The organism is Paenibacillus motobuensis (assembly GCF_039521865.1).
Taxonomy (GTDB): Bacteria; Bacillota; Bacilli; order Paenibacillales; family Paenibacillaceae; genus Fontibacillus; species Fontibacillus motobuensis.
Genome location: NZ_BAAACX010000023.1, coordinates 1 through 57,671, shown reverse-complemented (window position 1 = coordinate 57,671; position 57,671 = coordinate 1). Strand labels below are relative to the sequence as shown.

Below are 57,671 nucleotides of genomic sequence, written 5' to 3'. Positions count from 1 at the left end.
ACGATTGACGGGGTGAACTATGCGCAGGTCTATTTCATCATCGGTCATTCCAACGACAATTGGCGCCAGAACGAGGAATTCGCCAGCTCAATCCATGATCGGATGGAGAAGACCTACCCAGGTATATCGCGCGGAATATGGGGCAAGACCTCGGCTCAGGGCAACGGGGAATATAACCAGTCCTTGTCACCCAACAATATATTAATCGAGATCGGCGGCATCGATAATTCCGAGGAAGAGCTTAATAACACCGTCAAGGTACTGGCTGGGATTATCGCAGATATCTATTGGGAGAGTCAGGATACAGAGAAGGCAGGTACGTTGGCTAAGGCTGGGAAGAGCACTGATAAGACTGTAGCGAGTGGCAATAAAAATGCGAATAAGAGCAATACTGATATTAAAAAATAAACTTCGCGTCAACAAGTAAGTTCATTCTATCAAAATAATGACATATCGAGTCCGGGAAGGAGCGTTAGTCGAAATGGCCAAAAAAATGAGGAGAGCTGTGTTCTATCTAATACTACTTGCAGCTGGGGTAACTCTGGGAATGCAAATGGGTGATGGAGGTTTATCGAGCACTTATAATCCGCAATATGCCGAGACTAACGCTCCATCCAATGGATTTTGGCAGAACGGCTTTTATTATAGTAGGACGGGAGCTCAACCCGTATGGGTGAACGGAAGCGCTAATAACGGGAATGGGGGCTATGCTGGGAATACCGGTACTGGCGTACCTGACGGTTATTATGTGGTGACTCCTCAACCGGGCCAGCCAGGATACCAGACGAGTCCAGGAGCAGAGGTGTCGAAAACCCCGTCGGAGCTGCTAATGCCACCTGCAGAAGCTCCAGGGGTAGACCAGATTGCAGACAAAACAGCTAACCTGCTGCAGCAAATCTCCAAACGGGGAATTCACTGGGTCGCCTCTTGGTTCAATCCGGAAACGTGATAACGGCTGTTTATCCCCGCACACAGCTTTGTTATACTAATTTTTATAGGTAGAACTTACATTATAACTATTGAACACAAACTGTTATTTATTGCGGGGGTATTATAAAGTTGAAGAAGATTACGATGCAGCAGATTGCCGATCATTTGGGCGTGTCCAAATTTGTTGTCTCCAAGGCATTATCCGGCAAAGGTGGGGTAAACGAGACCACGAAGAACCGGGTCATTGAAGCGGCTTCGCAGCTCGGTTATTTTGCTCAGAAGAATGCTTATATCAAAAATCAGATAGACTCTCAGTTTTACTCTGAGGCAAGCGGTAAGCAATCTGTCATCGTGCTGATGCCTAACATTCGTTTTCAGACGAGGGAGTCGCTCTATTGGGGCAGAATTATGGAAGGGATCTCTGTGGAACTGGAACGTCGCGGACTGGGGGTCGTCATTATATCCGAATCACGTGTAGACAATATCATTCATGTTCTGAACCCGGGAGGGATTCTCGGGATGGTCGGCGTGGGACAGATTGATTCATCGCTCCTACTGGAGGTACATCGTCTCGGCATTCCTACCGTATTGGTTGATCATGAAGATGCGCTGATTCCAACTGATACGGTGTTTGCCAACAATATGGACAGCCTCTCCAGGCTCTGCAGCCATTTGATTGGTTTGGGCCATAAGAAGCTCTGCTTCCTCGGCGATCTATCCTTCTCGCGCAGCTTCCGTGACCGCTGGTTAGGCTTTCGCGACGCGTTGGAACGGAGTGGTCTGGAGGTTCAGCAAGCGGATGATCCGATGCTCTGGCTCCAAGGGGTGGAGACAGGCGAATATGCCGATGAATTGACTGCTATACTGCAGACCAAGCAGAAAGAGAACACTCTGCCGACGGCACTGGTCTGTGCCAATGATTCGATTGCACTGAGAGTGGTCTCCATTCTACAGGACATTGGTGTATCCGTTCCCGAACAAATCTCGGTAACTGGCTTTGACAATATTGATGATGCCGCCCGAAGCGAAGTCTCGATAACCACTGTAAATGTTCCCAAAGAGGCCATCGGGCGCCGCGCGGTAAAGAAGCTGATGGAACGGATCGAGCAGCCGGAAATGGCCATCGAGAAAATATTGATGTCGACAGAGCTAGTTCTTCGTGAATCGACCGGAGCTGCGGTCGGCAATTAATTGGGAGATGAAGGCTGCCCTTGTTTACCGAACCGCTGTGACCAATAGCCGAGCCCCATCGTTCCGATCAGCAGGATACCGGTGATCCAGAATACGGAATGAATGCTCCAGATGCCGCTGATTGCGCCGCCGACAAGAGGCCCTAGCATCCCGCCCACTTGGTTAGCCGTCTGATTCAGACTGAAGGCGCGCCCGCGGAAGTCCGGTTTTGTTGTACGGACGACCAAACCGTTCAGCGCGGGAAATACAGCGCAGAAGAAGCAGCCATATAGGAAGCGAATCGAAGAGAACCAGTAGATATTATGGAACGGAAGCTGCATAAGTGTACCTATTCCACCAGCAAATAAGCCAATCAGCAATATTTTGTGAAAACCAACTTTGTCGGCGTATTTACCCCAGCGTGGTGCAAAGAGAATGCTGGCAATACCGACCAGAGAGAAGACGATTCCTGATACGAGTGAGGCATCCTTGGCGTTATGGCCCAGATCGACGATATATAAGGACAGTACCGGCTCGATCGTCATGACTGAGAATTGCGTGAGCATTGTCAGAATTAGAATGATGACCAGAGGACGGTTATTTGCCGCTAGCTTAAAAGTATGTACAATTGATCCGGAGTCTTTGCTCGGAACGAACGAATCTTCTTTGACCATGAAAATGATAAGAATCGTAGCGAGGAAACAGAGGACACCGGCGCTACCAAAGGCGATGCGATTATCGAAAATCTTGGCTAGAATGCCGCCGAGCATCGGTCCCATAATATTGCCCGTTGCGGTCGCTGTAGACATCATGGAGAGGGCGTAGCCGACTTTTTTCTCAGGCGTGTTCGTTCCTACCAGGGCAATCGATCCGGGGATAAATCCCGATAGAAGGCCTTGCAGAATCCGTAGGCCAAGCAATTGGTACTCATTCGTAACGAAAGCGGTAAGTAGATAGATGACGCACAGGACGAAGCCGGCGCGGATAATCATCGGCTTGCGGCCGTATTTGTCGCCAACGGCTCCCCAGAATGGGGATGAGATGGCCCCGGCCAGAAACGCGCTGCTGAACAGTACACCCGACCATAACTCGATATGTTTGCTAACTCCTAGATCGATCAGGAAGAGCGGCAAGAATGGAATGACCATGGAGAAGCTGGATGATACAATAAAAGAACCGACCCATAATACCCATAAGTTTTTCTTCCAAGTTTCCACCGTTCATCACTCCTGTTGACGATTTGCTCAATAGAGTGACCAATGGTGGTTTTATTCTATTGAGAATCCGTATAGATTTCTCAGTCAGCTTCTATGATACTTCAATTAGAAGGATTAATCATTAGAACCAATCACTTTATACATAACAATTGTAGGACGCGGATGATCGAATATTATTTGAAGTGTAGTTGGAGTTTAAAGACCATGAGGCTCGTTAGCTCCTCATATCAATTACAGAAAAGTGCCTGGGTTAGAGCCTCCCAGGCACTTCTTCTTGTTCATACAGCTACGCTGATCAAATTCTATATCGTAAGAAAACCTACCTCTGAATCGCGGTCGCTCATCCTTGAACTGACCTCGGTCAGGTTTTCTTATCAAAAACCGGACTTTTTGAACAACCACTATAAGTGTACTCTCATGTATTCTAGATTCCGGTCGACTAATTGTAATCTTTGCTGTACGCAAGCGTAAGAGCGAAGCGGATCCTCGGGGGTATTCACGCAGTAATCGAGCAATTGATCTACTGTCGTTGTTGCTACATGAATCCGGGTATCGGAGGAAGTGTAGTAAATGTATACTTCTCCGTTCTCTCTGGCGATGACGCCGTTGCAGAATACGACATTGGAGACGTCGCCAACTCGTTCCTCACCTTGCGGGGCGATAAAGTGCCCACCTGGGCGATGAGTGATTTTGTAAGGCTCCTGCAGATCCGTGAGGAACGCATAGAGAACATATCTTAGCCCGGCTGCGGTGCCGCGAACGCCGTGTGCAATGTGCAGCCAGCCTTTATCCGTCTTGATCGGGGCAGGGCCTTGGCCGTTCTTGACCTCTTTGATCGTATGGTAGCAGCGCTCATCGATGATCAATTCCTCGTCGATGCTGGCGTGTTCGATTGATTCGGACACTCCCCAGCCGATGCCCCCACCAGATCCTGCACTTATGAAGCCGTCTTGTGGTCGGGTATAGAAGGCGTATTTGCCATCGACGAACTCTGGATGCAGCACAACATTTCTCTGCTGCGGAGATCTGGATTTCAGATCAGCCAGACGCTCCCAGGTGATTAGATCTTTGGTGCGGGCGATTCCGCACTGCGCAACCGCACTGGAGAGATCTCCGGTAGGGGCGTCAGGATCTTTGCGCTCGGTACAGAACAGGCCATAAATCCAGCCATCCTCATGTTGAACTAGACGCATATCATAGACATTCGTATCAGGATCTTCGGTCTCGGGCATGACAATCGGGTGATCCCAGAATCGGAAGTTGTCGATTCCGTTATCACTCTCGGCGACGGCGAAGAAAGATTTGCGGTCATAGCCTTCCACGCGCGCTACGAGGTAATACTTATCATTCAGATAGATGGCACCGGGGTTAAGAACTGCGTTAATCCCGAGTCTCTCGGCGAAGAATGGATTGGTGGCCGGATTGAAATCGTATTTCCAGATAAGTGGAGCATGCTCTGCTGTTAATACTGGATATTTATAGCGATCATAGACTCCATTTCCGTAAGGGATTTTCTCATTAAGGCGGGTGATTAGATGTTCATAGCGTTCTGTAATGGCTTGTTTCCGATCTTCGAATAGACTCATAGTTATTCCCTCCAAGACTTATGTGATGAAATCCAATTTGAACTTATGAGATGTATGTGCAGAGTTAATTTAGTACTTGATGCTTCAGTCGCTCTAACATCTCCAGACATGCCCTGCTATTATGGTAGGGGCATTTCCACGCGCTGACCTTAGGTCCACGGGGGAGAGGAGATCCATCTGAGCTAACTCCCCAATACCACTCACCATAGGTGCGATCAATAAGGTAATTCTGAATGAAATTCCAGGAACGCAGCGCCGCTTGCTCGAATTTCTGCTCTCCGCTTAATTGATAGGCGTTGAAGAATCCAACCATCGCTTCAGCCTGCGGCCACCAATCCTTGTTCGTGTCAATCAGTCCGTTCGGATTCGCCTCGTTCCAGATCCCTCCGTCATCGTCCACGCCTGTCTCTAGCACGGTATCGGCCATGGCGACAGCGGTCTGATGGACCTCTTTTAACAGTTCGTGGTCTCCCAGTACTTCCGCTGCCTCAACAAGCAGCCAGCTCCCCTCGATATCGTGGCCGTAGGAGATATGATTGCCCTTAACGTTCCAGCTCTCACCGAAGAAAAGATTGAAACGCGCTTGATGCGAATCGATAATATGGTGCATTGTGACCTGTATAAGTTCGGTCAAGCTCACAGTAAGCTCAGGCGATGGCCATGTTCTATACAGATTGGTGTAGGCCTCCAGGATGTGAAGATGGGTATTCATCGACTTCTTCTCATTCAAATCTTTGTGACTAAGACTCAGGTGATCTGTCTCTTTCCAATCACGGGACAGAGCTTCGACATAACCCTTGTATACGCTGTCATAACTGTGCTTCTCCAAGAGATGATAGGTGGCGATAGATAAGTCCAGAGCGGATTGATGCTTCGTTGCCAAATAGTATTCGGACAAGGCGTATATGGCAAAGGCTTGCCCGTAGATCTGCTTCTTATCGTTACTGGGACGGCCCTGATAGTCGACCATCCAGAAGAACCCGCTATAATCCGGGTCAAGGAAATATTCACTCAAATATTGATAGGCTCTATCTGCTATTTCTAGGTAACGTGGGACCTGCAGAGTACGGTATGCTGCAGCGAAAGTCCACAGGATACGCGTATTCAAGACAAGCCCTTTGTCAGCTTCAGGGATTAGCTTCATAGGCTGTTCAATAGCGCCGTAGAAGCCCCCATTAACATAATCGATGCTATGCTCGCTCCAAAATTTCAGGATGTTGTCTTGCAGTTCTTGCTGCAATTCCTTGCTCCACTGTTCAAAGCTGATCATTCATAACACCACCTTTGTAAGATTCTCGATCTCTAGGGCGTTTTAGGCAAATAAAGCAGAATTGTTTGTTAGATAAAAATGCTCGTAAAATAGCATTTGTTATCATTTGTTATATTAATATATAACAAAATAAATACCTTACACCTAATATAAAACGACTCCCTGCTTATTTCAATAGTAATTCTCGGACCCGGCTGCAAATGTTTGTTAGCATCCCACGGATATAGAAAAACCGCCGAGATCGTGGCGGTCAGGTAGCTAAAAAAGCTTGTTTAAAGTTTTTTCAGTTTTCTAACGAAACTGCAGAGCGTTATTTCCTCAAAAATAGCGGCTAAATAAATCTAACGAACCTACAGATCGTTATTTAGGAGAAAAACTGGTTTTAAGCCCCTCAATCGTCGGAATAACGATACCCAGTTTCGTTAAAAGTATTTAGTAATCTTTTTAGCCAAAATAGCGATACCCAGTTTCGTTGGAGTTGGCTTTGATAATCTGCCCAATATTCCTTGGCAGGAAAGGCCACACAATACGGTTGGTCCCGTATGAAGACATCAGGAAAACCCGATTGTATCTCAAGGTGTGGCTGGTATTTCTAATAGTGCGGTCATACCTTTCGCTGGACGATTTCTCGGATGATGCAACTGATACTTATGTTGCTGTAGCGTATACAACGGATCAGGAAATTGTCGACTATGCGGTCAATACTCATGAAGATACCGCGGATGATGCTGAAATCGGTAGGTTATTATATAAATGCAGCTTTTACAATTGCCTAATTGCTGTCCGTCCTTGCAACTGATATAATGAATTGATTGTACTCAAAAGGATTTTGTGGTGGGGGTAAGGATGACAGATATTAAGCTTCGACAACAAAAAATTCGTAATTTCAGTATCATTGCACATATAGACCATGGGAAATCGACATTAGCTGACCGGATTCTCGAATATACCGGTGCGCTCACTTCCCGCGAAATGCAGGAGCAGGTGCTCGATAAAATGGATCTGGAACGGGAACGCGGCATCACGATTAAGCTGCAAGCAGTTCGGCTGTCCTATAAGGCCGATGATGGTGAGGAATATATCCTTAATCTGATTGACACCCCGGGACATGTGGACTTTACGTATGAAGTATCGCGCAGCCTCGCGGCTTGTGAGGGAGCTCTGCTTGTCGTGGATGCGGCGCAGGGAATTGAAGCGCAGACGCTCGCTAACGTGTATTTAGCTCTTGATAATGATCTGGAGATACTTCCAGTCATCAACAAGATTGACCTGCCAAGTGCGGACCCGGAACGTGTGAAGGAAGAGATTGAAGAAGTGATCGGGCTCGACGCTAGCGAGGCGGTTCATGCTTCTGCAAAAGCGGGCATCGGGATCAAGGAAATTCTAGAGCAGGTCGTACAGAAGGTGCCAGCGCCGACAGGCGATCCGGATCAGCCGCTGAAGGCGCTGATTTTTGACTCGCACTACGACCCGTACAAGGGTGTTATCGTCTATGTTCGGGTCGTTGACGGGCAGATTAAGGCCGGATCCAAGATTAAGATGATGGCTACCGACAAAGTGTTTGAAGTTATTGAAGTAGGAGCCTTCAAACCGCGTATGACCATTGTCGATGAATTGAATGTTGGCGATGTTGGATTTATTGTCGCCGGGATCAAGCATGTCGGAGATACTCGGGTCGGCGATACAGTAACAGATGCCAAGAATCCTACTCCGGAGCCACTGCCAGGTTATCGCAAGATCAATCCGATGGTGTTCTGCGGTCTCTATCCGATCGAATCTTCGGATTATAACGATCTTCGTGAGGCATTGGAGAAGTTGCAGTTGAACGATGCATCGCTTAGCTTCGAACCAGAGACTTCAAGCGCTCTCGGCTTCGGCTTCCGTTGCGGATTCCTCGGTTTGCTTCATATGGATGTTATCCAGGAACGAATCGAACGTGAATTCAACATTCCGTTGATTACGACGGCACCGAGCGTTATCTATCATATCACGCTGACTAATGGCGAGATGATCACGATCGACAACCCGTCTAACTATCCGGAGATCGGCAAGATTGAATATGTAGAAGAGCCTTACGTCAAAGCAGCGATCATCGTACCTAATGATTTTGTGGGTACCGTAATGGAGCTCTGCCAGACCAAGCGCGGTGAATTCGTCAATATGGAGTATCTCGATACGACCCGTGTGACGATTACGTACCAGATCCCGCTCTCAGAGATCGTATACGATTTCTTCGATCAATTGAAATCGAGTACGAAAGGCTACGCCTCCTTCGATTACGAAATTTCCGGCTACCGCAAATCCAATCTGGTTAAGATGGATATTCTGCTTAATGGCGAGCAGGTCGATGCGCTCTCCTTCATCGTTCACCGTGAGAAGGCGTATCACCGCGGCCGGGTCATCTGTGAGAAGCTGCGCGAGCTGATTCCACGTCAGATGTTCGAGGTGCCGATCCAGGCTTCAGTCGGGACGAAGATTATCGCCCGGGAGACTGTTAAGGCGATGCGTAAGAATGTGCTTGCCAAGTGTTACGGCGGCGACATCTCGCGGAAGCGGAAGCTGCTCGAGAAGCAGAAGGAAGGCAAGAAGCGGATGAAGCAGGTCGGCAGTGTTGAAGTGCCGCAGGAAGCATTTATGGCTGTACTCAAAATTGATGATAAATAGAAGAGATCTTCAATAGGGGGAAGCCTTCGGGCTTTCCTTTTGACTTTTGGTGAGTATAAAGAGTGAGTTCAAAAAGTGCGATTTTCAGCACCCTTTGCATCGCGGTCGCTCATCCCTGAATTGCCTCGATCAGGTTTTCTTAAAAAGTGGACTTTTTGAACTATATATTAAAGGAGGCATTGCCGTGAACCATATGATAAATAATGAAGGACAGGGAATGCCTGAACAGGAGATTGAAGTGAAGTCATCCGCTCCGAAGGCGGTTTATATTCATATTCCCTTCTGCACCAATAAATGCTTCTACTGCGATTTCAATTCGTATGTGCTGAAGGACCAACCGGTTATGGACTATTTGCGGGCATTGGACCATGAAATAGAGCTTACGGTCAGCCAAACACCTCCGGGGGAAATTCGCAGCATCTTTGTTGGCGGAGGTACACCTACCGTATTAAACCCACAGGAGATGGAGTTCTTTCTCGCTTCTGTGCGCAAGCATTTTCCTAACTTTACTACGGATATCGAGTTCTCGATGGAAGCCAATCCAGGGACGACCGATCTGGAGAAGCTGAAGGTGATGCGTGAAGGGGGTGTGAATCGGGTCAGCTTCGGGGTTCAGGCATTCCAGAATGAGCTATTGTCCGGGATTGGTCGTATTCACAATACTGATGATGTGTACCGCAGCATAGAGAATGCCCATAAGGCCGGACTGCATAATCTCTCGATCGATCTGATGTTCGGTCTGCCGAATCAGACCGTGGAGATGCTTGATTACAGTGTGCAAAAAGCGCTTGAGCTTGGTCTGCCGCATTACTCGATCTACAGCCTGAAGGTAGAAGAGAATACGCTGTTCCATACGCTGTATCAGAAGAATCAACTTCCTCTTCCAGATGAAGAGGCTGAACTGAAGATGTATTTATTGCTGATGGAGCGGATGAAGGAAGCTGGATATAAGCAGTATGAGATTAGCAATTTTGCCAAGCCGGGCTATGAGAGCCGTCACAACATTACCTATTGGCGAAATGAGGATTACTACGGCTTTGGGGCCGGAGCACATGGATATGTAGGTCGTCAGCGTCATATCAACATTAAGGGAGTTAACCCTTACGTAGAAGCAGCGAATACGCGGCTCCCACGCCTGGATCAATTTACGGTTCCTCGTGAGGAAGCGATGGAGGACTTCATGATGGTTGGTCTGCGTATGCTGGATGGAATTCGAGATGCAGATTTTGAGGCCCAATTTGCAGTGAAGCTTGAGGATATGTTCGGCAGTCATTTGCGCAAGATGGTGGAATCCGGATTGCTTGAGCGTCATGAGGACGAGGGCGGATATCGGCTTAGTGAGAAAGGGATTTTGTTCGGTAATGAGGTGTTTGCTGAATTTATCGACACACTCACGGAACCTAAATAAATATTAGCTCAAATTAAGAACAAAGGTGTCGCTATTTTGGCGATTTCCTTTGTTCTTTCATTATATAAGGGCCTGTTGCTTAGATCCCACAGAATAGAACGAATTTTCCCTCTTGAAGTTTTATACGACATCATGTATATTTATTCGTATTAAATATTGGAAATTGGGATTTGAGGGGGAGAATCTATGCCAGCCGTTGCGGTAAGCAGAAGAGCAACACTTGAGGATGTAGAGCAATTATACTTACTGATTGATGATTATGCACGCAAAGGAATTATGCTGCCGCGCTCCCGTAAAGTGCTGGAACGGCTGATCAATGATTTCGTAGTAACCGAGGTGGATGGGGTAGTCGTTGGCTGTGGATCGCTCTGTAAGTTAGGCGACGAACTGGTGGAGATTCGTTCGCTTGGTATCGCCGAAGGTTATAAGGGCCAGGGGCTTGGATCGATGCTTGTCAAGCAATTGGTAGAAGAGGCGAGAGTGCAGGGTATACCGAAGGTTATGGCGCTGACTTATGAGGTTTCCTTCTTTCTGAAGAATGGCTTTGACGTTGTAGAGAAAGATATCTTCCCAGAGAAGGTATGGACGGATTGCGTGAATTGTTCCAAGCAGAATGCTTGCGATGAAATAGCAGTGCTCAAGATACTGGACTGACTTGACAATCGTCAGGTTGGTTTGGTATTTTTGTAATAGGGTTTAGCACTCGACTCCATCGAGTGCTAACGACCTGATCAAAATCTTGGATCTAGGAGGGATTTCCATGTTGACGGAACGCCAGAGAATGATTTTGAATGCTATAGTAGATGACTATATTCGCTCGGCGGAACCAGTGGGGTCCCGAAGCATCTCCAAACGTGGCGATGTCGGGTACAGTCCCGCTACGATCCGTAACGAGATGGCAGATCTTGAGGAGCTTGGTTTTCTTGAGCAGCCGCATACCTCGGCCGGACGCATTCCGTCTCATAAGGGGTATCGGTATTATGTGGACCACTTGTCCCCATTAAATTTGCTTGCTCCTGAAGAAGTGGCTACAATGAAAATGTTCTTTGCGGAAAAACTAAATGCACTTGAACAGGTTGTCCAGCATGCCGGAACGATCCTTTCCCATATGACGAATTACACTTCCATCCTGCTTGGGCCGGAAGTTTTTCATACGTCTTTGCGGCATTTCCAATTGCTCCCGCTGTCCGATAATACGGCGGTGGCGATTATTGTGACGAACACCGGACAGGTGGAGAACAAGACAGTTACGATCCCAGCCGGCGTCTCAATCGCGGAGATGGAGAAGGTCGTCAATTTGCTGAATCACAAATTGACAGGAGTTCCAATCTATAAGTTGAAATCCGCTCTGTACAATGAGCTTGGCCAGGAAATGCAGCGCTATGTGACGCATTTTGAAGAGTTGACGAAGGTGCTTGATGAAGCCTTCGACAATGGACAGGATGGTCAACGTCTCTTCCTTAGCGGAGCTACGAACATGCTGACTCAACCGGAGTTCCGGGATGTTGACAAAATCAAAGGCATCCTTGATCTGTTCGAGGAGACGCCGACATTAATGAAGATGTTGGCCTCTGCTTCTGCAGGCACGGGAATTCAAGTGCGCATCGGTTCCGAGATTAATCATGATGTCTTTGTCAATTGCAGTTTGATTACTGCAACCTATGCGATCGAAGGCGAATCTGTTGGAACAATTGGTATTTTGGGACCCACCCGGATGGATTACGCTCGGGTGATACCGATTTTGGATATATTGTCCAAGAATTTGACCCAGTTCTTTACCAAGAAGCATGACAAGTAACTATTAGCGATGAAAGTCAAGGAGGTGACATCTTGAAGGAACAACAGCCTGTTCAAGATACAATCAATCAAGAGGAAGAATTGAATCATGGCATGGATGTGGATCAAGGTCAAAGTCATGAGGCGGAGGAGCAGATGGCTCCAGAGGCCGAAGCGGCGTCGACCAATGCCTCGGATAATAAGGCAAACGAAGAGCTTGATAAACTTCAGGCTGAACTGGAAGAGCAGCAGCAGCGGCTCTTGCGCGTTCAGGCTGATTATGATAATTTCCGCCGTCGTACGGTGAAGGAGAAGGAAGATCTGGCGAAATATGCTTCAGCCAAGCTGATCTCCGAGCTTCTTCCTGTTATCGATAACTTCGAGAGAGCTCTGGGAACGGTAAGTGACAATGAAGAAGTTGTCGCATATTCCAAAGGTGTTGAGATGATAATCCGCCAATTTGAGAACGTACTCCAGGCCGAAGGCTTGAAGAAGATGGAGGCTGTCGGAGAAGCGTTCAATCCTGAATTCCATCAGGCCATCATGCAGGTGGAATCGGATGAATACGAAGAAGGCATCGTCGTTGAGGAAGTTCAGAGCGGATATCTGCTCAAGGATAAAGTGCTGCGCCCAGCTATGGTTAAGGTTAGCGGCTAAGCCCATCGGCAACGCATTCTGGCGGCTAGAATTGGGCTGCTAAATTTGAAAATCTGAATTTACGATACGAACTATTTAAGGAGGATATCCACATGAGTAAAGTTATTGGTATTGACCTTGGTACAACAAACTCCTGCGTAGCAGTTATGGAAGGCGGCGAAGCCGTTGTTATTCCTAACCCAGAAGGTGCGCGTACAACCCCTTCCGTAGTAGGCTTCAAGAAGGATGGCGAACGGATCGTCGGCGAGACTGCAAAACGTCAAGCCATCACAAATCCGGATCGTACGATTAATTCTATAAAAAGACATATGGGTTCGAACCATAAAGAAAACATTGATGGTAAGGACTACACTCCACAAGAGATCTCGGCCATCATCCTGCAGAAGCTGAAATCCGATGCTGAGGCTTATCTAGGACAAACGGTAACCCAAGCAGTTATCACGGTTCCTGCTTATTTTAATGATAGCCAGCGTCAAGCGACTAAGGATGCCGGTAAAATTGCTGGTCTTGAAGTGCTACGTATCGTCAACGAGCCTACAGCAGCTGCGCTTGCTTATGGTATGGAAAAAGCAGAAGATCATACGATCCTCGTCTATGACCTGGGCGGCGGTACGTTTGACGTATCCATCCTTGAGCTTGGTGACGGCTTCTTCGAAGTTAAAGCGACAAGCGGTGACAACAACTTGGGCGGCGATGACTTTGACCAAGCGATCATCGACTATCTGGTTGCTGAATTCAAGAAGGATCAAGGCATCGACTTGAGCAAGGACAAAGCAGCAGTACAACGTTTGAAAGATGCTGCGGAGAAAGCAAAGAAGGAATTGTCCGGCGTACTTACTACAACAATCTCCCTGCCGTTCATCACTGTCGTTGATGGCGTGCCTCAACACTTGGAGTTGAACCTGACTCGTGCTAAGTTCGAAGAATTGACTGAAGATCTTGTTGAACGTACGATGGGCCCAACTCGCCGTGCGCTGAGCGATGCAGGTTTAACTCCTGCGGATCTCGACAAGGTTGTTCTTGTTGGTGGATCCACTCGTATTCCTGCGGTACAGGAAGCCATCAAGAAAGTAACTGGCAAAGAGCCTCATAAAGGCGTTAACCCGGATGAAGTAGTTGCCCTCGGTGCTGCGGTTCAAGCTGGTGTACTGACTGGTGACGTGAAAGACGTTGTATTGCTTGACGTTACTCCGCTGTCCCTCGGTATTGAGACAGCTGGCGGGGTATTTACGAAGATGATCGAGCGTAACACGACGATCCCAACAAGTAAATCCCAAGTATTCTCAACTTATGCGGATAACCAGCCGAGCGTAGAAATTCACGTTCTTCAAGGGGAACGCGAGATGGCAGCTGGCAACAAGACGCTGGGACGCTTCATGCTGGGCGACATTCCTCTCGCTCCACGCGGTGTACCACAAATCGAGGTTAGCTTCGACATCGATGCCAACGGTATCGTTAATGTATCCGCAACAGATAAAGGAACTGGCAAGAGCCAGAAGATTACGATCACTTCCTCCAGCGGCTTGAATGATGAAGAAATCGATCGTATGATGAAAGATGCCGAGCTGCATGCGGAAGAAGACAAGAAGCGCAAAGAGCTGGTTGAAGCCAAGAACGCGGCTGACCAATTGATCTACAGCGTTGACAAGACCATTAAAGAGCTTGGCGATAAGGTAGATGCTGGTGAGAAGGAAAAAGCCGACGCAGCCAAAGAAGAGCTGAAAAAAGCAGTTGAAAGCGATGATGTAGATACTATCAAAGCTGCTACCGAAAAATTGACAGAAATCGTTCAACAGCTGTCCGTGAAGCTGTATGAGCAAGCACAGGCGCAAGCAGGTGCAGATGCTGATGCAGGGCAAGCTGGCGGTGCGAAGAAGGATAATGTCGTAGATGCAGACTACGAAGTCGTGGACGACGATAAGCAATAAGAATCATGCCTGCTCATAGGTCAATTTTGATATGAAATAGGCTTTGGTGAATGGGAAGGTCAAAGTGTCGGGCATTTGACGCGCTTTGACTTTCCTTTTGCCGGATTAAGGGAAGGATTTACTTTCGGCACGCCAATCAAGCGATAACGGGGGTGGAAGGATGGCTGAGAAGCGAGATTATTATGAAGTGCTTGGTGTGTCCAAGAGCGCCAATGATGATGAGATCAAGAAAGCATATCGCAAGCTGGCACGCCAATATCATCCGGACGTGAACAAGGCGAGCGATGCAGAGGATAAATTTAAAGAGGTCAAAGAAGCCTACGATGTTCTGAGTGATAGCGGTAAACGGGCTCGTTATGACCAATACGGACATGTCGATCCGAACCAGGGAATGGGCGGAGGCTTCCAAGGTGGCGACTTCGGTGGCTTTGGCGATATCTTCGATATGTTCTTCGGTGGCGGTGGCCGCCGTGACCCGAACGCGCCGCAGCGAGGAAATGATCTGCAGTATAATCTGACGATTGAGTTCAAGGAAGCTGTCTTCGGCAAGGAGATGGACATACGCATTCCTAGAACGGAGAGCTGTGACACTTGCTTTGGCTCCGGGGCTAAACCGGGGACTAAGCCAGAGACTTGCTCCGTCTGTCATGGCAGCGGTCAGCAGGAAGTGGTGCAGAACACGCCGTTTGGCCGTATGGTTAATCGTCGTGCATGTAGCAATTGCGGCGGCAAGGGCAAGATCATTAAGGAGAAATGCTCAACCTGTGGCGGCAACGGGCAAGTGAAGAAGCAGCGCAAGATCCATATCCGTATCCCTGCTGGGGTGGATGATGGTGCGCAAATGCGCATGGCCGGTGAAGGAGAAGGCGGACTTCGTGGAGGCCCTTCCGGAGATTTGTATATTATCATTAATGTGAAATCGCATGATTTCTTCGAGCGTGAAGGCGACGATATTTATTGTGAAGTACCGCTTACTTTTGCTCAGGCAGCACTCGGTGATGAGATCGAGATTCCGACGTTGAGCGAGAAAGTGAAGCTGAAGATACCTGCCGGTACGCAAACAGGGACCTTTTTCCGTCTTAAGGGCAAGGGTGTTCCTAGATTGCGTGGAGTCGGTCAGGGCGATCAGCATGTTAAAGTGGTGGTCATTACTCCAAGCAAGCTGAATGAGGAACAGAAGGATTTGCTGCGTCAATTCGCATCTCTTAGCGGAGAGCAGACGCACGAGAATGAGCAGTCCTTCTTTGACCGCATGAAGAAGGCATTTCGTGGAGACTGATCTTTTCATCTAAAAATATTATTTTTTATTTATCATGTATCCAAATAAAGACATACAAAAAAGCACTAAGGTCGTCTTAGTGCTTTTTGTATTTAGCCTTAATACGTAGATTCCTGGATCATCGCTGTAATCTCTTCATCCAGGTCCAGCTTAATATCATCACGGAAAGCGCGAATTCCATATTCACGATATACATATTGCATGATCGCCTCGATAATATTCAACTCGACGATATATCGGCTGCGGCCGTTCACCCAAATCTCCCCGGTATATCCGTATTCCTCATCCCAGCTGAGTTCGACTTGAACGTCGGTGGGACGGACGCCGGTTCTTTCGGCGGTATGGAGGCAAATGGCATTGATAATTTCATCCATGCTGAGAACCATGTAATTAGTACCTTCCTCCACGATCGTAATCATTTGGTCCGCCGGGGTGTTGAGGCTTCTTCCTGAAGCGCTGGAATAAGGAGACCACAATCATAATAATGAAGTAGATAGCCAGAAGGTTAATCGCCATACCCAGCATGTTGCCGAGGAAGCCCATATTGCCGAATACGCCGCCAAATAGCATTCCGGCGAGGCCACCAACCATAAGACCTTTCATGAAGCTGCCGCCACTGAAAAATCCGCGATTGCTGTTCATGCCGTTTTTAGTGCCGGACATTTTACTATTGGTCGTCGTGTCTGACTTCTTATAATTATTGGTTGTTGTCTTTTTCGGTGTTGGCGAGTAAGTTCTTGGTCCTGATTTGAAGCCGCCACCGCGTCTTGCATCGACCGAGTCAGGACTAGTGAAGGCAATTAGCAACGTAAATGCCATCACAATCATCATCATTTTCTTCAACATGGTTAGTAGATACCCTCCTGTAATCTAGATATTAATGTAATACGTAAGACATGGACATGGGTTTCAAATTTTAAGAGGTAGTTCAAAAAGTCCAATTTTGATTCACGAAGTGAATTCAGGAAGCAATTTCGACATCGAATCTTGAATTCACCCGGGACCTCCGGTGCTCACGTACCCACTACGTACGCTCCGCTCCTCAATCCCTAGCTTCATCCAATCTTCTCGGTGCTGAAAACCGGCCTTTTTGAACACAAATTTTAATTAATATTTGCATAAAAAAGATACGTGAAATACATGATAAAACTTCAAGGAAACTGCATATATGCAGGATTCCTGATTTTGCCGGATCATCCGGAAGGAGAGGCAGGTAATGGTATGGGTGAGAAAAATATTTTGGCCTATTTCAAGAGTCCTGAAGAGGCAGAGGGCGTTGCTCGTAAATTGAATGCTATAAGGGCGCTTGATGTATCGGTCGATCGGTTCAGCCGCTACTCGGAACAGAACTCTGGTCTGTTTCAATCCTTAGCGGACCGTACAGGGGTGCCGGCGATGATGCATGGCTCTGATCTGGCCAACTCCAGTGGGGTGTTGTACGCCGCTGATCCCTCCCATAGCGGAATGAGCCACGGCGGGCAGGGAGGTCCTACAGGCCATGATATTCTGCTTACGGCCGTTGTGGATGAGAGCATGCACCATCAGGCGCTTCGTATTGTAGAGGAAGCCGGAGGTTTGATTTAACACAAGATGAGGGCTATAACTAAGCATGTCAGAAAAGCACATAAAAAATCACGAGAAGGAGAGATTGAATTTGAATCACTCGCAATCGGGTCACAATCATAGGAAAAGCCCTGCTGCCGCAGGAGCCGATGGTCATTACGAAGATGTTGAATTCTCCGAAGAGCAGGCCGATCAGGAAGATTGGGAAGCGTTGGAGCGGAGTGAACGGGCGGACGCTCGTATGCAGTATCGTAAGAAATTGAATCCATAACGTTTATAGAACACTTTCCGAAAAGCCGCGTACGCGGCTTTTTTGTCAACTTGCCACATTCTATAGTACAATAAATCTTATGCATGGATGCTAAGGAGGAAATCATACGATGATCTGGAAAGAACTTACTATACATACTACTGAGGAAGCTGTGGAAATGGTCTCTAATTTTCTGCATGAAGCCGGGGCCGGCGGCGTGACCATTGAGGAGCATGTTGACAACAGCAAACCTAGAGATACATCGCTTGGTCAATGGTTCGAGATTCCACCGAATGATATCCCTGAAGGTGAAGCGAAGATTAGTGGATACTTTGCACAGGGCTCTGATATGGATGAGGTTATAGAGCAAGTGAAAGAACGTACGGAAGAGCTTCGTGCTTTCAATATTGATCCAGGCAAGGCCGAAATTACAGTCAGAGATGTACATGAGGATGATTGGGCGAATAACTGGAAGCAGTATTTCAAGCCGCTGCGCGTGTCGGAGAAGTTGACGATTAAACCGACCTGGGAAGATTATGAGCCACAATCTGCAGATGAGAAGATTATTGAACTTGATCCTGGAATGGCCTTTGGAACAGGCACACATCCAACCACATCACTGTGCTTGCGCACCTTGGAAGGAGTTATCCAGGAAGGGGACGAGGTTATTGATGTTGGAACAGGTTCTGGTATTCTAGCGATTGGTGCTTGCCAGTTAGGGGCTTCCCGAGTGCTTGCATTAGACCTTGATCCCATTGCAGTCACTAGTGCGATGGAGAATACGAAGCTGAATCAGTTTGAGGACCGCATTCAAGTCGTCGAGAGTGATCTGCTCTCAGTTCTGAAGCAGGGAGAACAGTTCAAGCTGGACGTTAAGCTGCCAGTCCGTGTTGTGGTTGCGAATATTTTGGCAGAGATTATACTGCTCTTCATTGAGGACGTATACGAAGCCCTGCAGCCAGGCGGCTATTATATTGCATCGGGGATTTACAAGAACAAAGAGCAAATTGTACAGGAGGCGCTCGTAACGGCTGGATTCGACATTGAGAAAACGGCGCGGGAAGAAGACTGGGTCGCATTTGTCGCGAGAAAGAGGTAGATTTATGGATTTTTTGAATCAGATTTTACGTGTTCCGTTAGACCAGCTTCCTTTTTTTCTCATCACTTTATTAATTGCGTTTACGGTACATGAATTTTCACATGCTTATTTTGCCAATAAATTCGGTGATCCTACGGCAAAATTGCTGGGTAGGGTCACCTTGAATCCTGCGGTGCATTTCGACCTGTTGGGAATTATTTTACTCCTGATCGCTGGATTCGGCTGGGCAAGACCGGTTCCTGTCAATCGGGACAATTTCAGCAAGCCGCGTATGATGGGGGTTGTCGTCTCGATCGCTGGCCCGCTTAGCAATTTGCTGCTCGGGATTCTCGGTGCGTTTATTTACGTGGTGCTGCTTCGATTCGGGGTTATCCCTCATCTGTTAATGGACGGGAATAGTAAAATTTCGATCGCTCTTCATACTTTCTTCGGAATGTTCATCTATATGAACTTCTTCCTGTTCTTGTTCAATCTGATTCCACTGCCTCCGCTGGATGGCTATCGTATCCTGGAGGATATAGTGCCACGCCGGATGCTAGGCAAGCTGCAGCAGTTTGAGAGTTGGTCTATTATTATCTTTTTAGTTATACTTGTTGTGCCATTCATGCAGCGTTACACGATCGCACCTCTCTATAATTTGGCGTATTCGTGGTCGGGGAATATTATATCTTTCTTCAATATGCTCTTCTATAGGTAATAGAGGTGGATCAAAAAGTCCACTTCTGATCGCGAGGTCAAGCATGAAGTGGACTCGATATCGAACTAATCGTGCGCTGGAGGGCTTCAAATAGACTGGAAAGCTTGTATCAAAAGTTGTATGATGGACAATGGTAATTTGAAGAGGTTTATTGACCATGCATATTAAGCTGAGGAATGATAAGGAATGCAGCGTTATTTCATTGAGTCTGAGCAGTTCGGAGAGCAGCAGGTCGTTATCACTGGCGACGATGCCCGGCACATCGGGAAGGTAATGCGCTCCAAGCCTGGAGACGAATTCATCGTTAGCGATGGAGTATCCCGGGAAGCGCTGGTTAAGATCATCTCGATTGAACCAGGCGAGGTTGAAGCTGAGATCGTTAGCCAGCTTGAACCTACTGGAGAGCCTTGGCTTCAAGTAACAATTGCTCAGAGTTTGCCGAAGGGCGACAAGATGGAGACCGTGATTCAGAAATGCACTGAGATTGGTGCGGCGGCTTTTCTGCCGTTTATTTCGGAGCGCACGGTGGTCCAATATGATATGAAGAAGGAAGAGAAGCGTATTCAGCGCTGGCGCAAAATCGCGAAGGAGGCCGCAGAACAGGCCCATCGCAGTAAAATTCCTGCCGTTGTGGCACCTGTCTCGTGGCGGGAATTAATCGCAGCTTTCGCAGATTTTGACCTGGTATGCTTGTGTTACGAGCAAGAGAATGGTCAGGGGCTGCGCGATGCACTGCGGCCTTTTGTCGCGGGGCTTGAGACAGAGAAAACTTATAGAATAGCAGTTGTAGTCGGGCCGGAAGGCGGCTTCTCGGAGGCTGAGGTGACGGCGGCTGTTGAAGCAGGCGCGGTATCCATCGGCCTTGGACGGCGTATACTGCGGACGGAGACGGCGGCGATGGCCGCCCTGACTTGCATCATGTATGAATCTGGAGAAATGGGAGGAGCTTGAGAATGCCATCCGTTGCATTTTATACCTTGGGTTGCAAAGTGAACTTTTACGATACAGAAGCGATCTGGCAAATGTTCAAAAATGAGGGTTACGAGCAAGTTGATTTTGAACAGACTGCGGACGTGTATCTTATTAATACTTGTACTGTTACTAATACGGGTGACAAGAAGAGCAGACAGATTATTCGGCGTGCCGTACGGCGCAATCCGAACGCAATCATCGCGGTCACCGGATGTTATGCCCAAACTTCTCCTGCAGAGATCATGGATATTCCTGGCGTCGATCTCGTGATCGGTAATCAAGACCGGGAAAAGATTATCCCTTATGTGAACCAGATCAGAGCACAGCGAGAACCAATCAATGCAGTACGCAATATTATGAAGACCCGTGAATTTGAGGAGCTTGATGTTCCGAGCTTCGCCGACCATACCCGGGCTTTTCTGAAAATCCAGGAGGGCTGTAACAATTTCTGCACCTTCTGCATTATCCCTTGGGCGCGCGGGTTATCGCGCAGCCGTGATCCGCAGAGCGTTATCAATCAGGCACGTCAGCTAGTCGCAGCCGGATATAATGAGATCGTATTAACCGGGATTCATACTGGCGGATATGGCGATGATCTGGAAGACTACAAGCTGCCTGATTTGCTGTGGGATCTGGATAAGATCGAGGGTCTTGGCCGGATTCGTATTAGTTCGATCGAAGCGAGTCAGATTGATGACCGAATGCTGGAGGTACTGGAAGGTTCCTCGAAGATGTGCCGTCATTTCCACATTCCAATTCAGGCTGGCAACGACGACGTATTGAAGCGGATGCGCCGCAAATATACAGTGGCAGAATTCGAACAGAAGATTCAGCGAATCCGCGAGTTTATGCCGGACGTAGCGATTACAACCGATGTTATCGTAGGTTTCCCTGGTGAGACAGAGGAAATGTTCCGCGACGGTTACGAAACCTTGAAGCGCATCGGCTTCTCGGAAATGCACGTATTTCCGTATTCCACTCGGACAGGCACACCGGCAGCAAAGATGGAAGATCAAGTTGATGAAGAGATCAAGCATGCCCGCGTACAGGAACTGATCGAATTGTCGGAGACAATGCAGCAAGCCTACGCCGAGAAATTTGTAGGTCAAGTTCTTGACGTCATTCCTGAACGGGATATGGAGGCTTTGGCTGTAGATGGCCATTTGACGGGGTTCGCCGATAATTATTTGCAAATCCGGTTCCCGGGGTCGCAGGAAATGATTGGCAAGATATGCCGGGTTAAGTTAACCAAGGCGGATGCCAACACTAGCGAAGGCTTATTGGTACGTGTCCTGGACGATTCGGTTCAAGCTCTAGCTTAATTTGTGCTTGTTCCATTTATAGTACATGAAGACAAGGATTTCTCCCTGTTTGGGCAGGGAAGAAATCCTTGTTGTTAATTTAGAGAGGGTTCATACAGTTCAATATTCTTCTGTGGAGTTGGAGTGAAGGAGGTTCAGTGATGCCATATAAACAGATATCCGCTGGGGGTGTCGTGTACAGAACGAACGGCGGACATTTGCAAATTCAGCTTATCACCGATCGATACGGCAAGTTGTCGTTCGCCAAGGGCAAGCGGGAAAGAGGCGAGACCGTGGAGCAGACGGCACTCCGAGAAATTCGTGAAGAGACCGGCATCATTGGCCGGATCACTCAGTTAATCGATATTATCGCATATACTTATTCCCACCCCACATGTGGACCCGTGGACAAAGAGGTTCATTATTACTTGGTCGAGAGCAAGGGCGGCGAGCTTCGCCCCCAGGTTGAGGAGATCCGTAGTGTCGCTTGGTATGATCCGCTGGATGCTTGGGAGAAGCAGCGAAGACAGGGCTACGACAACAATGATTTTATATTGGAAAAGGCATTAAAGCTGCTCGGTGTCACAGGGGGATAACACGTCCATATTATGCTTTATGGTCAAGTCTACTCCATAGCGGTAAGTAACAAAATGGTAGTGCAAGCAGGGAACTGATTACATTGAACAGGGTCTGAGAATGAGCGATTTGAACGGCGGCATCGTTAGTTACCCAGGAGACCGCTGTCTGCAGTAGAGATACGAAGGGCAGGAATAGTATAGCTCCAGCCAAGTTAAGGATAACGTGGGACAGGGCCACGAATTTACCTGACTTGGTGCCGCCGATGGAGGCGATCAAGGCAGTAGCACAGGTGCCTACGTTCGAGCCAATCACCATGGCGATCCCTAATGGAACAGGCAGGGCGCCGCTGGAGACGAGTCCCATTGTCATGGCAATCGCTGCCGCACTGCTATGGATCAGAGCTGTTACCGCAGCCCCTGCGAGCGCGCCCCATAGCAGGCTGTCCCCTGCGTGGTCTAGCAGACGATCGATAATGCCGTAAGCCTCAAGCTGTGGGCCGATCGATTGCATCCAACGTATAGCGATCATTATCAGGCTGAAGCCTGCCAGTGCCAGTGATCCATATTGAAGCGGGCGCAGGAAATGAAGCCTACGACTAGAGTATCCGCCAGGACTGTATTCCTCGCCCATCACCGCAGCTGCCCATAGCAGCAGAGATAGCGTCAGAAGAGGAAGCCCATAGCTGGAAATATCCAGAGCGATCAACTCGGTGGTTAGGCATGTGCCGATGTTACCGCCAAGGATGATGCCGAGCGTTCTGGCATAAGACAGCAGACCGGCGTTAACCAGCCCGATCGTCATTACGGTCATGGCTGTGCTGCTCTGGAGAACTGCGGTAATGAATGTGCTCGACAAGAGCCCAGCCCATGGCGTCTTCGTCGACGTGTGCAGTAGCTTGATCAGCCTTGGGCCGGCCCAGGCATGGAGCGCCGCTTCCATCAGCTTCATTCCGAATAGGAAGAGGGCGAGTCCTAGGGTGACTGGGAGTAAAAGATCATGTACCATCCGGCTTCCCCCTTTAGAGGTAGTTCAAAAAGTTCGCTTTTGATCCCGAAGTGAAATTCAGTAAGTGGTTCGACATCGAATCTTGAATTCAGCTTGGATCTCCGGTGCTCACGTACCCACTACGTACGCTGCGCTCCTCAGTCCCTAGCTTCATCCAACCTTCTCGGTGCTGAAAAGCGACCTTTTTGAACATTAATTTGTAAGAGGTAGTTCAAAAAGTTCGCTTTTGATCCCGATACAATAGGCGTACAAGTTACTTATATGCCGCCGATGGGACATCCATGCCCGCAGGGACAACTGAGGGTCTGGTTATCAGCAAAAGCGCTAATCATAATTATTGAAATAAATGAAGGAGTGGACGCAATTGGCATCCGTTATATTACACAAAAGCCGTAAAAAGCGCTTGGAACAAGGACATCCTTGGGTATACAAAAATGAAATTGAGCTTGTAGAGGGTGAACCACAGCCGGGAAGCCTGGTGCAAATTTATGATCATCGCCGCAAGTTCCTCGCAACTGGATATTACAATCCAGCTTCACAAATCACCGTACGTGCCGTATCCTACCTGCCGCTGGAGAAGATGGATGTTGATTTCTTCATCACGCGATTCAGCGAATGTTTGAACCATAGAGTGAGATTTGTAGACGGAGATGCTTACCGAATTGTCTATGGTGAGGCGGACTTCCTGCCGGGCCTGATCGTGGATCGCTTCGCAGATGTACTTGTCGTGCAGTTGTTGACGCTTGGCATGGATCAGTGCCGGGAGGCAATCGTCGAGGCGCTGGTGAAGGTGCTCGAACCGACAGCCATATACGAACGAAGCGATGTGTCCGTGCGGGAGATGGAAGGCCTTGAGCAGGTGAAGGGTCCGTTATATGGAGATGCGCCTCGTTACGTTACGATCTTGGAGAACGGCTTAAAGATTAAGGTGGATATCGAGCAAGGGCAGAAGACAGGATATTTCTTCGATCAGCGTGAGAATCGGGCCTCAATTGAGCCGATTATGACTGGATGGGGGAGACGGAGCGGGATTGAGCTGAAAGAGGTTGCTGAGCCTGGAGAAGAGCCTAAGCTCCTGCCGGTCAACGCCAACGGTAAGGTAGTAACCTTCCCGTATTGGGATGGCGCTACTGTACTGGAATGTTTTTCTCATACCGGAAGCTTTACGCTTCATGCATGTAAATACGGTGCGAAAAAAGTAACCTGTCTCGATATTTCTGAGCACGCGATTGAAAGTGCGAGAGTTAATGTGGAGTTGAACGGATTTACAGACCGTGTTGAATTTGTTGTCGCTGACGCCTTTGATTACCTTCGCAGTCAGGCAAAGGGTGTTGACGAACGGAGCCGCCGCGCAGTGAAGGAAGGCAAAGTAGATACTTCCGTGCCGATGACGGCGGGAGGCGGAAGAACTTGGGATGTCGTTATTCTCGACCCACCGGCATTTGCTAAGACGAGATCCGCAGTGAAGGGCGCTTGCCGCGGGTATAAGGAGATTAATCTACAGGGCTTGAAGCTGGTGAATGAGGGTGGCTATCTGGTTACGGCCAGCTGTTCTTACCATATGCGCCCTGATTTGTTCCTTCAGACGATCCAGGATGCAGCCTTTGATGCCGGCAAAATATTGCGTCTTGTCGAGTGGCGCGCTGCGGGTAAAGACCATCCGCAAATCCTTGGCGTGGATGAAGGGCACTATTTAAAATTTGCGATCTTCGAAGTTCGCAGCAAAACATTCTGAGCCCTCTCCAGGATAAGCAGTATTGCTCAATCCGGAAAGTGACTTATCAGTTCTAAATGAAAATCCGGAAGACTCGCGTGGAAGAGTCTCCCGGATTTTTTCACTATCTTCGCATTTGCACTACTCTGACTTTCAGGTTATCCAGATTAATTACAATAATACCGACGATAATTGTGATTCCGCCTAGCACCGATACAAGTGATATCGGCTCGCCATATAGAACAGCGCCAACACATAAAGCGATAAGCGGCGAAATATACAGCCAGGTCGATGGGAATACGGGATTTGTCTTGGCAATTAACCAATAGAAAATAGTATGTCCGGTCATTGAACCAAGGACGATTAAGTATAAGAGCGGAAAAATCGCATGTGGGGTAAACATCACCGTGAGATCAACCTTCTCCGTGAATAGAGATAGAATGAGCAGTAACGTCCCGCCATATATCATTTGGGCTGCGTTCAGAGCGATTGGAGATTCATTCTGGAATCGCTGTACGACGCGGCGCGAATAAACTGTGCCGGCTGAATAGAACACCTGGCCTATAAGGACTGCAGCACATCCAAGCATCCATAGCTTGCTGAAGCTCACCGTAATACCTGGCAGGAGCAGCAGCACAATGCCGATAGTGCCCAGGAGACACCCTGTGATTGAACTTAAGGACAACCTCTGCCGGGTAAGGAAAGTTTGCAACAGTAAAATCATTAACGGAGCGGTTGCCGACAAGATCGCCGCAATCCCTGAGCTCAAATACTGCTCGGCCCAGTATAGGGTTGCAAATACGCCGAAGGTTAGTCCTGCCCCCGTCAATAGCATCTCCTTCCGTAGCAGTAGGGAGAAGCTTGCTCTTCGTCTAGCTACCATGTATGACAATAGAATGCCGCCTGCGGCCAGAAAGCGAATGCCTGCCGAGAAAAAGGGCGGTGCTCCAGCATCAATCCCAAGTTTAATCGCAAGAAAAGTTGTTCCAAAAATAAGACACATTAGCAAGTAGTTCATCAATATCATGTCTATTCCTCCTTAGTATTGTTTTATAATAAGATGGAGGTAATAGAACAGATGATATAGGATAGAACAGACCTAGCCACTAATAGGTATCATAATAATAATCATGTGTAATAAGAATAGCGGAAGAAGGAGGACAACTGGTGGGAAAACGTATTATCCCGAATGCGAACTCGGACAAACTGTTCGAGCAAATATATGACTTTCTACTAGAGCGGATCAAACGCGGGGAGTGGAAGGCGAATGAGAAGCTTCCCTCCGTTCGGACACTGGCTGCGGAATTTGAAGTACATCGTCTGACTGTCTTCAAGGCTTATCAATTGTTGAAACAGAAAAATATGGTGTATGTGAAGGATAAATCCGGCTATTACGTCCAGCCTGGCAATGAGTTGCCGCCCGGTGCGCAGCAGGACCCGATCATTTCAGCTTATGTACATGATAGTTACCTTTCTGAGATTCACCAGGTGCAGGCCTCCTATCAGTTCTCGAAAGCGTTGTTGGATCCAAATCTTCTGCCTAATCGCTACCTTTCTGACTATGTAAAAAGAGTATTCGATCTGTATCCGAAGGTGCTGGGAACCTACTCGACCACACAGGGGGATCTGGAGCTGCGTGAGTCGTTAAGCCGTTATTTCACGGAGCGGTATCGTTGTGACCTAAGCAGTCAGGATATTCTGATCACTTCCGGTTCGCAGGAAGCCATTGATCTGCTCGCCAGAGTATTGGTCCGACCGCGGGACGTTGTACTACTGGAACGGCCAACCTACAGTCCGGCGATCGACGTATTCCGGAGGCAGGGAGCTGAGATTGTTCCAATTGAGATTACCCCTTACGGGTATTGTCTTGAGCAGGTAGAGAAGCTCATCCAAAAATATAAACCGCGGCTATTTTACATGAATCCGACCTTTCAAAATCCGACGGGATACACCGTACCTGCGGAGCAGCGAAAGAGGCTGGTTGATCTGGCGGCGGAACATCAATGCCTATTAATCGAGGATGATTCGAATCCGGATATTTATTTTGAAGAGGCTCCGCCTGGGCCGTTCTTCACTTATGACACTGCCGGCTATGTCATCTATATCCGCAGCTTCAGTAAATATATCGCTCCGGGCCTGAGCATAGCAATGGTTGCCTGCCGGCCGGGGATTATGAATTATTTGCTTAAGGCCAAATCATTGTCCGACAGTGGTACGCCGCTGCTGAATCAGAAGATTTTCCTGCACTACTTCTTCTCGGAACGAATGCAACAGCATTTAGAGAAGCTGCGGATAGCGCTTGCGATACGCAAGGAAATCATGGAGGAGGAACTGTCAGCCACCGGTTGGCAGTGGAGCAGCCCTGCTGGCGGCTTTAACTTGTGGATTCAGCTGCCGGAATCAACCATCATGGATAGGCTGCTTGCAAGTTCCCGAGAGCGATCGATCACCTTTGTGCCAGGTTCGATTTGTGACCCACTGAGGGAGATGAATACATGGATCCGTATGAGCTACTCCTACTTGAATGAGCAGCAATTACGGGAGGGGCTTAGAAGATTTATCAGCCTCTATAGCGAATTGTTTTCGGGAATATAATAGTCTTCATGCAGCAAGGGGAGTAACTTATCGTGGGGATATTCCACATTTTTAACCGCCAAAGTCAATTGAGCTCGCGAAGTGTACGAGACATAACTATCAGGATTCTTCCCTGACATGAGGTGCGGAATCCTAAAACTATCGTGATCGCACTTATCAAGCGGTCAAAAATGACCGTTAGAGCAAGAAAAAAACAAATTCGCCTTCTTAACGGACACTTTTGACCATTAGAAGCTAAAAATGTGGTCTTCCGCGACATTTCTCCCTTGTAATGGACATTATTGTCCGTTAAAAGTGCTGGATACCAATGGATCTACTTCTAACGGTCAATAATGTCCGAGTGATCAGGTTAAAACATGGGTATGTCAGCTTTGAGCACGCAAAGGGGCGTCTTCAAGTCGGAAAATCAACTTTTGCGACAGCCCCTATAAACACGAACTCAGCTATTCAATATATTGGGTAGTACGGGTTCGGGCCAAACTGGACTCCCTGACGAAGAGGCGCGGCTCAAACTGAACCCGCTCATACAGCCCGATTTTCTGTTCTTGGATGCGTTGCAGCAGCAGCTCGGTCGCCACCTTAGCCACTTCCGAACCCATAATGGAGACGGAGCTCAGCTTGGGTGTAGTTATCGCGCACAATATATTGTTATCGATTCCGACTATAGCGATATCTTCAGGTACACGGATACCCAGTTCCTTGAAACGGTTCAGCAGCCCAATCGCGACCATGTCGTTACCAGCATAGATCGCATCCGGCATATGGGCCAGGTTCACGAAGTGATCGGCAGCCCTGGCTCCAGTCTGAAGCGAGAAATCCTCACCGAAATAGACGAGCGAGGGATCCACATGATCAAGCGCATCCTCATACGCGAAAAATCTCTCCTCGATAATCTCCTTTTGCGCACCTGCGTAAGCAATTCTTGTTCTGCCAATGCTGATCAGATGCTCCATAGCCAGCTTGCCCTCCTGGGTGGAGAGACTGACGATGTCCGCTTTTGTATCGGAATCTAACTTTTTACCGTAATTGATAATGGAAATGGGCAGCTTGGATTTGTTAATGAGATCCTTGAGCGTCTTAGGATATGCCAGGGGCAAAATAATAAGCCCATCCACATGGAGCTTCTTAATATCACGCAGTACCTCCAGCTCTGATCTCACATTGCCTAATGTATTGATTTGTACGACACGGTAGTCGAAATATTTGGCGGCTTGTTCGACTGAGTAGGCAATTTCCGGAATAAAAGCGTTGCGAATATCAGGTACAGCCAGCGCAATCTGCTTCGTCTGGCGAAGCTTCAGATTCTGCGCATTCGAATTGGGAACAAAGCCGAGCTCCTCCACGGCTGCTAATACCTTGGCTTTCGTCTTAGGACTAATTCCGCCCATATTATTAATAGCTCTAGAGACAGTCGCGATTCCGACTCCAGCCTTCGCGGCCACGACCTCAATCGTAACTTTATTCTTCTCCAAATAGGATCCCCATCCTTACCAGTTTCGAAATCATTTCCACAAATGTTAACCTAATAGCTACGAATTATTATAACACACCCTCATTATCGTGAGTAATGTCATAGCTAAAAAAATAATACAGTCGTTGACACGACGTTAGCAAAGTGCTAGAGTTGGTTCAGGAAACGTTTCCAATAAAGATATATGAATTTCCGGATAATATGCTTAATTTTATTTTATTTTTAATACATCTAAGGGGATGGAATAGATGAAAGCACTAAGATGGCATGGTCAAAGAGACTTGCGCTTAGAAAATATTGAAGAACCGGCTGCTAAACCGGGTAAAGTGAAAATCAAGGTCGAATGGTGCGGTATTTGCGGCAGCGACCTACATGAATATACAGCAGGACCAATCTTTATTCCTGAAGGTACACCACATCCAATCACCGGAGAGAAAGCTCCTATCGTAATGGGCCATGAATTCTCCGGACAAGTTGTTGAAGTCGGTGAAGGAGTAACTAAGTTTAAAGCTGGCGACCGTGTTACTGTTGAGCCAATTTATGCATGTGGTCATTGCGAGGCTTGTAAAGCCGGTTATTACAACCTGTGCTCTACCATGGGTTTCCTTGGCCTTGCAGGTGGCGGCGGCGGTTTCTCCGAATATGTAGCTGCAGACGAAGCTATGGTTCATAAAATTCCTGACAATATTTCCTATGAGCAAGGCGCTCTAGTAGAACCTTCTGCTGTTGCGCTTCATGCTGTCCGTCAGAGCAAACTTAAAGTCGGTGACAAAGCGGTTGTATTTGGCGCTGGCCCAATCGGCTTGCTCGTTATCGAAGCTCTGAAAGCTTCCGGCGCATCGGAAATCTATGCAGTCGAGCTTTCTCCTGAACGTAAACAAAAAGCAACGGAGCTTGGTGCGATCGTCATCGATCCTAAAGAATATGATGTAGTCGAAGAGCTTCACAAACGCACCAATGGCGGCGTGGACGTTGCCTTCGAAGTTACAGGTGTTCCTCCAGTGTTCACTCAAGCGCTGAACTCGACAAGAATTGGCGGCGAATTGATGATCGTCAGCATCTTCGAGAAAGAGACGGCTCTCCATCCTAACAATGTAGTCATGAAGGAACGCAGCATCAAAGGCATCATCGGATACCGCAACGTATTCCCAGCCGTAATCAGCTTGATGGGTCAAGGATACTTCTCGGCTGATAAGCTCGTAACCAAACGGATCAAGCTCGATGATGTGATTGAGGAAGGCTTTGAAGCTCTTCTGAAAGAGAAGAATCAAGTGAAGATTCTCGTAAAAGCAGAATAAGAAATTAAAGAATAATTTCATTTAAAAGATATATTGACGATGGTTTCTCGGTCCTGGACTGGGAGCCATCGTCTTTTTTTTGGTCGTTTTGATCGAAAAACACTTCAATTACCTATATCTAGGAACGTACATTCTTATTTCCTTTTGATATGATATACTGAATCATACAAAATAAATTGGCTATTACACATTGAAATAGATTCCAAGTGGCGTTAGGAGGAATTTTATGTCACTTCAATTCATTATCGGCCGGTCGGGTAGCGGCAAGAGCAGCATGATACTGGATGCGATCACCACAGAACTGCGGTCTAATCCGACGGGTTCACCGCTGATTCTGCTTGCTCCCGAACAGGGGACCTTCCAAATTGAACAAGCTATTTTAAATGCGCCTGGATTGCATGGGACAGTACGGGCTCAGGTTCTAGGCTTCCGCCGTCTGGCTCTGAGGGTGATGCAGGAGACGGGGGGTTCAGCGCTTGTGCCGATCAGTGATGAAGGCAAAAAAATGCTGCTCTACAAAATCGTTAGACGTCATCAGGACGAATTAAAGTTGTTCGGGAAGTCAGCCGATCAGCTCGGTCTGATTGAGCGTATGAATGATTTATATACTGAATTGAAGAAGCATAATGCCGACTTCTCGCGTCTAGAAGAACATATCGACCTATTGGAGAGTTCCTCTAGAACTTCATTGTTGTTAAGAGACAAAATAAGCGATCTGAGCATTGTTTTCCGGGAATTCGATACAGAGCTCGCTAAATTTTATATAGATGCAGAGGACCATGTGTTCAAGCTTGCGGAAGGCGCTGAGGAATCGTCCTACTTGCGCGGTGCGAATATTTGGATCGATGGCTTTCAGACCTTCACCCCGCAGGAATATTTGGCGCTTAAGGCGTTAATGAAGACGGCCGCAAGTGTGACGGTAGCCCTGACCTTGGATCGCGCTTATGATGATGGATTACCGCCGCATGAGCTTAATTTGTTCTATCCGACGGCGGTTACATATATGAAGCTTCGTGAATTGGCTCTGACAGCAGGTATTGAGGTCAAAGATACTGTGCTGCTGGATGCCAGACCTTATCCTAGGTTCAAAGGCAGTGAGACGCTCTCCTATCTGGAGTATGCGTATGAACGCCGTATACCGTGGCGAGAGGATGCAGCACCTAAAGATATGTCTAAATCGCTTCATATGCACGGAGCCGCGAATAGATTGGCCGAGGTAGAGAGAGCGGCGCGCGAGATGGTGAGATTGGCCCGGGATGAGGGTGCCCGGTGGCGTGATATGGCTATTTTTGTGCGGAAATTGCAGGATTATGAGCATGTGATTCGTCCTGTGTTCGCGGATTACGGAATCCCGTTCTTTATGGATAAAAAAGCGAGCATTCTCCATCATCCGTTAATAGAGTTCATTCGTGGTGCGCTGGACGTGGTGCTGCGGTTCTGGCGCTATGAGGATGTGTTTCGCTGCGTCAAGAGCGAGTTCCTGCTTCCCATGGATGGCAGTCTCACACGTGAGGATATGGATGTACTGGAGAACTATGTGCTTGCCAGTGGAATTCAGGGCTATCGCTGGTATGATGGACGGCCGTGGAAGAATGCCCCGAGTCTATCGCTGGAACTGACCCAGGATACGGATGGCGAGGGAGTGTCTGATAACAGAAAGCTCCGTCGTCTGGAACAGTGTAGAAACCTGATTAGTACACCGCTGTATGCTTTCGAAAGAAGGCTTAAACGTTCGGGAAATGTGCGTGAGATGTGCGCTGCTGTCTATCATCTGTTGGAGCAGATCGAAGCGCCGCAGCGGCTCGATACGATGGCTCATACCGCGCTTGTGCAGGGTCAGCCACAGCTTGCGCTGGAGCATCGTCAGCTCTGGGACGCCGTACTAGGATTGCTTGACCAGATCGTAGAGATGATGGGCGATGAGGATCTGGGGCTAGAGATGTTCTCCGGCATACTGGAGACAGGGCTCAAGGATCTGAAGCTGGGCCTGGTTCCACCTGCCCTGGATCAGGTGCTGGTTGGGAGCACGGATCGGACTCAGACAAGCCATGTTAGACATGCTTTCCTGCTAGGCATTAATGAAGGAATCATGCCTTCAAATTTGCAGGAGGAAGGGGTGCTGAGTGACCAAGAACGCGTACGGCTAAGTGAAATCGGACTTGAACTTGCCCCGGGAATGACACGTAGGCTGCTTGATGAGAGACTTCTAATCTATGGGGCTATCACCGCTGCTAGCCATTCTTTATGGCTGAGTTACCCTATCGCAGATGAGGAGGGCAAGCCGCTGCTTCCATCCGAGGTTATACGCCAGATGAAGAGGATCTTCCCGGCTTTGCAGGAGGGTTATCTTAACAGAGGGACTGATGTAAGCGAATCGTTGGACAGTCAGCTTGAGCATATACATCGACCTCTTCCTACCTTAACCAATCTGATCGCGCAGCTGCGGAGTTGGAGGTCTGGCCTGGAAGTGTCTCCGGTATGGTGGCGAGTGCTTGAATGGTACAGAACCAAGGAAGAGTGGCAGGATACAACGGAGTTTCTGCTCGGCTCATTGAATTATCGGAATCGCGCTAACGGACTTACCCCTGCAACCAGTCATAAGCTGTACGGCAAAAGACTGCGGACAAGCGTGTCTAGAATGGAGAAATTTTCAGCCTGTCCGTTCTCACACTTTGCCGCTTACGGCTTGAAATTGAAGGAAAGACAAGTTTACCGGCTACAGGCACCGGACATCGGCCAGTTATTTCACGCTGCACTGAGCATGATGGCCCTTAATTTTAAAGATCAGAATCGGAGCTGGGGAAGCCTGACGACAGAGGAGTGCCTGCAGGAGGCTGAGTCTGCGGTAGACAAGCTGGCTCCCAAGCTGCAGGGGGAAATTCTGCTCAGCTCGCATCGTTATGGCTATATTACACGCAAGCTGAAAAATATCGTCGGCCGCGCTTCTATTATTCTGGGTGAGCAATCACGCCGAGGTAGCTTCGAGCCGATTGGTCTGGAGTTGGACTTCGGTCCGGGACGAACATTGCCGCCGCTGACTTTTCAATTACCTAATGGATGTGTCATGGAGATCGTAGGTAGAATCGATCGCGTAGATGTGGCAGAGAGTGATCAAGGCTTGCTGCTGCGCGTCATTGACTATAAATCGAGCCAGACAGATCTGAGGTTGCATGAAGTGTACTACGGGCTATCCTTACAGATGCTTACGTACTTGGACGTACTCTTATCCTCTGCCGAAGCCTGGCTGGGAGAACCTGCGCTACCTGCAGGCACGCTCTATTTCCATGTCCACAACCCGCTGCTGCAGAGCAGTAACGGCATGAGCGTCGAACAGGCCCAATTGGAGATGCTGAAGCGGTTTAAGCTGAAGGGCTTACTGCTGGCCGACCGGGAAGTGATCTCCAAGATGGACAATCAACTGGAAAAAGGATATTCGGATATTCTGCCGGTCGCAGTTAAAGCGGATGGTGGGTTCTATAGCAGTGCAGCCGTAGCTACGCTGGATCAGTGGCAATCTTTGCTCGGTTCTGTGCGCGGCATTATTTCGGATATCGGCACACGTATTACCGATGGCAATGTAGATATCGCCCCTTACCGGCTAGGCAGCGAGACGGCATGTACTTACTGCTCTTACCGGTCGGTATGCCGATTTGAAGGCAGTCATGAGGATAACGGCTATCAAGTGTTGAGCAAGCCGGGCAAGAATGAGATTTGGGAGCTGTTTGATGAGCTGGGAGAAAGGGTGAGCGAGAATGAATATACCGAAGCCGCAAGGAAGCTTCTGGAGCGATGATCAATGGCGTGCTATTACGCTGACCGGCGGGGATATTCTCGTTGCGGCGGCAGCCGGGTCAGGCAAGACAGCGGTACTGGTCGAGAGGATCATCCGTAAGCTATCTTCGCGGGAACATCCGCTCGACGTCGACCGTCTGCTCGTTGCTACATTTACCAAGGCAGCCGCATCGGAGATGAGAGGGCGGATTCGTGAAGCGCTGGAGAAGGAGTTGGCGCAGGATCCGGGAAATGAACATCTTACACGACAGTTGGCGATGCTTGGGCGCGCTTCGATTACGACGTTGCACTCCTTCTGTATGGAAGTAATTCAGCGCTACTACACTCTGATTCCGCTGGATCCAGGCTTTCGAATTGCTTCAGAGAGCGAGACGGCACTGCTCAGACAAGAGGTTCTGGAGAAGTTGTTTGAGGATAAGTATGCCTCAGCAGAGGAAGGAAACCGCTTCTTAAGCCTGGTCGATTGGTTTGGTGGTGAGCGGAGTGATGATGCGGTTTTCTCCCTGGTGTTGAAGCTATATGATTTCGCACAGAGCCATTCTTGGCCGGAACACTGGCTGCTAGAAGCAGCTGATGCTTTTGCCGCTCCAGATACGGCTGCGCTTGAGAACAGCTTATGGGTCCAGAGCATTGTCCGCGATACGGAGCTCGCGTTGATCGGGGCTGCGGATTTGCTAAGGCAGGCTCGTACGATTGCCGAGGCTCCGGGTGGTCCCCAGCCCTACGCGATTACATTTGAAGATGATATACAAGTGATCGGTGGCTTATTGACTGCGGTTCAGGAACGTCCGTGGGCCGAGCTATATGATGTTTTTCAATCCGTAAGCTTTGGCAAGCTGAAGCCATGCAAGAAGGACCAGACAGACCCTTTGCTGCAGGAGCGGGCCAAAGCGCTGCGTGAGGAAGCAAAGAAGCTGGTTAGTGAACTGCAGACTCAGCTATTCGGACGTACTGCAGAGGCTTATTTAGCCGAGTTGCATCAATCTGCGCCTCTAATGAAGGAGCTTGCTGAGCTGATCGCTGAGTTTGGTGCTCGCTACCGTACGGACAAGACAGCCAGAGGCTGGCTTGACTTTGCCGACTTGGAGCATTATTGCCTGCAAATCCTACGGCACCCTGACTCGAGTCAGGGGAATTTACAGCCATCTTCGGCTGCTCTCGAATATCAGGCCCAATATGATGAAGTGCTGCTCGACGAATATCAGGATACGAATACAGTCCAGGAGGATATTATCTCCCTGATTGCCCGGACTTCTCCTGGCAATCGCTTCATGGTCGGCGATGTGAAGCAGAGTATCTATCGGTTCCGGCTTGCAGAACCTGGGTTATTCCTACAGAAGTATCGTAGCTACGGGGACAAGATTGGCGAACAAGGGTTGAGGATCGACTTGGCCCGGAACTTTCGCAGCCGCCAAGAAGTTGTTAATGCGGTTAACATGCTGTTCAGACAGATGATGAACGAGAGCGCGATGGAGATCGAATACGACAAGCGGGCCGAACTCGTGTATGGCGAGGGTTTCCCTGACATTGGACAAAGCCGAGATGAATATTGTCCCGAGCTGCTCTTGATCGATCGCAGCAAGGATAGTTCGGCTTCCGTGACTGAAGCGGATAGTGCTGACGGAGCAGATGGCGGGAGCGGCGAGACGGAGGAAGCCATTGAGCTTGAGGCTGTACAGCTGGAGGCGCGGGCAATAGCAGAGCGAATTCGCAAGCTGCTTGGCGAAGGCGGACGGCCGCCGCTGCAAATCTATGATAAGCAGTTACGAGCCATGCGTCCGGCTGGCTATCGTGATATGACGATTTTGCTCAGATCAACGCTGTCTTGGGCGCCTGTCATGATTGAAGAGCTGCGGCGCGAGGGGATACCGGCTGCGGCTGAGTTGAGCCAGGGATATTTCCAGGCTTCTGAAGTAGACACGATGCTGGTGTTGCTTCAGGTGATCGACAATCCGCTTCAGGATATACCGCTGGCTGCTGTACTCCGCTCGCCGCTATATGGCTTCTCGGAAGAAGAACTGGCTGAGATACGCCTTGCAGCCGAGCGCGGTCATTTCTATGATGCTGTTCTGAGCGCCTCTCTGAGTGAGGCTGGTCATTTCGGAGAAGCAGAACTGACGAAGAACGGTTCGAAAAGCAGTCGGGTGATTGCGGAGGATGATGGTACAGCAGAAGATCTCCGTCTAGGAGAGAACGCGAGTGTAGTGAATGAAGTGAGCACAGCTAAGATCGGCAGCGCTAATGAGACCCATGCGGCTGAAGATAGAAGCTCAGCACCACTGGCCGTAAGGCTGCAGCGTTTCCTAAGTCAACTTAGCGATTGGCGAAATCGTGCCCGTGAAGGTGAGCTTAGTGATTTAATTTGGGGGATTTACCGCGATACTGGTTATTTAGATTGGGTCGGTGGTTTAGCGGGAGGAGCACAGAGACAGTCCAACCTGCGCGCGCTGTATGATCGTGCCACCCAGTATGAGTCTGCGACTTCATCCAGGGGGTTGTTCCGCTTCCTTCGCTATATCCAGCGGCTTAAGGACAATGGAGGAGACTTGGGCGCTGCTGCCTCGGCTGAGGGGCAAGAGGATGCGGTCAGCATCATGACGATTCATAAGAGTAAAGGGCTGGAGTTCCCGGTTGTATTCGTCGCTGGGCTCTCAAGAATGTTCAATCGTCAGGATCTGAACGCACCTTTTCTGATCCATAAAGAGATGGGCTTCGGTCCAAAATTCATCGATAGCGAGCTCAGAGTCAGTTATCCGACCTTGCCCAATTTGGCAATCCGCAGACGGGCACAAATGGAACTGTTGGCCGAGGAGATGCGGGTACTTTATGTGGCACTGACACGGCCGAAGGAGAAGCTGATTCTTGTCTCGTCTGTCAAGGATCTGGCCAAGTCCGCCCAGAATTGGGGCGGAGTGCTTGAGGTTCAAGATGAACGGCTGCCGGATTATGTGCTCGTGCGAGGCCGCTGTTATCTTGACTGGATCGGCCCGGCGCTGATACGACATGCTGCGGCTTCTGAGCTGCGCAGGTTCGGAGGACTGCCGGAGACAACAAGCGCGGCGCTTGCTGAGAGTTCAGCGGCTTGGGCAATTAAGTTAGTAAGCGCACAAGAGATAGTAGTACCGACGGCACATATTGAAGCAGCGGCAGCAGGGATGGGCGGAGCTGTCGAAGAATTCGACTTGAAATTACTGAGGGCTGATGAAGAGGCAAGGACGGAATCTGAACGGGATGAGCTTGATCGTATGATTGAGTCCCGATTGAATTGGGTGTACCCGCATACTGCGGCCACACGGATCTCTGCGAAGACATCGGTGACCGAGATGAAGACGCTGCATCATGCCGAGGAAGAAAGTGCGGTCAGTCTTTTTACCGCAGTTGAAATGAAGCAGGAAATGTCTCAAAATGCGGAGCAGGTGGAATTCAAATTGCATCTGCGAAGACCTCGCTTCATGGAGCAGGCCAAATTGACTCCAACGGAACGTGGAACAGCGTATCATACGGTTATGCAGCATTTGCCTTTTGACAAAGGCGGAGACGAGTCTGTCGTCGCCGAGTTGCTGCAGGCATTAATCGATAAGAAGATTATGACGATGGAGCAGGCTGGGGAGATCGATACAGCTCGTATCGCTGAATTCTGGAATAGTCCGATTGGGGAATTACTGGACCGTGCGGACTGGATCAAGCGCGAGCTGCCGTTTAGCTACGGACTGTCGGCTGCCGAGGCGTATCCAACTCTAGCACCTATAGCTGAGCAGTTTGCTACGCCAGCTGCGATGACTAGGGGCTATGGAGACATGGGGGATACAGCTTCTGATAGCTTGGCATCGGATAGTGAGAACTCGCTTAATACCATGGTAGGGAGTGCAAAAGATCCCGACAAGCTAAGCATGTTTCCAGGTTTGGATAGCGAGACTGTCCTGATTCAAGGGGTTGTTGACTGTTTATTTTACGCAGATGGCAAACAGTATTTGCTGGATTACAAGAGCGACAAGGTACTGGAGCACCGTGGAGGAGTAGAAGCGCTGGCCGAGTCCTATCGCTTCCAGCTGGATCTGTATGCCAAGGCAATTGAAGATATTACGGGCGTCCCGGTAGATGAGAAATGGCTGTATTTCATCGATAGCGGCGACGTGGTAAAGCTGTGAGGTAGGCATTGACGCGGCTGAGACAGAAACTGAAGACGATGATAGATAACTTAGATAGGTAATATAGGCAGATAACATAGATAGATATCATAGACAAGTGCCGCAGATGGTTGATAGCGATAGAACTGACCACGGCTGGTTGATTTATTTTATGTTGTAGTGCAATGGGATGTACTGGTTTGTAATTGGGCGTATGGATCGGGATTGACTATTGAATCTCTAGTCGATGATTGATTGCAACAGGTGGTAGATTTTTAACGAAACCTAGTATCGTTATTTGTACCAAAAGAGGCTGCAAAACTTTCTAACGAAACAGGGTATCGCTATTAGGTGAAAAAAGTGCTGATAAACGATGCTTTCGTCCAAATAGCGATATGGAGTTTCGTTAGACTGTGAATTACCTCTTTTTTGCGTCAATAGCGTGTTCCAGTTTCGTTAGAGTAATAGAGTTGAAAGGAGAGATGGATAAGTGCGAATTTTGCATACGGGGGATTGGCATTTGGGACGTACGCTCGAGGGCAGAAGCCGCTTGCCGGAGCAGGAGCAGTTCCTGGACGAGCTGGTGGCGATCTCGGAGGCGGAGCAGGTCGATGTCATACTGATGGCGGGGGATGTCTACGATAGTGTTAATCCGCCTGCGGCAGCGGAATCCCTGTTCTATGATGCGGCTGCACGGCTTGCGGAGAATGGAAGGCAGCTCATTGTAATCGCCGGCAACCATGACCAACCGGAGCGGGTCGCCTCTGTCTCGCCTTTAGTATCTCGGCGGGGAATCCACTTGGTGGGCTTGCCGGCCGTCGAAGCGGTCAAAGTTCAGGTGCCGCGCACGGGGGAGAAGGCTACGATCGCGGCCCTGCCATATCCTTCAGAATCGCGTCTGTCCGAGCTGCTGGCCGGCGAGAGCGATGAGGCTGAACTGCGCCTCGCATACAGCGCGAAGGTTGGCAAATTAATGAGGCAGCTTGCCGGGGCTTATCGTCCGGATACTGTGAATTTGGCGATGAGCCATATTTATGTCCTGGGTGGTCTGGAAAGTGATTCAGAAAGACCCATTCAGGTCGGCGGCGCCTATACGGTGGATCCTTCTGCATTGGATGTTGGAGCACAGTATACGGCGCTTGGACATCTGCATCGCCCTCAGGCGGTCAAGGCGGGCAGCATGATGCGCTACAGTGGCTCGCCGCTGGCATATAGCTTCTCGGAAGCAGGACAAGCCAAATCGGTAATGCTGCTGGATATTGCTCCAGGAGAGGAGCCGATAGCAAGAGAGTTGTATTTGACGAGCGGCCGACCTCTCGTGCGTTGGGCATGCCGCGGCGGACTGGACGAAGTACGGCGCTGGCTGGAAGAGGGCAGGGATGCCAATGCGTTCATTGATCTTGAGATCAACTTGACGGAAGCGATGTCGCTGGGTGATATTCAGGCGCTTCGCAAGGCGCGTGAAGGGATAGTACATATCCGTCCGGTATATCCAGGTCGTGACACGGAAGAGCAGGTCTTCTCGCGCGCTGGGATGCCGGTGGATGAGCTGTTCCGCCGTTTCTATCAGCGGCAGAGTGGGGGTGCTGAGCCGGAGGCGGAGTTGGTCGATCTGTTCATGTCGCTCATCGCTGAGGATGAGCAGCAGGATAGCGAGGAGGTGGAGCAAGCATGAAGCCGATCACTTTAAAATTGGCGGGGCTGCAGAGCTACCGCGCGATGCAGGAGATTGATTTTACCGAACTTTGCGATACGGGCTTGTTCGGTATTTTTGGCCCTACTGGCAGTGGCAAATCGACGCTTCTGGATGCTATTACACTGGCGATGTACGGCAAGGTTGGCCGAGCTTCGGGCGGGACGCAAGGAATTATGAATCAGGCCGAGGACAGCCTGTTTGTCTCGTTCACCTTCGAGCTAGCATCAGCTCAAGGGGTGGAGCGGTACCGGGTAGAGCGGCGCTTCAAGCGGCAAAATGAGCTGTCGATCAGCAACACGCTTAGCCGCTTTGTGGAGATCAGTGATGAAGGAGACCGGGTGATCGCCGATAAATTGGCGGATGTTACCCGGGTTGTAGAAGAGAAGATCGGCTTGAAAATGGATGATTTCACGCGTGCCGTTGTCCTCCCGCAAGGGAAATTCGCCGAGTTTCTGTCCCTGAAAGGGGCTGATCGTCGCCAGATGCTGCAGCGTCTTTTCCATCTGGAGCAGTATGGAGACCTGCTTGTACAGAAGCTCAGCCGCAAGGTCAAGGAGACCGGCCAGACCTTAAAGGAGCTGGAGGCAGAGCAGCAGGGTCTGGGCAACGCCTCGGAAGAGGCGCTGAAGCAGGCGGAGACCGCCTTGAAGGAAGCGGCGGAGCTTGCCAAGCTGCGGCGGGAAGAGCTTGCTGCTGCGCAGCGGCAGGCGGACGAGCTCGCGAAGCTGCGCGAGCTTAGCGAGGAGCGCGGCCTACGGGCGGCGAAGCTGGCTGAGCTGCGCGCGCAGGAGGCGGACATCGCGAAGCTGGAAGCCGATCTGGCCCGGGCGGCGGCGGCGGAGTCGCTCAGGCCGACGCTGGCCGCATGGAGGGAAGCGCAGCAGACGACTGTCGCGCGCGAACAGAGTGCTGCCAGCGCCAAGCAGGCGGCAGCCGAGGCATCCGCTGCAGCGAGCCAAGCGGCGGAAGCGGCGGAGGCGGCAAGGCTGGAGCTTGCCGCCAAGGAGCCAGCGCTGCTGCTGCGGCTGAGCGAGCTGGAGCAGGCCAAGCGCCTGCAAGCGGAATGCGATGCGCTGCTTGCTGAGCTGAAGCAGCTGCAGGCGTCACGCGAAGCAGCGGCGCGTAAGCGGGAACAGTTGGGAGCGGAGCAGGCGAAGGAGGAGCAGCTCCTCGCCAAAGCGCAGCAGCGCCAGCGCGAGCTTGAACAACAGCGTGCGGGCTATGAAGTCGCCCCTGATGAGCGGGAGCGTATACAGGCTGCATATCATAGCGCGCAGGAGATCGCCAGATTGCAGCAGCAGCAAGCTGCAGCAGCTCAGGAAGAAGCAGTGTACCGCGCAAGAGCGGAGCAAGCTGCGCTTCGCTTGCAAGATTTGGTTCAGGCAAAGCAGTTGATTGAGACCGGGTGTTACGATCTGGCGAGAGAGGCACTAGATCAGATTCATCATTTACAGCAGCTTAGCGTTGATGCTGCCTTTTGTAGGCAGCTTCTGACCCAATTGGAGGTGGAGCTGAAGGCATCGCTGAAAGAACGCGAGTTGCATATTTGGTCCCTCCGTCTGGCGGAGCAGCTGCAGGAAGGGGCGCCGTGCCCTGTATGCGGCTCGGAGCATCATCCTGGTATGGTTCTAACAGAGGGACAGTTCGCAGATGAGGAAGCGGAATTGACGCTGATTGGCGAACTACTAGGACGAGTACAAGAACTGCAATACGAGCTGTCGCGTGATTTGGACACGGGGAATAGCCTGCTTGAACTGCTCGGAGTAGACAATAGTGGAGCAAAGAATCTGGCTGCAGAAGAGCTGGAATTATTCGTAGCGACGGGTACAGCTCGTCAGGAGACAGCCGCCTCTGTTATGCCATCCGTACAGGATGGAGAGGGTAAGCCAGGGCAATCTGATGCGTTCACATCACTTAGTGTGCTCCAGCAGTCCATCGTTGAAATAGGGGAAAAGCAGGGACAATTGCGAACCCTTCTACAGCAGCTACAGCGTGATGCTCGGAAGGCAAAGGGTGATCTGACTGCCCTGCTGCCGCAACACAATGCCGCACAGTCGGAGTCGGCTGCCGCTATCGGATTACTGGAGCAATCGAGCTCACGGAGCGCAGCGCTTCTTGAGGAATTAACTACGAAGCTGGGGGCGTGGCAGCAAGCTTATCCTAAATTGTCTCTCGATTCTGTAGGACAGCTGCAGGAACAAATCCAGGCGAAGGACCGCCAGCTTGCAGATGTTAGGGAGAGGCTTGCTGTTAGCGTTCCTTATATTGAAGAGAGAACGGCTCGTATTGCTAGTTTAGTGCAAGAGGGCGTGGAGCTTGATAAACAGCTGCTACAGGCAGATACACAGGAGCAAGGGAAAAAGGCTTTGCTGCAAGAGAAGCAGGAGCGGCTAAATACCTGTATCGGCTCAGAGCAAGTAGATCAGCTGCTGCTTGAAGCGGAGAATTCCCTGAAGTCGCTGCGCCAAGCTGCTGAGCATACTCGCAAGCTGCAATTAGAGACGTCTGCCCACAGTAATGAAGCTGGAACGCTTGCTGCTTCGGCTAATCAGGCGGCGGTATCCGCCCGGGAGCAGGAGCAATACTGGGCAGCACGCTGCTCGGAGCAATTGGCTTCGTCGCCATTTGCCACAGAGCAGGAGGCGGTGGAAGCGTTAATGAGCGCGGAACAGTCGGAAACAAGTGCACAGAGGATTAAGGTACACAGAGATGAACAGCTTGAACACAAGATTCGTCTGAAGGAACTGGATGTTAGGCTGAATGGACGGTTGGTTGATCGGGCAGAATGGGAGGCTTGTCAGCTCGCGTTGTCGATGGCCAAGCAGCAGGATGAGGCAGCTCTACAAGGTCAGGCTCGCTCGGAGCGTGATCTGGAGGATTTGGCTACGCGGCATGTGCGCTGGAAGGAGCTAGAGGTCAGACGACTAGATCTTGAGCATCAGGCTGGATTAATGGCCAAGCTGCAGACAACGCTTCGCGGCAACGCCTTCGTTGAATATGTTGCTGAGGAACAGTTGATGAATGTCAGCCATGCGGCCTCCCAGCGTCTCCGCTCGCTTACGAAGCAGCGTTATTCCCTGGAGACAGATTCGGGCGGAGGCTTTGTCATTTGCGATGACGCAAATGGAGGTGTAAAGCGGCCGGTAGGGACGTTGTCCGGTGGAGAGACATTCCTGACCTCGCTGGCGCTTGCACTGGCGTTGTCTGCACAAATTCAGCTTCGCGGCAAATATCCGCTGCAATTCTTTTTCCTGGATGAAGGATTTGGTACACTCGACCCTGAATTACTGGATACGGTAATTACTTCACTGGAGCATCTTCATCATGATCATCTCTCGGTCGGAATAATTACACATGTGGCTGAGCTGCGGGCGCGACTGGTACGCAGGCTTGTGGTTATACCGGCGGAGAGTGGCGGCGAAGGTTCGAAGGTTGTCGTGGAGAGAATGTAGTCATAGAATATGACGAAGTAAGTGAAGGAGAGGGAAGTATGGAAGGGGTCGATGTATGAAAATTAAAGTATTAATTGCGGATGATAATTCATTTATCAGAGAGGGCATGCGCATTATCCTCAATTCTTTTGAGGAATTCGAAGTACTAGCTACAGTGGAGGACGGCCGCGAGGCGGTGGAATTCTGCCAGGCGGGCGAGGTGGATGTAGCACTGCTTGATGTGCGCATGCCGAATATGAATGGTGTCGAGGCGACGCGTCTGATCACGGAGACAACGAAGACAAAGCCTCTCATTCTGACTACCTTTGACGATGATGAGTATATTACGGATGCTATTCGCTTCGGCGCCAAGGGGTATTTACTGAAAAATAACGATCCTGAGCGGATCCGTGATGCGATTAGGAGCATCCATCATGGTCACAACGTGTTGCAAAATGTCATTCTTGACAAACTGAAGCTGAATCTTGGCGATCATACGCCCGTCGTGGTCGAACCGCCGATTGATGTCAGTCTTTTCACAGAGCGCGAACTAGAGGTCATGTCCAGTATCGCCAGAGGATTGTCCAATAAAGAGATTTCCAAGGAACTGTTCATTTCGGAAGGAACGGTCGCCAATTATATCACTTCACTATTGAATAAAACCGGGCTTGAGCACCGCACCCAAATCGCTATCTATTATTTAACGGGAAGGATACGTTAGAGAGATGGAGCTATGGAATATGGGTAATAAGCTGATTGTCTTATTATTCGTTGTTTCTGGGGCGTACTTTATGAATGATCGGCCTTCGAGATGGCTGATATTCTATTTTCTAGTCTATATTGCGATCAATCTATCGGCTCAGATTATTCGTAACCGTTATGCCGCACAGGCTGTGATCGGGATAGGAATGGCCTATACACTAGTTTGTGCGTCCTATATTAATCCTTATTTCTTGCTACTATACCCGTTTAGCGTTTTTGAATTAGCTTCGTATGACGGCCAGAGACAGAAAAGGTACTATCTCTTGCTGCTCGTACCGTTATGGCTCATCAGCGGCTCTCTGCTTATGCTGTATGGTCTTATAGCCGTACTGAGTATGATGAACTACCTACTAATCAGTAAATCGCGGGACAAGGCCAGGAACCAGGAGGAACAGCTGGATCAGATGCGGCATTCTCAGGACCAGCTTCGCAGGAAGCTGCATGAGAATGAGGAGTTCATTCGCGTATCGGAGTATACATATAAGCTGGAGGAGCGTAACCGTTTGTCTCAGGAAATCCATGACGGGGTAGGCCACTCGATGACAGGTGCGCTTATTCAAATGGAGGCAGCCAAGCGTATTTTGCAGAGCGATCCAGAATCCGCTGAGAATCTGCTGCAAAATGCTATCGGCATCTCCAAAGAGGCGATCGAACAGATACGGCATACGCTGAAGAACATGAAGCCAGCGTTGCAGCAACTAGGGATCCAGCGGCTGAAGACGTTAGTGGAGGCGTTCGGAGGCCATTCCGGTCTGGTGACTTCGGTTGTACATGGGGGCAATCTTGAACTGATTACACCCCTTCACTGGAAGATCATTCATGAGAATGTGACAGAAGCATTGACGAATACAGCCAAGTACGCCGGCGCTACAACGGTTCATGTTGAAGTACGGGTATTGGGTAAAATGATCAAAGTTGTTGTGAACGACAATGGGCGAGGTAAAGATAAAATTGTAAAGGGCCTCGGACTGATTGGTATGGAAGAACGGACTGCCTCGGTGGGCGGCACAATCATTGCCGATGGAACCAAGGGCTTCAGCGTCACTACGCTCATTCCGCTTACTGGGGAGAGCTAGGGTGAAATTTATCATATAGAAGTTTCCGCTAGCAGTGATAGAGCAAGCCAATGGTAATGTGGCAAAATGTTTATAAATCGCCAGCTCTCTCCAACTCTAACGAAACTGGATATCGTTATATGGACCGGAAATGGCAAATAAAAATTGTAAAGAAACAGGGTATCGCTATTTGGATGAATTTACGGCAAATAGAGCGAATTTCTCTCGAATAACGATATGGTGTTTCGTTAGATTTAGTTTGTCGCCCTTTATAGGGAAATAACGATCTGTAGTTTCGTTAAAGTTGACACATGAAAATATTCACCCCACTCCTGTTATGCGCTCTACTATAAGTGCAAGTTCAAAAAGTCAGACTACAGCACCGATGCTTATGCTTCCGATGTGAGTTTTTTCAAAACGCTTTAGTGGAAGAAGCTAGGGACTGAGGAGCAGAGCGGGCGCAGCTGGTACCTGAGCACCTAAGATGTTTCTGGAGGAAACACGACTTCGTAAGCATCCGCTTTAAAAACATGAAATTTCTAATATGCAAAGGATGAACTTATGCACTGACATAAGGGCATCCTTTTTTTCTACAATAGGATCATCAAGCGGATGAGAAATGATGAATCGAAATGGAGAGTGTCTGGGATGAATGTACTGGAAATTCGCGAATTGACCAAGAAGTTTGGTGAATTCATAGCTGTTGACAATATATCGCTGTCGGTTCGGGAAGGCGAGATATTTGGGTTCCTCGGAGCAAACGGAGCGGGCAAGAGTACAACGATCAATCTAGTGGCCTCCCTGCTGCGTCCGAGCAGCGGGGAGATTCGGATCTTGGATCGGGACATTATGAAGCATGGCCGCTACGCCAAGATGAATCTGGGCATCGTGCCTCAGGATTTAGCAATCTACAAGGATATGACCGCCTATGAGAATGTCAGTTTCTTTGCCGGGTTGTACGGATTGCGCGGAGCAGAGCTCAAGGAACGGACAATTGAAGCCCTTAAGTTCGTAGGGCTGGAAGACAAGATGAAGAGTTATCCGAAGAACTTCTCCGGCGGGATGAAGCGGCGCCTTAATATTGCCTGTGCGATCGCCCATCGCCCCAAACTGATCATTATGGATGAGCCGACGGTCGGGATCGACCCGCACTCCCGGAATTATATTCTAAATTCGGTACGCAAACTGAATGAGATGGGCTGTACAATCATTTACACCAGCCATTATATGGAGGAAGTTGAAGAGATCTGCACTCGGGTCGCTATTATCGATCATGGTAAGGTCATCGCAGAGGGGACGAAGGAGCAGCTGGTAGCGACCATTACGGATGTTAAAGAGATTCGGATCGAGCTCAAGAAATGCATTCCGAGCCTTGCCGATACTTTGCGCAGAATTCCCGGTGTAAGAAGTGTCGAATTGATGGAACAGACTGTGCGAGTCTTCTGCGATCTGGAAGTGGATAATCTCGGTCTGATTCTGAAGGAATTGATCGACCATGATGCGGATATCCGTTCGGTGGAGGAACAGGAGCCGAATCTGGAGACGGTATTTCTGACGCTGACCGGACGGACACTTCGGGACTAAGAAGCGTGGAAGGCGATGCTAATGAACGGGGGAAGGGAAATCAATGAACATTTTACGCATTGCGTATAAAGAAGTTTTGCAGGATATGCGCGACCGCTGGACGCTAATATTTATGCTGGCATTTCCAATTGTGCTGATGATGATTTTGGGCTTTGCGCTCAGCAATGCTTTTGAGAGCGGAACGACGAACATCGACAAAATTCACGTCCTGGTCAAGGACAGGGGAGAGAATGAGGCTCTAACACGCAGCTTCGCGGCATTCTCCGCGGAGACGGCCAAATCAGGTATCCTGTTCGAGGACCTAAAGGCGGGTATGGATGGTATGGAAGAGGTAAGGGCTGGGCGCTATGCCGACTACGTAGAACTAACAAAGGATGGGATTGAGCTATACAGTAACAGCTTCATTACGTTGGAGCATCAAATTTTGCAGGGAACGCTGACTGCGTTCACTGAGAAATACAAGGTGATCAGTACAATTGCTAAGCTGGAGCCTGACAAAATAGGAGTCGTGGGCTCCGAGCCCGCAGCCCAAAACTATATCAAGGAGACTTCGCTAATTCCTGATCGTAAGCCCGGCGCACTGGATTATTATGCAATGGCGATGACCGCGTTGGTCGCCTTGTGGGGCGCAATGTCTGCCGGCCAGTTAATTACCGGGGAGGTCAGAGAGGGGACAGCATTCCGGCTCGTGGCTGCTCCGATTAATAAAGGAGATATTTTCATTGGCAAGGTCCTTGGCAATCTCGCTGTGAATATGCTTTGTGTTCTGATTATTATCTTCTTCAGCAAATTTGCCTTTGGTGCATATTGGGGTGATCATTTGCCCGTCGTCATTCTCCTGTTGTTATCTGAAGTTATTATGGCCGTTAGCTTGGGGCTGGCCGTCAGCTATATTTTCAAGGATACAGCGAGTCGCGCCATACTTCTGTTGATCACACAGCTCGGGGCGATCTTTGGAGGAGCCTATTTCCCATTCGATGAAGCGGGGATTGAGTTAACCAAGATCATGTCTTTTATCATTCGAATGTCTCCGGTCCGCTGGACGAATAATGCGCTGACGGGCATCGTCTATAGGAATGAGATTTGGGAGATGTGGCCGGTATTTGCGCTTAATATCGGAATCGCTGCCGTGATGCTGACGATTGCAGCGATCATGATGCGGCGTAGGGAGGGACTATAATATGCTAAAAGATATTTATTGGCTCGTCATAACATTATTGCGTACGACTTTCCGAAAACGTAGCAACCTGATTGTGTACCTCGGATTACCTTTGGCAGGCATTCTGTTCTCTCTATTAATCTATTCTGGGAACGGCCAAGGAGGGCTGCACGTCGGTGTAGTCAACGAGGACGGGGCAGAGATTGCCGCGAATACCATCTCTTTTCTACAGGGTCTTGATCAGGTCAAAGTTGAGAATGTGACGGAGGCCGAAATGCAGAAGCAGCTTGCCGCCGGCAAGCTCGACAGCGGGTTAATCTTACAGAAGGGTTATTCAGACAGCGTACTAGCCGGAGAACCTGCACAAATCGTCATTCAATCGCTGAAGGGCGCTCAGGTGACGGCATATGTGAAGGCAATGCTGTATAACTATATAGATAATTTTGCTGCGGTTGGTCAAATTTCTGAAGGCGATCCAACCCGATTCAAGCAGCTTTATGAAGATTATCAGAAACAGGACTTCCAATTAACGGCTAATACTGTGCATGATAACTCTTTGATGGTTCAGATGTCTTATCAATCGATCGGATTTCTGATCATGTTCATGATGATGTCGGCCATCAACCTATCTGAATTGATTCTGAAAGGAAGAGAGGATCGTACTTACTTCCGGATTATGTCTTCGCCGATTACTCCTAGAACCTATGTAATTTCAAATATTATTGTCAATTTTATGGTCATGCTGATACAGATCGGATTCACCGTCATTTGCATCAGGTATGTGTTCAAATTCGATACGGGAATACCGCTGTATCAATTGGTCGGTCTGTTAGCTTTATTTGCACTAATTTCAGTGGGCATCTCTTTATCCATCGTTGCATTCTCTAAGAGCAGCGGGATGTCCGGGGCTCTGCAGAATCTGATTATAACACCGAGTTGCCTGCTTGCCGGGTGTTTCTTCCCGATCGATGTTATGCCGGCATTCTTACGACGCATCGCTGATTTTCTGCCCCAACATTGGGTATTACAGACCATCAAACAGCTGCAAGAGGGCGATAGTTTCACCAGTATAGTGTTCAATCTGCTAGTGCTGGGAGGATTTATTGTAGTCTTCTTCTTACTCGCTTCTTATAAGTTCAAACGGATGAATGACATCAGGAACTTCGTATAATTTTAAACGATAAATTAAAACGTGATGTATATCACAGATACAGTATCAAGCGGCTGTTATACTACAGTTAGCCGACATCTTATAGATGCACCCCGGCGGACGTATTGGTGGCAGGAATGCTCATTTTTGATTCCAATACGTCCGTAGATTCGCTTCCTTGTTTAAGAGGAAGCAGGGTGCTTCTTTTTTTTGTCTTTTTTCGGTATCATTAAAGGAAGTTGGAGAGAGCACGCCTGAACACTACCTTGAAGGAGGATAATGTAAAATGGAGAATTGTTTGTTTTGTAGTATAGTAGAGGGGAAGATTCCTTCGAAAAAAGTGTATGAAGACGATGAATTCCTCGTATTTCATGACATCCAGCCTGCAGCGCCGGTCCATGTTCTGATCATTCCGAAGAAACATATTTCTACGATGAACGATGTTGGCTCAGAAGATTATGCCATGATCGGTGAATTGCATCGCGTTGCACAGCAGGTGGCCAAAGAGCTTGATGTTGCAGAGACAGGCTACAGATTGATTAACAACTGCGGTCCTGATAGCGGACAAGCTGTATATCATATTCACTATCACTTGCTTGGCGGGGCGAAGCTGGGGGCGCTCGCACAAACTTCGGATTCACATGCAAATTGACGAATTTTGTGAATGGCTAAGTGCCTGAAATTGTGGAAAAACTAAGGTATACCGCCGTTTTTGCCTCATGCTGATCGGTGTTCACAGGTAAGAAAGTAATAAATAATGAGTAGGAAAACAGGGTGTCAGGTTGACACCTTCTTTATTTTTCCCCTATAATGTAGCTTGATGAACCGTGTTGTTATGCTCTTGGACGGTCTGGTCGGAGGGAGGGAAAACTGGTGTCTGAAACTAAAGTTCGCAAAAACGAGACAATTGATGCTGCACTTCGTCGCTTTAAACGTTCCATTGCTAAAGATGGCGTATTGGCTGAGGTGAAGAAACGCAAGCATTATGAAAAGCCAAGCGTAAAGCGCAAGAAAAAGTCCGAGGCTGCTCGTAAGAGAAAGTTTTAGGAGGAATTAGCTACCATGAATCTTAGCGAGCGATTGAACGAAGATATGAAGCAAGCGATGAAGAGTCAAGACAAGTTCAAACTCTCCACCATACGAATGGTACGTTCTACGATTAAAAATCTTGAGATAGATTTGAAAAGAACTTTGGACGATAATGAAGTGCTTGATATCCTAAGTCGTGAGATCAAACAGCGCAAAGATGCCCTCCAAGAATTTGAAAAAGCGGGTCGCGAAGATCTTGCCGCGAGTGCCAGAGCGGAAGTTGAGATCATTGCCGTATACCTTCCCAAACAGTTAACTGAAGAAGAAATTAAAGTCATTGTACAGCAGACCATCCAGGAAACCGGTGCTTCTTCAAAAGCTGATATGGGGAAAGTGATGAGCGCACTTATGCCCAAGGTCAAAGGTCGGGCTGACGGTAAGCTCATTAATCAGGCAGTGCAACAGTCTCTGCAATAGCTAATAGAGGTAAACACCTTCTACATCGTAGAAGGTGTTTTTTCTTGTGTTTTCATAAATCACCGCCTCCCCGCATATTTTGTACAGTAGGGGAAGGAGGATTGCCTCATATGAGCCGGTTTGTCCGCAAATTTCGCAAATGGACGGTCGATGCGCTCGACTTGCCAGGAGATCTTGTTTTTAATTTGCCAAGGCTCACCTTGATCGGAGGTAAGCAGTTGTACATAGAGAATCATCGCGGGGTAGTGTTCTTCTCTCCGGAACAGCTTCAATTGGAGTTAAGCCACGGTTCTCTTGAGGTCGAGGGGAGTGGACTTGTTATAAAGGAAATATTGCCACAGGAAATCGTCATCGAAGGGAAAATCGAAGGAATTAAATATCGCGGAACGGAGGAGTAAGTTGTGAAATCACCCGTCTTTGCTAATTTGCGCGGCGTAGTTACGATTGTCGTCCGCGGTAAATCGATTGAACTTCTCGTCAATGAGCTAACGAAGAAAGAGATACAGGTATGGGATTTGAAGCCGCTCCCGGATGGGACAATGGAGATGAACATCCAGCTAGCGGACTTCTTCAAGCTGCGTCCGCTTCTAAAGCGGACAGGCTGCCGTCTAAGTGTAAAGCGGCGCTCAGGCATTCCTTTTATGATGGTCAGATTATGGAAACGTAAATGGTTCGTCTTTGGATTTGCCCTTTTTATCGGCGTTGTACTAGCTTTATCTTCTCTGGTATGGGATATTGAAGTGGAGGGCAATAGCAAAATTCCAAAGGAAGATATCCTGCTTGCTGCCCGTAGCGAGGGAGTATATCCTTTCCAATGGATTTATCGGCTGCCCAGACAGGACGAGCTCTCCAAGGATCTAGCCCGCAAGCTGTCGGGGGTCTCCTGGGTTGGCGTCTCGCGCACGGGAACGAAGATCACGATCCAGATCGTGGAGGCGTCGAAGCCGAAAGAGCTGGAGCTGATGAACCCGCGTAGTTTTGTCAGTACGTCAGATGCAGTTGTCACACGTATTTATGCAGAGAGAGGCAATCCGGAAGTGAGAAAGAATGACCGTGTTCGCAAGGGGCAAATTCTTATCTCTGGTGAACAGGGGGGCAAGAGAGTTGTCGCCAAGGGAGAGGTCAGAGGTATTGTCTGGCATGAATACAATATCGAAATTCCATTGCTGCGCAAGCAGAAGGTTTATACTGGGGAGAAGAAAGAGCGCGGGTATTTATATTTTGGCAAAACAGCGATTCAGCTTACCGGATACGGGAAGGTCGATTTTGAGAAATCCAACACCATGACGAAGATGGATCCGCTCACCTGGAGAAGCTTCAAGCTGCCCATCGGCTGGATGAGCGAGGAGATTATGGAGACGACTTTCATTGAATTGGCGATTTCTGAGGAAAAGGCAAAAAATGATGGAATAGAAGCGGCAAAACGCGATATTATGAGCAAGTACGGGACAAATAGTGTAGTTTTATCGCAAAAAATTTTGCATGAGAAGACCGAGAATGGTAAAGTTTATATGAAAGTGCATTTTGAAGTAGATCAGGATATAGCAAAAGAACTACCAATCGTACAATAGCAAGGAGAATGAGGCTAATTTGTCAGAACAACTTGTCAGTGTCAAAATAGCGCTTCAAAGTGCGTCTGAAGGTTTGTCGCTATTCGGCCCCCAAGATGCATTCCTGAAGTTGATCGAGAAGAGATTTACAGCAAACATCGTCCTGAGAGAGTCGGAAATATCTGTCCGCGGACAAAATGGCGATGTTGAACGGCTTGAGCAGTTATTCGAGGTATTGCTTGAACTTATCCGCAATGGATATATATTGACCGAAAGAGATGTGCTCTATGCGATTGATCTGGCACAGGATTTCAGAGCTGATCAATTGCTTGATTTATATAAGGGAGAGATCGCTGTAACCTTCCGGGGCAAGCCTATACGTGTCAAGACGATCGGACAGAAGCATTATGTCACGACGATCAAGAAGAACGATATTGTATTCGGTATCGGCCCGGCGGGTACAGGCAAGACGTATCTTGCCGTCGTACTGGCAATCTCGGCGCTGAAGGAAGGCTCGGTTAAGCGTATTATCCTGACCCGTCCTGCGGTCGAGGCTGGGGAGAATTTGGGCTTCCTACCAGGAGATTTACAGGAGAAGGTAGACCCTTATTTACGTCCGCTGTATGACGCGTTATATGACGTCATGGGACCGGATCAGACAGCCAAAGCGTTGGAACGGGGACTGATTGAGATCGCTCCTCTTGCCTATATGCGCGGTCGTACGCTGGATGATTCTTTCATCATATTGGACGAGGCCCAGAATACGACGCCTGAACAGATGAAGATGTTCCTGACTCGGCTTGGTTTTGGCTCGAAGATGGTCATTACGGGGGATGTGACTCAGATTGATCTTCCGCGAGGTAAGAAATCCGGGCTGATTGAGGCGAGAACCATTCTGAATAATATTGATGAAATCGGGTTTGTTGATTTTGTGGAGTCGGATGTGGTGCGCCACTCGCTTGTTCAGAAGATTATTGTTGCTTATGATCGTGCCGCTGAAAATCAGGCCTAGTATAGGAGGGCTGTCTCTATGACCTCAAATGAAATGCAAAAAAAGAGCAAGTTCCAATCGAAGGCTGCAGGATGGAAATATAGCGCTACCGTGCGCTATATTTTGTATGTTCTCTTGATTGTGATCCTGTATGTGAGTATGGCATCCAAGCTGTTGCCAGAAACCTATGATATTGCGGTTGGCATGCCCAGTGATAAAGAGATTCTAGCTCCGATGGAAATTCCGGATACCAAAGCGACGTTGAAGGCCCAGGAAGAAGCGGCTGAGAAGGTAGGACAAGTATATACGATCCTTCCAATGCGCAATGAGATTCTTATTGGACAAATTCTTGATCGGATCACCCGGTTGAATCAGGATGATCAAGTGTCGACCGAGGAAAAGACGAAGATCTACCGTGATGAACTGCCTCAGCGGGTTAAGGATTACATACAGAACTTCATTAAGAATAATCGGAATTCGAACGAATATACGCCTACACTGTTTCAAGAGGCCACAGATCGAATTAATGAGCAGCAGTACCATATCTCTGAAGAGACATTTATTAAGATTCCGCGCCTGACGCTCGAAGATGTTAATGAGATGAAGCCGGTAGCCGCAGATATCGTCTCACGGCTGATGACGGATCAGATCGTTGATGCTCAGACAGCCAGGGCAAAAGTGGCTGAAATGGTCAGCACGAGCTCCCTGAGCAAGCGGGTATCCCGTGAAGTTGTGCAGGAGCTGGCTCGTCTTGTGATTACCCCTAACAAGTTCTATGATGAAGAGGCGACCAAGACGGCCAAGGTAGAGGCACGGGAGAATACTCCAACGGTCTTTATTAAGCAGGGGGACGTACTCGTAGCCAAGGGGCAGAAAATCACTGAAGAGATGTATAGCTTGCTTGAGAAGAATGGCTTGCTTAAGAAAGAGGTCAACTATTGGCCACAATTCGCTCTCGTCATGCTCTCTTCCATGCTTGCGCTGGGACTGATTATGTATATCCGTCAATCAGAAGGGGTCAGCCGTTTCAAATACAACAATTCGCAGTTTGTGATGCTGCTCATGATTATTGTGATTACAATTATCTCGATGCATCTAGCTGCTATTCTGCAGAATGAGCAGCGAATATATGTTGGTTTTCTTGCTCCAGTTGCTGTTGGAGCTATGCTGATTACATTGTTGCTTGATTTACAGCTTGCATATATTTGTACTATTTTGTTCAGTGTCCTGGCGAGTGTGATTTTGAATGTGCATAAAGGGCAAATTTTTGACTTCAGCTTTGGTTTCTTTACGATCGTGATTTCCTTTGCGGCGATCTTCGCAATACATCGGGCCAGCCAGCGTTCGACGTTGTTGAAGGCAGGCATAATGATCTGTCTGTTCGGATCATTCTCGGCTTTCACGTTGATCCTGATTGACAATAAAGGATGGACAGAATCCAGCACGCTGTATACGATTGGCTTTGCCGTTGCTGGAGGCCTGCTGACGACAATTCTTGTCATCGGCTTAATGCCTTTCTTTGAGGTTACTTTTGGAATTTTGTCTGCGCTCAAGCTGGTAGAGTTGTCTAACCCGAACCATCCTTTGCTGCGCAAGCTGCTGATCGAGACGCCGGGAACCTACCATCATAGCGTGATGGTAGGCAATCTATCGGAAGCGGCAGCTGAGGCGATCGGCGCGAACGGGCTGCTATGCCGCGTGGGATCTTACTATCACGATATTGGTAAGACGAAGCGTCCAAGCTATTTTATTGAGAATCAGAACAATATGGAGAATCCGCATGATTTCATCGATCCGAAGCTGAGTAAGTCGATCATTATCGCTCATACGACAGATGGAGTCGAGATGTTGAAAGAATACAAGCTGCCTAAGCCGATTCGCGATATCGCTGAGCAGCATCATGGAACGACCTGCCTGCATTATTTCTATCATAAGGCGCTGACCTTGGCTGAAGAGCAAGGAATTAAGCCTGAGTTCACAGAAGAGGACTTCCGTTACCACGGTCCTAAGGCTCAATCCAAAGAGGCTGCCGTAGTAGGGATTGCGGATAGTGTAGAAGCGGCTGTTCGTTCGCTGCGCAAGCCGACGGTGGAACAGGTAGAGACAATGATTGAGAAGATTATTAAGAGCCGTCTAGACGATCACCAGTTTAATGAATGCGATTTGACGATGCGTGAGCTTGATGTCGTTGCCAAGACGCTGAAGGAGACGGTGATGGGGATCTTCCATTCCAGGATCGAATATCCGGAGCAGATGAAGAAGACGAAAGCGGCGGAAGAAGAGAACAACAGGGGGCAGGAAGGAAATGGCGCTTAAATTAGAATGGAGTAGCGAGCAGGATAAGCTGGCAATTAGCGACGAATTGATTGCCTTATTGGATACATTGCTACAAAAGGCAGGCGAAGCGGAAGGGGTGACGGAAGGCGAGGTTGCCCTGACCTTCGTCGATGACGAGAATATTCATGAACTGAATCGGACCTATCGTGGTATTGATCGGCCAACGGATGTATTGTCCTTTGCGATGCAGGAATCCCTGGGTGATGAACTGGAGATCGTCTATGAAGTGGATGATGAAGAAGCGGATCAGCTGGATGCAATGACAGACGTGCTTGGCGATATCATTATCTCTGTAGAGCGTGCTCAGCAGCAGAGCGAGGACTACGGACATTCTCTTAATCGGGAAATTGGCTTCTTGTTCGTCCATGGCTTCTTGCATTTGCTTGGCTATGACCATCAGGATGAAGCTAGTGAAGCGGAAATGATGGGCAAACAAGAGGCAGCTCTTTCGCAAGTAGGACTGCTCCGCTAATGAGATCGAAGCGTAAATGGAGCGATGTATTCGGCTGTGCATTTGAGGGGATCATCCATTCTTTACGAACAGAACGAAATCTGCGCATTCACGTACTGGCCGGCATCTTAGTGGTGCTGGCTGCGTTGTTTTTTCAACTCCCGCTAAGGGATATTGCTCTATTACTAGTTATGATCGCGCTAGTGATTTGCACGGAACTGCTGAATACGGCGATCGAGAAGGCGGTCGATCTGATTAGTCCAGATTGGCACAAGCTGGCCAAGATTGCCAAGGATGCGGCTGCCGCAGCGGTGCTAGTGGCAGCGATAATCTCTGTACTGGTTGCGGCGCTATTATTCTATCAGCCTGTAATGACTTGGCTTGGGATGATTTGAACTTATTCGCTGATTCGCTGCATTGCAGCTTGAGGAATGAGGCAACTTATGATTGAAGGTATGGAGCGAATTCATGATTAACGAATAATGAAAGGATTGCATATATGACAAAATCTAAATTCAAATCGGGGTTTGTTGCTATTGTCGGCCGTCCAAACGTCGGTAAATCCACACTAATGAACCAGGTGATTGGCCAAAAAATCGCAATTATGTCCGACAAACCGCAGACGACGCGGAATAAAATTCACGGAGTCTATACGACCAATGAAATGCAAATTGTATTTTTGGATACTCCTGGCATTCATAAGCGTCAATCGAAGCTAGGCGACTTCATGAACACGACGGCGTTGAACACGCTTGGTGAAGTTGAAGCCGTCTTGTTCCTGGTTGATGCGGCAGAAGGTCTTGGCGGGGGCGACCGCTTTATTATCGAGAAGCTTAAAGGCTTGTCAACACCAGTTATTCTGGTGCTGAACAAGATCGATCGTGTAGAGCCAGAGGCTTTGCTTCCGTTGATTGAGGAGTATAGCAAGCTACATGATTTTGCTGAAATCGTGCCAATTTCGGCGATGCTGGGCAATAATGTGAATACGCTGCTTGAACAGTTGGGCAAGTACTTGCCAGAAGGACCGCAGTATTATCCTGAAGATCAAATTACAGACCATCCAGAGCAATTTGTATGTGCCGAACTGATTCGCGAGAAAATTTTACATATGACCCGGGAGGAAGTTCCGCATTCCATCGCAGTGACGATTGAAGATATGCGTGTCCAAGATAACGGGGTTGTCTATGTAGGGGCTGTAATATTTGTTGAGCGTGATTCACAGAAAGGGATCATTATCGGCAAACAAGGCGCAATGCTGAAGGAAGTCGGCAAACGGGCAAGAATGGATATTGAACGGCTGCTTGGATCGAAGATTTTCCTAGAGCTCTGGGTCAAAGTGAAGAAAGACTGGCGCAATCAGGAGCGAATTCTTAAAGATCTCGGCTTCCATAAAGACGCTTAATTGGGGCTTTCACAGTTGGTGTAAGCCAGACGGCATGAAATGAAATGGACGGCACAAGAAAAGCCTGCAAATATGCAGGAATTTCGCTATAATTAGCCCTAAGTTGATAAATTCCTGCGAAAATGCAGTTATTTCCTCCATAATGGCTTCATTTTCGAAGAAAAGGACGAAAAGCCTGCACATTCCTCACGGCCCCCTAATAAAAGTGGAGTCTTTCCCTCCAATAAATTAGACTATTTATAAAGGGGA

General features: G+C 48.8%; 47 protein-coding genes (1 of these 47 running past the window's edge). 39 read left to right on the top strand and 8 right to left on the bottom strand.

Annotated features, from left to right (window positions below; all coding sequences use genetic code 11):
* From ABD014_RS21950 to ABD014_RS21940, 3 genes are all read left to right on the top strand, one after another.
* Positions 1–408 carry the final stretch of a stage II sporulation protein P gene (locus tag ABD014_RS21950; protein ID WP_343864898.1) on the top strand. Its footprint begins 924 nt before the window's first position, so the window shows 408 of its 1,332 coding nt (coding positions 925–1,332); the start codon falls outside the window, past its left edge; the stop codon is at positions 406–408.
* Positions 409–481: 73 nt separating this feature from the next.
* A complete protein-coding gene (locus ABD014_RS21945) occupies positions 482–949 on the top strand; it encodes a hypothetical protein (RefSeq protein ID WP_343864896.1) in 468 nt (155 codons plus the stop codon).
* Positions 950–1,059: 110 nt separating this feature from the next.
* On the top strand, positions 1,060–2,121 hold the full coding sequence (locus tag ABD014_RS21940; protein ID WP_343864894.1) for a LacI family DNA-binding transcriptional regulator: 1,062 nt from the start codon (positions 1,060–1,062) through the stop codon (positions 2,119–2,121).
* On the opposite strand, the gene ABD014_RS21935 is transcribed toward ABD014_RS21940, so the two are convergent.
* From ABD014_RS21935 to ABD014_RS21925, 3 genes are all read right to left on the bottom strand, one after another.
* On the bottom strand, positions 2,118–3,317 hold the full coding sequence (locus ABD014_RS21935) for an MFS transporter (protein ID WP_343864892.1): 1,200 nt from the start codon (positions 3,315–3,317) through the stop codon (positions 2,118–2,120). The two genes, ABD014_RS21940 and ABD014_RS21935, sit on opposite strands and share 4 nt — an antisense overlap.
* Positions 3,318–3,718: 401 nt before the next feature.
* The gene (locus ABD014_RS21930) at positions 3,719–4,903 is read right to left on the bottom strand and encodes a glycoside hydrolase family 130 protein (RefSeq protein WP_343864890.1); all 1,185 of its coding nucleotides are present in this window, start codon (positions 4,901–4,903) and stop codon (positions 3,719–3,721) included.
* A 64-nt stretch (positions 4,904–4,967) separates the two neighbouring features.
* The gene (locus ABD014_RS21925) at positions 4,968–6,173 is read right to left on the bottom strand and encodes an AGE family epimerase/isomerase (protein ID WP_343864889.1); all 1,206 of its coding nucleotides are present in this window, start codon (positions 6,171–6,173) and stop codon (positions 4,968–4,970) included.
* 846 nt (positions 6,174–7,019) lie between these two features.
* On the opposite strand from ABD014_RS21925, the gene lepA reads away from it, so the two are divergent.
* From lepA to dnaJ, 7 genes are all read left to right on the top strand, one after another.
* Complete coding sequence (gene lepA / locus ABD014_RS21920) at positions 7,020–8,837, top strand: translation elongation factor 4 (RefSeq protein WP_343864887.1); 1,818 nt, start codon at positions 7,020–7,022, stop codon at positions 8,835–8,837.
* Between the two features lie 217 nt (positions 8,838–9,054).
* Positions 9,055–10,245 carry a radical SAM family heme chaperone HemW gene (gene hemW, locus ABD014_RS21915; protein WP_343864961.1) on the top strand — a complete coding sequence of 397 codons (1,191 nt, stop codon included), beginning with the start codon at positions 9,055–9,057 and terminating at the stop codon, positions 10,243–10,245.
* 186 nt (positions 10,246–10,431) lie between these two features.
* Complete coding sequence (locus ABD014_RS21910; protein ID WP_343864885.1) at positions 10,432–10,899, top strand: N-acetyltransferase; 468 nt, start codon at positions 10,432–10,434, stop codon at positions 10,897–10,899.
* A 106-nt stretch (positions 10,900–11,005) separates the two neighbouring features.
* Complete coding sequence (gene hrcA / locus ABD014_RS21905) at positions 11,006–12,043, top strand: heat-inducible transcriptional repressor HrcA (RefSeq protein ID WP_343864883.1); 1,038 nt, start codon at positions 11,006–11,008, stop codon at positions 12,041–12,043.
* Between the two features lie 32 nt (positions 12,044–12,075).
* Positions 12,076–12,678 carry a nucleotide exchange factor GrpE gene (gene grpE / locus ABD014_RS21900; protein ID WP_343864881.1) on the top strand — a complete coding sequence of 201 codons (603 nt, stop codon included), beginning with the start codon at positions 12,076–12,078 and terminating at the stop codon, positions 12,676–12,678.
* A 92-nt stretch (positions 12,679–12,770) separates the two neighbouring features.
* On the top strand, positions 12,771–14,606 hold the full coding sequence (gene dnaK, locus ABD014_RS21895; protein ID WP_343864879.1) for a molecular chaperone DnaK: 1,836 nt from the start codon (positions 12,771–12,773) through the stop codon (positions 14,604–14,606).
* Between the two features lie 160 nt (positions 14,607–14,766).
* Positions 14,767–15,885 (top strand): molecular chaperone DnaJ, encoded by a 1,119-nt coding sequence (dnaJ, locus tag ABD014_RS21890; RefSeq protein WP_343864876.1) that lies wholly within the window; start codon positions 14,767–14,769, stop codon positions 15,883–15,885.
* A gap of 98 nt (positions 15,886–15,983) precedes the next feature.
* Here dnaJ and ABD014_RS21885 read toward each other — a convergent pair whose 3' ends face one another.
* Together ABD014_RS21885 and ABD014_RS21880 are read right to left on the bottom strand one after the other, a co-directional pair.
* On the bottom strand, positions 15,984–16,271 hold the full coding sequence (locus ABD014_RS21885) for a YxcD family protein (protein ID WP_343864960.1): 288 nt from the start codon (positions 16,269–16,271) through the stop codon (positions 15,984–15,986).
* 4 nt (positions 16,272–16,275) lie between these two features.
* Positions 16,276–16,731: a hypothetical protein gene (locus ABD014_RS21880; RefSeq protein ID WP_343864874.1), complete on the bottom strand. Its 456-nt coding sequence runs from the start codon at positions 16,729–16,731 to the stop codon at positions 16,276–16,278.
* A 375-nt stretch (positions 16,732–17,106) separates the two neighbouring features.
* On the opposite strand from ABD014_RS21880, the gene ABD014_RS21875 reads away from it, so the two are divergent.
* The 7 genes from ABD014_RS21875 to ABD014_RS21845 all read left to right on the top strand — a co-directional run bounded on the left by ABD014_RS21875 (position 17,107) and on the right by ABD014_RS21845 (position 22,363).
* Entirely contained in the window at positions 17,107–17,469 is a 363-nt protein-coding gene (locus ABD014_RS21875; RefSeq protein WP_343864959.1) for a hypothetical protein, read from the top strand.
* 70 nt (positions 17,470–17,539) lie between these two features.
* Positions 17,540–17,719: a YfhD family protein gene (locus ABD014_RS21870; protein ID WP_343864872.1), complete on the top strand. Its 180-nt coding sequence runs from the start codon at positions 17,540–17,542 to the stop codon at positions 17,717–17,719.
* A 109-nt stretch (positions 17,720–17,828) separates the two neighbouring features.
* On the top strand, positions 17,829–18,797 hold the full coding sequence (gene prmA, locus ABD014_RS21865; RefSeq protein ID WP_343864870.1) for a 50S ribosomal protein L11 methyltransferase: 969 nt from the start codon (positions 17,829–17,831) through the stop codon (positions 18,795–18,797).
* Positions 18,798–18,801: 4 nt separating this feature from the next.
* Positions 18,802–19,494, top strand: coding sequence for a site-2 protease family protein (locus ABD014_RS21860; protein WP_343864868.1), 693 nt, complete (start codon positions 18,802–18,804; stop codon positions 19,492–19,494).
* Between the two features lie 186 nt (positions 19,495–19,680).
* Positions 19,681–20,445 (top strand): 16S rRNA (uracil(1498)-N(3))-methyltransferase, encoded by a 765-nt coding sequence (locus tag ABD014_RS21855; RefSeq protein ID WP_343864867.1) that lies wholly within the window; start codon positions 19,681–19,683, stop codon positions 20,443–20,445.
* A gap of 2 nt (positions 20,446–20,447) precedes the next feature.
* Complete coding sequence (mtaB, locus tag ABD014_RS21850) at positions 20,448–21,788, top strand: tRNA (N(6)-L-threonylcarbamoyladenosine(37)-C(2))-methylthiotransferase MtaB (protein ID WP_343864866.1); 1,341 nt, start codon at positions 20,448–20,450, stop codon at positions 21,786–21,788.
* Positions 21,789–21,928: 140 nt separating this feature from the next.
* Positions 21,929–22,363 carry an NUDIX hydrolase gene (locus tag ABD014_RS21845; RefSeq protein ID WP_343864864.1) on the top strand — a complete coding sequence of 145 codons (435 nt, stop codon included), beginning with the start codon at positions 21,929–21,931 and terminating at the stop codon, positions 22,361–22,363.
* 10 nt (positions 22,364–22,373) lie between these two features.
* Here the strand turns inward: ABD014_RS21845 and ABD014_RS21840 are convergent, their stop codons facing one another.
* Positions 22,374–23,351, bottom strand: coding sequence for a Na/Pi cotransporter family protein (locus ABD014_RS21840; RefSeq protein ID WP_343864862.1), 978 nt, complete (start codon positions 23,349–23,351; stop codon positions 22,374–22,376).
* A 364-nt stretch (positions 23,352–23,715) separates the two neighbouring features.
* Between ABD014_RS21840 and ABD014_RS21835 the strand changes: the two genes are divergently transcribed.
* Positions 23,716–25,086 carry a class I SAM-dependent rRNA methyltransferase gene (locus tag ABD014_RS21835; protein ID WP_343864860.1) on the top strand — a complete coding sequence of 457 codons (1,371 nt, stop codon included), beginning with the start codon at positions 23,716–23,718 and terminating at the stop codon, positions 25,084–25,086.
* 103 nt (positions 25,087–25,189) lie between these two features.
* On the opposite strand, the gene ABD014_RS21830 is transcribed toward ABD014_RS21835, so the two are convergent.
* Positions 25,190–26,092, bottom strand: coding sequence for a DMT family transporter (locus ABD014_RS21830; RefSeq protein WP_343864858.1), 903 nt, complete (start codon positions 26,090–26,092; stop codon positions 25,190–25,192).
* A 140-nt stretch (positions 26,093–26,232) separates the two neighbouring features.
* Between ABD014_RS21830 and ABD014_RS21825 the strand changes: the two genes are divergently transcribed.
* The gene (locus tag ABD014_RS21825; RefSeq protein ID WP_343864855.1) at positions 26,233–27,660 is read left to right on the top strand and encodes an aminotransferase-like domain-containing protein; all 1,428 of its coding nucleotides are present in this window, start codon (positions 26,233–26,235) and stop codon (positions 27,658–27,660) included.
* A gap of 443 nt (positions 27,661–28,103) precedes the next feature.
* Here the strand turns inward: ABD014_RS21825 and ABD014_RS21820 are convergent, their stop codons facing one another.
* Positions 28,104–29,132 carry a LacI family DNA-binding transcriptional regulator gene (locus ABD014_RS21820; RefSeq protein WP_343864853.1) on the bottom strand — a complete coding sequence of 343 codons (1,029 nt, stop codon included), beginning with the start codon at positions 29,130–29,132 and terminating at the stop codon, positions 28,104–28,106.
* Positions 29,133–29,379: 247 nt separating this feature from the next.
* Between ABD014_RS21820 and ABD014_RS21815 the strand changes: the two genes are divergently transcribed.
* The 20 genes from ABD014_RS21815 to era all read left to right on the top strand — a co-directional run bounded on the left by ABD014_RS21815 (position 29,380) and on the right by era (position 57,422).
* Complete coding sequence (locus ABD014_RS21815) at positions 29,380–30,429, top strand: 2,3-butanediol dehydrogenase (RefSeq protein ID WP_343864851.1); 1,050 nt, start codon at positions 29,380–29,382, stop codon at positions 30,427–30,429.
* 226 nt (positions 30,430–30,655) lie between these two features.
* Positions 30,656–34,222: a helicase-exonuclease AddAB subunit AddB gene (gene addB, locus ABD014_RS21810; RefSeq protein ID WP_343864849.1), complete on the top strand. Its 3,567-nt coding sequence runs from the start codon at positions 30,656–30,658 to the stop codon at positions 34,220–34,222.
* A complete protein-coding gene (addA, locus tag ABD014_RS21805; RefSeq protein ID WP_343864847.1) occupies positions 34,182–38,369 on the top strand; it encodes a helicase-exonuclease AddAB subunit AddA in 4,188 nt (1,395 codons plus the stop codon). The genes addB and addA overlap by 41 nt, the downstream gene beginning before the upstream one ends.
* 469 nt (positions 38,370–38,838) lie before the next feature.
* Positions 38,839–40,023: an exonuclease SbcCD subunit D gene (locus ABD014_RS21800; RefSeq protein WP_343864845.1), complete on the top strand. Its 1,185-nt coding sequence runs from the start codon at positions 38,839–38,841 to the stop codon at positions 40,021–40,023.
* Positions 40,020–43,496, top strand: coding sequence for an AAA family ATPase (locus ABD014_RS21795; protein ID WP_343864843.1), 3,477 nt, complete (start codon positions 40,020–40,022; stop codon positions 43,494–43,496). Before ABD014_RS21800 ends, ABD014_RS21795 begins: the two co-directional genes overlap by 4 nt.
* A 55-nt stretch (positions 43,497–43,551) precedes the next feature.
* The gene (locus ABD014_RS21790; protein ID WP_343864841.1) at positions 43,552–44,196 is read left to right on the top strand and encodes a response regulator transcription factor; all 645 of its coding nucleotides are present in this window, start codon (positions 43,552–43,554) and stop codon (positions 44,194–44,196) included.
* Positions 44,197–44,215: 19 nt separating this feature from the next.
* Positions 44,216–45,313, top strand: a complete 1,098-nt coding sequence (locus ABD014_RS21785) for a sensor histidine kinase (protein ID WP_343864838.1) — start codon at positions 44,216–44,218, stop codon at positions 45,311–45,313.
* Positions 45,314–45,940: 627 nt separating this feature from the next.
* On the top strand, positions 45,941–46,876 hold the full coding sequence (locus ABD014_RS21780; RefSeq protein ID WP_343864836.1) for an ABC transporter ATP-binding protein: 936 nt from the start codon (positions 45,941–45,943) through the stop codon (positions 46,874–46,876).
* A 43-nt stretch (positions 46,877–46,919) separates the two neighbouring features.
* Positions 46,920–48,056, top strand: a complete 1,137-nt coding sequence (locus ABD014_RS21775) for an ABC transporter permease (RefSeq protein ID WP_343864834.1) — start codon at positions 46,920–46,922, stop codon at positions 48,054–48,056.
* 1 nt (position 48,057) lies between these two features.
* The gene (locus tag ABD014_RS21770; RefSeq protein ID WP_343864832.1) at positions 48,058–49,206 is read left to right on the top strand and encodes an ABC transporter permease; all 1,149 of its coding nucleotides are present in this window, start codon (positions 48,058–48,060) and stop codon (positions 49,204–49,206) included.
* A 265-nt stretch (positions 49,207–49,471) separates the two neighbouring features.
* Positions 49,472–49,837: a histidine triad nucleotide-binding protein gene (locus ABD014_RS21765; protein ID WP_343864830.1), complete on the top strand. Its 366-nt coding sequence runs from the start codon at positions 49,472–49,474 to the stop codon at positions 49,835–49,837.
* A 221-nt stretch (positions 49,838–50,058) separates the two neighbouring features.
* Complete coding sequence (gene rpsU, locus ABD014_RS21760; protein ID WP_005547957.1) at positions 50,059–50,232, top strand: 30S ribosomal protein S21; 174 nt, start codon at positions 50,059–50,061, stop codon at positions 50,230–50,232.
* A gap of 15 nt (positions 50,233–50,247) precedes the next feature.
* Positions 50,248–50,691: a GatB/YqeY domain-containing protein gene (locus ABD014_RS21755; RefSeq protein WP_343864827.1), complete on the top strand. Its 444-nt coding sequence runs from the start codon at positions 50,248–50,250 to the stop codon at positions 50,689–50,691.
* A gap of 110 nt (positions 50,692–50,801) precedes the next feature.
* Complete coding sequence (gene yqfC / locus ABD014_RS21750; RefSeq protein WP_343864825.1) at positions 50,802–51,089, top strand: sporulation protein YqfC; 288 nt, start codon at positions 50,802–50,804, stop codon at positions 51,087–51,089.
* A 3-nt stretch (positions 51,090–51,092) separates the two neighbouring features.
* Positions 51,093–52,262: a sporulation protein YqfD gene (gene yqfD / locus ABD014_RS21745; RefSeq protein ID WP_343864823.1), complete on the top strand. Its 1,170-nt coding sequence runs from the start codon at positions 51,093–51,095 to the stop codon at positions 52,260–52,262.
* A 19-nt stretch (positions 52,263–52,281) separates the two neighbouring features.
* Positions 52,282–53,253 (top strand): PhoH family protein, encoded by a 972-nt coding sequence (locus ABD014_RS21740; protein WP_343864821.1) that lies wholly within the window; start codon positions 52,282–52,284, stop codon positions 53,251–53,253.
* 18 nt (positions 53,254–53,271) lie between these two features.
* Positions 53,272–55,548 (top strand): HD family phosphohydrolase, encoded by a 2,277-nt coding sequence (locus ABD014_RS21735; RefSeq protein ID WP_343864819.1) that lies wholly within the window; start codon positions 53,272–53,274, stop codon positions 55,546–55,548.
* Positions 55,538–56,041, top strand: a complete 504-nt coding sequence (gene ybeY / locus ABD014_RS21730; protein ID WP_343864817.1) for an rRNA maturation RNase YbeY — start codon at positions 55,538–55,540, stop codon at positions 56,039–56,041. The genes ABD014_RS21735 and ybeY overlap by 11 nt, the downstream gene beginning before the upstream one ends.
* On the top strand, positions 56,041–56,415 hold the full coding sequence (locus ABD014_RS21725; RefSeq protein WP_343864814.1) for a diacylglycerol kinase family protein: 375 nt from the start codon (positions 56,041–56,043) through the stop codon (positions 56,413–56,415). Before ybeY ends, ABD014_RS21725 begins: the two co-directional genes overlap by 1 nt.
* 104 nt (positions 56,416–56,519) lie before the next feature.
* Entirely contained in the window at positions 56,520–57,422 is a 903-nt protein-coding gene (gene era, locus ABD014_RS21720; RefSeq protein WP_343864812.1) for a GTPase Era, read from the top strand.
* The last annotated feature ends 249 nt before the right edge of the window (positions 57,423–57,671 follow it).

What these genes read in the sequence shown, in the direction of transcription:
- addB (WP_343864849.1), top strand. Translation starts at nt 30,656, where the DNA reads ATGTCACTTCAATTCATTATCGGCCGGTCGGGTAGCGGCAAGAGCAGC.
- ABD014_RS21830 (WP_343864858.1), bottom strand. Translation starts at nt 26,092, where the DNA reads ATGATATTGATGAACTACTTGCTAATGTGTCTTATTTTTGGAACAACT.
- ABD014_RS21925 (WP_343864889.1), bottom strand. Translation starts at nt 6,173, where the DNA reads ATGATCAGCTTTGAACAGTGGAGCAAGGAATTGCAGCAAGAACTGCAA.
- ABD014_RS21785 (WP_343864838.1), top strand. Translation starts at nt 44,216, where the DNA reads ATGGGTAATAAGCTGATTGTCTTATTATTCGTTGTTTCTGGGGCGTAC.
- ABD014_RS21775 (WP_343864834.1), top strand. Translation starts at nt 46,920, where the DNA reads ATGAACATTTTACGCATTGCGTATAAAGAAGTTTTGCAGGATATGCGC.
- ABD014_RS21725 (WP_343864814.1), top strand. Translation starts at nt 56,041, where the DNA reads ATGAGATCGAAGCGTAAATGGAGCGATGTATTCGGCTGTGCATTTGAG.
- ABD014_RS21815 (WP_343864851.1), top strand. Translation starts at nt 29,380, where the DNA reads ATGAAAGCACTAAGATGGCATGGTCAAAGAGACTTGCGCTTAGAAAAT.
- hrcA (WP_343864883.1), top strand. Translation starts at nt 11,006, where the DNA reads ATGTTGACGGAACGCCAGAGAATGATTTTGAATGCTATAGTAGATGAC.
- mtaB (WP_343864866.1), top strand. Translation starts at nt 20,448, where the DNA reads ATGCCATCCGTTGCATTTTATACCTTGGGTTGCAAAGTGAACTTTTAC.
- ABD014_RS21910 (WP_343864885.1), top strand. Translation starts at nt 10,432, where the DNA reads ATGCCAGCCGTTGCGGTAAGCAGAAGAGCAACACTTGAGGATGTAGAG.
- ABD014_RS21930 (WP_343864890.1), bottom strand. Translation starts at nt 4,903, where the DNA reads ATGAGTCTATTCGAAGATCGGAAACAAGCCATTACAGAACGCTATGAA.
- ABD014_RS21755 (WP_343864827.1), top strand. Translation starts at nt 50,248, where the DNA reads ATGAATCTTAGCGAGCGATTGAACGAAGATATGAAGCAAGCGATGAAG.
- yqfC (WP_343864825.1), top strand. Translation starts at nt 50,802, where the DNA reads ATGAGCCGGTTTGTCCGCAAATTTCGCAAATGGACGGTCGATGCGCTC.
- ABD014_RS21845 (WP_343864864.1), top strand. Translation starts at nt 21,929, where the DNA reads ATGCCATATAAACAGATATCCGCTGGGGGTGTCGTGTACAGAACGAAC.
- ABD014_RS21795 (WP_343864843.1), top strand. Translation starts at nt 40,020, where the DNA reads ATGAAGCCGATCACTTTAAAATTGGCGGGGCTGCAGAGCTACCGCGCG.
- dnaJ (WP_343864876.1), top strand. Translation starts at nt 14,767, where the DNA reads ATGGCTGAGAAGCGAGATTATTATGAAGTGCTTGGTGTGTCCAAGAGC.
- ABD014_RS21860 (WP_343864868.1), top strand. Translation starts at nt 18,802, where the DNA reads ATGGATTTTTTGAATCAGATTTTACGTGTTCCGTTAGACCAGCTTCCT.
- ABD014_RS21735 (WP_343864819.1), top strand. Translation starts at nt 53,272, where the DNA reads ATGACCTCAAATGAAATGCAAAAAAAGAGCAAGTTCCAATCGAAGGCT.
- ABD014_RS21885 (WP_343864960.1), bottom strand. Translation starts at nt 16,271, where the DNA reads ATGGTTCTCAGCATGGATGAAATTATCAATGCCATTTGCCTCCATACC.
- ABD014_RS21840 (WP_343864862.1), bottom strand. Translation starts at nt 23,351, where the DNA reads ATGGTACATGATCTTTTACTCCCAGTCACCCTAGGACTCGCCCTCTTC.
- ABD014_RS21875 (WP_343864959.1), top strand. Translation starts at nt 17,107, where the DNA reads ATGGGTGAGAAAAATATTTTGGCCTATTTCAAGAGTCCTGAAGAGGCA.
- dnaK (WP_343864879.1), top strand. Translation starts at nt 12,771, where the DNA reads ATGAGTAAAGTTATTGGTATTGACCTTGGTACAACAAACTCCTGCGTA.
- era (WP_343864812.1), top strand. Translation starts at nt 56,520, where the DNA reads ATGACAAAATCTAAATTCAAATCGGGGTTTGTTGCTATTGTCGGCCGT.
- ybeY (WP_343864817.1), top strand. Translation starts at nt 55,538, where the DNA reads ATGGCGCTTAAATTAGAATGGAGTAGCGAGCAGGATAAGCTGGCAATT.
- ABD014_RS21880 (WP_343864874.1), bottom strand. Translation starts at nt 16,731, where the DNA reads ATGTTGAAGAAAATGATGATGATTGTGATGGCATTTACGTTGCTAATT.
- addA (WP_343864847.1), top strand. Translation starts at nt 34,182, where the DNA reads ATGAATATACCGAAGCCGCAAGGAAGCTTCTGGAGCGATGATCAATGG.
- ABD014_RS21780 (WP_343864836.1), top strand. Translation starts at nt 45,941, where the DNA reads ATGAATGTACTGGAAATTCGCGAATTGACCAAGAAGTTTGGTGAATTC.
- ABD014_RS21790 (WP_343864841.1), top strand. Translation starts at nt 43,552, where the DNA reads ATGAAAATTAAAGTATTAATTGCGGATGATAATTCATTTATCAGAGAG.
- prmA (WP_343864870.1), top strand. Translation starts at nt 17,829, where the DNA reads ATGATCTGGAAAGAACTTACTATACATACTACTGAGGAAGCTGTGGAA.
- ABD014_RS21765 (WP_343864830.1), top strand. Translation starts at nt 49,472, where the DNA reads ATGGAGAATTGTTTGTTTTGTAGTATAGTAGAGGGGAAGATTCCTTCG.
- hemW (WP_343864961.1), top strand. Translation starts at nt 9,055, where the DNA reads ATGCCTGAACAGGAGATTGAAGTGAAGTCATCCGCTCCGAAGGCGGTT.
- ABD014_RS21945 (WP_343864896.1), top strand. Translation starts at nt 482, where the DNA reads ATGGCCAAAAAAATGAGGAGAGCTGTGTTCTATCTAATACTACTTGCA.
- lepA (WP_343864887.1), top strand. Translation starts at nt 7,020, where the DNA reads ATGACAGATATTAAGCTTCGACAACAAAAAATTCGTAATTTCAGTATC.
- ABD014_RS21855 (WP_343864867.1), top strand. Translation starts at nt 19,681, where the DNA reads ATGCAGCGTTATTTCATTGAGTCTGAGCAGTTCGGAGAGCAGCAGGTC.
- ABD014_RS21770 (WP_343864832.1), top strand. Translation starts at nt 48,058, where the DNA reads ATGCTAAAAGATATTTATTGGCTCGTCATAACATTATTGCGTACGACT.